Origin of the sequence: Pseudomonas sp. 102515, from assembly GCF_031085165.1 — a bacterium.
In the GTDB taxonomy this organism is placed as follows: domain Bacteria; phylum Pseudomonadota; class Gammaproteobacteria; order Pseudomonadales; family Pseudomonadaceae; genus Chryseomonas.
The window spans coordinates 729457-784817 of the sequence record NZ_JAVHTY010000003.1; the positions used below are offsets into that span (position 1 = coordinate 729457).

The window sequence follows — 55361 nt, forward strand, 5'->3', positions numbered from 1 at the left end:
AGCGTTGCGGATGCAGAGCGGGTAGCCGGGCGAGAAGACCGTCGGCGACCCGGCGTTGCAGCAGGGCGGCGCTGTCGTACTGCGCGGCGGCGCGGGAAAAGGACAGCGCCACCTGACGCTTGTCGGGCAATACGTCAGCCATCTCGTCCTGCATAGATGAATTCACGGATACGGGCGGCCACCTCGTCCGGGCGCTCCAGGGGCAGGCCATGGCTGGCGTGCTCCAGGACCTCGACCTGGGCGTTGGGCAGCTCGTCGCGCAGGGCCTGGGCCGCCGTGGCCGGCACCAGGGCGTCATGGGCGCCGAACAGGTGCAGCTGGGGACCGCTGAAGGCCTGCAGGGCGGCGCGGGTGTCCAGGCGCGCGAGCAGCTCCAGGCCGGCGATGACCACCTCGGGGTCGACCTCGGGCAGGGTGACCTGCAACTGGCGGGCGAGGGTGCGGCTGTCGCGCGCGCCCTGGGCCACCAGCAGGGTGAAGCGCCTGAGCGTCTGGTCGGCGTCCAGCGAGCAGGCCTCGAAGAAATCGGTGAAGACGCTGCGCGCCATGGCGGTCTGCCAGCCGGCGCGAGCGACGAAGCAGGGGTTGCTGGCCAGGGTGATGAGGCCGTGCACGCCCTGGGGACGGCGCAGGGTGAATTCGCTGGCGAGCATGCCGCCCAGCGACCATCCGGCCAGCCAACCGCCCTCGGCGATACGGGCCTCCAGGTCGGTGAACCAGGCCTGGGTGTCGGCCAGGGCCGGCAGCGGTTCGATCAGCACGTCGAGAAAGGGGGCCTGCTCGACGAGTTCGTCACGCAGGGGCTCCAGCGGAGCGTTGCCCAGGCCCCAGCCGGGCAGCAAGATCAGGGTATCGCGCATGGGTCGGTCACTTATCCGCGTCAGGCGGTAATTCGGCCATGGCCTGGGCCAGAGCGTCGAGCAAGAGGTCCACGTGCGCTTCGCGATGGGCCGCCGTCAGGGTTACCCGCAGGCGGGCACTGCCGGCCGGTACGGTGGGCGGTCGGATGGCGGTGACCAGGATCCCGCGTCGGCGCAGGGCGGCGGAGAGTGCGAGGGCGCGCGCGCTGTCGCCGACCAGGATGGGCTGGATCGGCGTGGCGCTGAGCATAAGGTCCAGGCCAAGAGCCGTCGCGCCCCTGCGGAATCTCTGGATCAAAGTGTGCAGAAGCTCACGGCGCCAGCCTTCCGCGCGGACAAGCTGCAGGGCGGCGAGGGTGGCGCAGGCCACCGCCGGTGGCTGGCTGGTGGTGTAGATGTAGGGCCGGGCGAACTGGATCAGTGTCTCGATCAGCGCTTCGCTGCCGGCGACAAAGGCCCCGGCGGTGCCGCAGGCCTTGCCCAGGGTGCCGACCAGCACCGGGACCTGGCTCTGGTCCAGGCCGAAGTGCTCGACGATGCCGCCACCGCTGGCGCCCAGGGTGCCGATGCCGTGGGCATCGTCCACCAGGGTCCAGGCGCCGTGACGCTGGGCGACCTGGCAGAGCTCGGGCAGGGCGGCCAGATCGCCGTCCATGCTGAAGACCCCGTCGGTGACCACCAGGGTGTCGCCCTCGGCCTTGGCCAGGCGCGTGGCCAGGCTGGCGGGATCGTTGTGCCGATAGCGACCGAAGCGCGCGCCGCTGAGCAGACCGGCATCGAGCAGGGAGGCGTGGTTGAGGCGGTCTTCCAGCACGGTGTCGCCACGGCCGACCAGGGCGGTGACCGCCGCTAGGTTGGCCATGTAGCCGGTGGAGAACAGCAGGGCGCGCGGCCGCCCGGTGAGGTCGGCCAGGGCCTCTTCGACCTGGTGGTGCGGGCCGCTGTGGCCGATCACCAGGTGCGAGGCGCCACCGCCCACGCCCCAGCGCTCGGCGCCCGCGCGCAGGGCGGCGATCACCTGGGGGTGATTGGCCAGGCCCAGGTAGTCGTTGCTGCAGAAGGCCAGCAGGGCTTCGCCATCCACCACCACCTCGGGGCCCTGGGGCGCTTCCAGCAGCGGGCGGCGCCGATAGAGATGCTCGGCGTGACGCTGGGCCAGGCGGGCGGCGAGGTCGAAGGCCATGGGGGTTCTCGGTGGAGAGGGTTGTAGAGTGCGCCCTCACCCCGGCCCTCTCCCGTGGGAGAGGGGGAAGAGCAGGGCGGCGCGCGGAATCAGGCGGTGGCGGCGTCGTAGAAGAGTTCGCTGTTGCGCTGTTCCACCAGGGCCTGCTCGATGGCGGCCTGGTGCACCTCGTCGGCGTGCTCTTCGCGGGCTTCAGGCTGGATGCCGAGGCGGGCGAACAGCTGCATGTCCTTGTCGGCCTGGGGATTGCCGGTGGTCAGCAGTTTCTCACCGTAGAAGATGGAGTTGGCGCCGGCCAGGAAGGCCAGGGACTGCATCTGCTCGTTCATCTGCTCGCGACCGGCGGACAGGCGCACATGGGACTTGGGCATGAGGATGCGCGCCACCGCCAGGGTGCGGATGAAGTCGAAGGGGTCGACGTCCTTTTCCTCAGCCAGCGGGGTGCCCTGCACCTTGACCAGCATGTTGATCGGCACCGACTCGGGGTGCTCGGGCAGGTTGGCCAGTTGGATCAGCAGGCCGGCGCGGTCGTCCACCGATTCGCCCATGCCGAGGATGCCGCCGGAGCAGATCTTCATCCCGGCTTCGCGGACGTAGGCCAGGGTCTGCAGGCGCTCGCCGTAGGTGCGGGTGGTGATGATGCTGCCGTAGAACTCCGGCGAGGTGTCGAGGTTGTGGTTGTAGTAGTCCAGGCCGGCGTCGGCCAGGGCGCGGGTCTGCTCCTGGTCCAGGCGGCCGAGGGTCATGCAGGTCTCCAGGCCCAGCGCCTTGACGCCCTGCACCATCTGCAGGACATAGGGCATGTCCTTGGCGGAAGGGTGCTTCCAGGCGGCGCCCATGCAGAAACGGGTGGAGCCGATGGCCTTGGCCTCGGCGGCCGCCTCCAGCACCTTCTGCACTTCCATCAGCTTTTCCTTTTCCAGTCCGGTGTTGTAGTGGCCGGACTGGGGGCAGTACTTGCAGTCTTCCGGGCAGGCGCCGGTCTTGATCGACAGCAGGGTGGAGACCTGCACGCGATTGGGATCGAAGTGCTGGCGATGCACGCCCTGGGCCTGGAACAGCAGGTCGTTGAAGGGCTGCTGGAACAGGGCGCGGACTTCGGCGAGAGTCCAGTCGTGACGCAGGGCGGTAGCGCTCATGGGAGATCCTCGATGCAGGGGACGGCCGGGCGCCGGAGCGGGGCCGATGAATGCGGTCGACCTTAGCCGAAGTTCCGGTCGACTACTGCTCATAAAATGATCAATTGCCGGATTTTATGCAGGGAGATTGATGGAGTCGTAGGCTGGGCTGAGTCATGAAGCCCACGGGGCTGGCGTGGTGCCGATCGTTGGGCTTCGACGGTGGAGCTCTCTCAGCCCAACCTGCGATGCCGAGGCAGTGCGTAGGTTGGGTTGGGCGCCAGCGAAGCCCAACCGGGTTGACACGGTGCTGATCGCTGGGCTTCGCCGGTGGAGCCGTCTCAACCCGACCTGGGATCCAACTCCCCTCTCCCTGGGAGAGGATTGGGGTGAGGCCTAGAGCATCCGCTCCAGCCCCACTGCCTTGACCACCCAGGCGTTGAAGCGGCGCCAGGCGCTGCCCGGTTCGTGGTGCAGCACCCGGGGCTGGCCGTCGCGCTCGCTGACCCACTCCAGCCGCACCCGCCCCCGATCCCCGACCCGCTCGACCGCATAGGAGACGCTCGGGTCCATGCCCTGCAGCATCAGCTGGCGCAGGCGACCGGTAAGGGCGGGGCTGTCCACTAGCACCCCGACCTCGGTGTTCCACAGTACCGAGCGCGGATCGAAGTTGAAGGAGCCGATAAAGGACCAGCGCCCGTCGATGGCCATGGCCTTGCTGTGCAGGCTGGATTCGGATTCGCCGAAGCTGTAGGGCAGGGCGGATCGCTTCTGGTCCGGACGGGCGCGCAACTCATAGAGCTTGACCCCCTGGGCCAGCAGGGCCGCGCGATAGGGCGCATAGCCGGCGTGCACGGCGGGCACGTCGGTGGCTTCCAGGGCGTTGGTCAGCACTCGGACGTCCACGCCGCGGGCGGCCAGGCCACCCAGGTAGGCGACCCCCTGGTTCATCGGCACGAAGTAGGAAGAGACCAGCAGCAACTCGTGCTGGGCGCCGTCCAGGGTCGGTTGCAACTGATGGGTGAGCAGCAGCTGCCAGTCCGGTTCGTCCTCGGCCAGCACCTTGCGCGGTGCATCCCAGAGCGCCTGGGCATGGGCCCAGGTCAGCTCCTGCAGCCAGCCGTCGAGCTGCGGGGCGGTGGCATAGCGGCGCAGGCGGTTGTACAGCGCCAGATCGCGGGTGCGTTCGCTGTCGAGATAGTGGTGCAGCCGTGCGCGCAGCCGCACCAGGGCGGTGGGCGAGGGAGCGAACCAGCGTAGCCGCCGGGCCGGCTGGCTCAGCGGACTGTTCCAGTACTGGTCGAAGCTGGTGCCCAGCTGGCGCGCCACCGGACCGGCGGCGAGCAGGTCGAGATCGGTGAAGTTCATCTCCGGGCGTGCATCGAAGTACTCGTCGCCCAGGTTGCGGCCGCCGACGATGGCCACGCTGTCATCCGCTAGCCACAGCTTGTTGTGCATGCGTCGGTGCTGGTGGTTGAGATCCACCAGCCGGCCCAGGGCCCGGGTCGGACCGGTGCTGCGGCCCAGGTGCAGCGGATTGAAGACGCGGATCTGCACATTGGGATGGGCCGCCAGCACGGCGATCTGGTAGTCGTTGCCGTCGCTGCTGGTGTCGTCGATGAGGAAGCGGATGCGCACGCCGCGATCCGCCGCCTTGAGCAGTTCGTTGACCAGCAGACGCGTGGTCAGGCCGTCGTGGACGATGTAGTACTGGATGTCCAGGCTGCGCTGGGCCTTGCGGATCAGCTCGGCGCGGGCGGTGAAGGCGTCGGTGCTGGTTTCCAGCAGGCGCAGACCGGAAAGACCCGGACGGGTGGCGCCGGCTGCGCGGACCTGGTTGTCCAGGGCGGTGCCGGTGACCGGCAGCACCTGGGAGGCGTGGCGCGGAATGGGTGTGGCGCAGCCGGCCAGCAGCGCCAGCGACAGGGGCACGACCAGGCGGATCACAGGCCGTCCTTGAGGCGATACCAGAGCATGCCCAGGGCCAGCAGCGGCGACCTCAGGTGACGACCGCCCGGAAAGCGCGCATGGGGCACCTGCGCGAAGAGGTCGAAACCGGCGGACTGGGCGAGGATGGCCTCGGCCAGCAGGTGACCGGCCAGGTGGGTGGCATTGACCCCATGACCGGCATAGGCCTGGGCATGGAAGACGTTGGGATGCTCGCGCAGCCGGCCGATCTGCGGCAGGCGATTGGCGCCGATGCCGATCATGCCGCCCCAGGCGTAGTCGATGCGGACCTCGGCCAGCTCGGGAAAGACCTCCAGCATCTTCGGCCTCATGTAGCCGGCGATGTCCCTGGGATCGCGTCCGGAATAGTGGCAAGCGCCACCGAACAGCAGGCGGCGGTCGGCGGAGAGGCGGAAGTAGTCCACCGCCACGTTCTGGTCGCAGACCGCGCGATTGCCCGGCAACAGCCGCGCGGCGCGCTCGGCGGAGAGCGGTTCGGTGGCGATCACATAGCTGCCGGCCGGCAGGACCTGGGCGGCGAGGTCGGGTTGCAGGTCGTCGATATAGGCGTTGCAGCAGAGCACCAGGGTGTCGGCGCTCACCCGGCCACGGGCCGTGTGGACGCGCACCCGGGGACCGTATTCCAGGCGGGTGACCTGGCTGTCTTCGTGCAGCTGCACGCCCAGCGCCCGGGCCGCGGCGGCTTCGCCGAGGGCCAGGTTGAGCGGATGCAGGTGGCCGGAGCCCTCGTCCACCAGGGCGCCCTGGTAGCGATCGGAACCGACCACCTCGGCCAGCCGGGCCCTGGGCACCAGCCGCAGCGGATGGGGATAGTCCAGCGCCTGCAGCGCGGCGTGTTCTTCCTGCAGGTGCTGCCAGTGGCGCGGCTTGTTGGCCAGGTCGGCGAAGCCCCAGGTGAGATCGCAGTCGATGCCGTGGCGGGCGATGCGCTGACGCACCAGATCCACCGCCATGAAGCCCAGGCGCTTGAGTTCGCGTACGCCTTCGGCGCCAAGGACCGGTTCGAATTGCTCGACGTCATGGCCGACGCCACGGATCAACTGGCCGCCGTTGCGGCCGCTGGCGCCCCAGCCGATGCGCCGGGCTTCCAGCAGCACCACCCGGGCGCCACGCTCGGCCAGTTCCAGGGCGGTATTGAGCCCGGAAAAGCCACCGCCGACCACGCAGACATCCGCCTGGACCTCGCCCTCCAGGGGCGGAAAATCCAGTGCCAGATTGGCGGTGGCGGCGTAGTAGGAGGGCGCGTGAGGCTGCATGGAAGACGGAGGTCTGCTGGGACAAGGGCGCCATGCTAAGCCGTCGGGCGGTGGGCGACCAGGGTAAAGCTCATCGGCAGCTGGACGGTGTGGCCAATGTAGCGGTCATAGTCGGCCTCGCGATTGGAGTGCGGATGCTCCTCCAGTCGTTGCAACCTCAGGCCGGCGTTCAGGCCGGCGGTGACGATGGCGCCCAGCGTGTGGATGTGCCAGTAGCTCGGCGCGCCCTGGCCGTGATCCAGGCCGTCGTAGGTGATGAGGTCCTCGCTGACCAGTGGCTCGCGGCGGAAGTAGCTGTAGTGGGGCACCAGCGGCTGGTCCGCATGGGGCTCGAAGACTTCCAGGAAGGGATGGGTCTCGTAGATCACCAGGCGTCCGCCCGGCGCCAGCAGGCCCTGCACCGCGGCGAAGAAGGCCGGCAGGTCCGGCATCCAGTTCAGCACGCCGATGGTGATCAGCACCAGGTCGTGCTGGCCGAGCCCGGCGGGCAGGGCATAGATGTCGGCCGCCACCAGCCGCGGCGCCAGGCCCGCCGCCGCAGCCAGCTGCTCGCCCTGGGCGAGAAAGGCCGGCGACTGGTCGATGCCCAGCGCCGGTCGGGCGCCGAAGGCCGCGAGGGAAAGCAGTTCGCGGGCGTTGTTGCAGCCGACCTGGGCGCACCTCAGGCCGCGGATGTCCAGGTCAGTAAGGGTGGCGGTCAGGCAGGCGTCGAGGACCGAAAAGCCGGGTTGGCGGGCCCGTTCCAGCAGGCGCTGCCAGTCCTCGCCCTGGGCATGGAGCGGCGCCGACACCTCCCAGGCCTGGCGATTGGCGGCGGTGATGAGTTGGCGTTGGCGGGGATCCATGGCCCGGGCCTCCTTGGCTGTCGAGGCAAAACGCGCAGCCTAGACGGTGATCGGCAGGGTCGCCAGCGTTAGTCCGGCACCGGCAGGCTCAGGGTCTCCTTGATCTCCTCCATCACGATGTAGCTCTTGGATTCGCGAACATGGGGCAGCTTGAGCAGGATGTCGCCGAGCAGCTTGCGGTAGGAGGCCATCTCGGAGATCCGTGCCTTGACCAGGTAGTCGAACTCGCCGGAGACCAGGTGGCATTCCAGCACCTGGGGCAGCTTGAGCACGGCGCGGCGGAATTCCTCGAAGGTGTCGCCGGACTTGTAGTCCAGGCTCAGTTCGACGAACACCAGCAGCCCGGCCTTGAGGTGCTGCGGATTCAGGCGCGCGTTGTAGCCCTGGATGATGCCTTCGCGCTCCAGCCGGCGGACGCGCTCGGTGCAGGGCGTGGTGGACAGGCCCACCCGCTCGCCCAGCTCGGTGAAGGAAATGCGCCCGTCTTCCTGGAGGATGCGCAGGATGTTGCGGTCGATCTTGTCCAGCTCGCGCCTGGCCTGGTGATGGGTACGCATCGCGGGGTCTCTGCCAAAGGGGTCTTTACCGGAAAATTACTCCGAATATAGGCAATTCTTCAGTGATTAGCACTGCGCGCGGCTTTCTATACTTGCCGTATCTGCCTTCATTCCGACGAAAGCCGGCGAAATCCTCTCGCCGGCCAGGAGCTAGCGATGCGTGTACTGGTTTTGGGTAGCGGCGTCATCGGCACGACCAGCGCCTACTATCTGGCCCGTCAGGGTTTCGAAGTGGTCGTGGTCGATCGCCAGGCCGGTCCCGCCCTGGAAACCAGCCATGCCAACGCCGGTCAGGTCTCTCCCGGCTACGCCTCGCCCTGGGCTGCGCCTGGCGTGCCGCTCAAGGCCCTCAAGTGGCTGTTCCAGAAGCATGCGCCCCTGGCCATCCGCCTCACCGGCGATGCCAACCAGTACCTCTGGATGGCGCAGATGCTGCGCAACTGCACTGCAGCCCGCTATGCGGTCAACAAGGAGCGCATGGTGCGGCTGTCCGAATACAGCCGCGACTGCCTCGATGAGTTGCGTGAAGACACTGGCATCGCCTACGAAGGCCGCCAGTTGGGCACCACCCAGATCTTCCGTACCCAGCAGCAGGTGGATGCCGCGGCCAAGGACATCGCCGTCCTGGAGCGCTCCGGCGTGCCCTTCGAGCTGCTCGACCGCGATGGCGTGGCCCGGGTCGAACCGGCACTGGCGGCGGTCAAGCACAAGCTGGCCGGCGGCCTGCGCCTGCCCAACGACCAGACCGGCGACTGCTTCCTGTTCACCAATCGCCTGGCCGAGGAGGCTCGCCGCCTGGGCGTGGAATTCCGCTTCGGCGCCCAGATCGAGCAACTCAGCGCCAGTGGCGATCGCATCGACGGCGTGAAGGTCGACGGCGAGCTGCTCACCGCCGATCACTACGTCCTGGCCCTGGGGAGCTATTCGCCGCGACTGCTGGCGCCCCTGGGTATCCGCGCCCCGGTCTATCCGCTCAAGGGCTACTCGCTGACGGTGCCCATCGTCGATGCCGCCATGGCGCCGACCTCGACCATCCTCGACGAGACCTACAAGGTCGCCATCACCCGCTTCGACGACCGCATTCGCGTCGGCGGCATGGCCGAGATCTGCGGCTTCGACCTGAGCCTGGACCCGCGTCGCCGCGCGACCCTGGAAATGATCACCGGGGATCTCTATCCTCGCGGCGGCGACCTCGCCCGGGCCAGTTTCTGGACCGGCTTGCGACCCACCACCCCGGACGGAACCCCCATCGTCGGCGCCACCCGTTATCGCAACCTGTTCCTCAACACCGGGCACGGGACGCTGGGCTGGACCATGGCCTGCGGCTCCGGTCGCCTGCTGGCCGATCTGATCGCCCGCAAGCAGCCGCAGATCAGCGCCGAGGGTCTCGACATCTCCCGTTATCATGCTACCCAGGAGTCCCCGCGCAATGCCCGTACAGCGTCTGCACACTGATCGCCGCCTGAGCGAAATCAACATCCACAACGGCACCGTCTACCTGGCCGGCCAACTGGCCGACGACTTTTCCGGCGACATCTACCAGCAGACCCGCGAGACCCTGGCCAACGTCGATAAATTCCTCGCCGAGGCCGGCAGCGACAAGCAGCACATCCTGGTGGTGACCATCTTCCTGCGCGACATCGCCCTGCACTTCGAGGGCATGAACCGCGCCTGGGACGAATGGGCGGCCCAGGGCGCCACCCCGGGTCGCACCACCGTCGAAGCCAAGCTGGCCAAGCCGGACATCCTGGTGGAGATGAACGTCATCGCCGCCGTCAAGGCGTAAGACCGCTGTTCCCCCCTCTCCCCCTGGGAGAGGGCTAGGGTGAGGGTGTTTCAACGCCCGCCAAACTTTCCCTCTCTCTGCCGAGACCGCCCATGCGTCCCGCCCGCGCCGTCATCGACCTCGCCGCCCTGCGCCAGAACTATCGCCTGGCCCGTGAACTCTCCGATGCCCGCGCCCTGGCGGTGATCAAGGCCGATGCCTATGGCCATGGCGCCGTGGCGGTGGCCAGCGCCTTGGCCAAGGAGGCCGACGGCTTCGCCGTGGCCTGCATCGAGGAGGCCCTGGAGCTGCGCGCCGCCGGTATCCGCGCGCCCATCCTGCTGCTGGAAGGCTTCTTCGGCATCGACGAACTGCCGCTGATCGCCGAGCACGATCTCTGGACGGTGATCCACGCCGACTGGCAACTGGAGGCCCTGGAACGGACCACCCTGGCGCGGCCCCTGCAGGTCTGGTTGAAACTGGATTCGGGCATGCACCGGGTGGGTTTCTTTCCCCAGGACTACGCGGCCGCGTATCACCGGCTGCTGAGCAGCGGCAAGGTCAGCGGCATCGTCAAGCTCACTCACTTCGCCCGCGCCGACGAACCGGACAACCCCGCCACCAGCGCGCAGATCGCCACCTTCCGCGCGGCCACCGAAGGCCTGCCCGGCCCCACCAGCCTGCGCAATTCACCGGCGACCCTGGGCTGGCCCCAGGCGGCCGGCGACTGGGTGCGCCCCGGGCTGATGCTCTATGGCGTCTCGCCCTTCGCCACGGTCCAGTCCGCCGCCGAACGACTGCAGCCGGTGATGACCCTCACCTCGCGGGTGATCGCCGTGCGTGAACTGCCGGCCGGCGAGCCGGTGGGCTATGGCGCCCGCTTCGTCACTGCCGGGCCGACCCGGGTCGGGGTGGTCGCCCTGGGCTATGCCGACGGCTATCCGCGCCATGCGCCCAACGGCACCCCGGTGGCTATCGCAGGCCGTCCCGGCCAGCTGATCGGTCGCGTGTCCATGGACATGCTCACCGTCGACCTCACCGCTCATCCCCAGGCCGGGGTGGGCAGCGAGGTGGAGTTCTGGGGCCGGCAGGTGTCGGTCGCGGACCTGGCCGAGCGCTGCGACACCATTCCCTACCAGCTGCTGTGCAACCTCAAGCGGGTACCACGCAGCTACAGCGACTGAGCCTCTGCCGGCGGGGCGCACGACGCTTTGTCCGTAGCAGCGTCGTGCGTGTTGTAAATCTCGAACAGCGTTGCCATGATGCCGAACACCGTGCCGTGGCACGCCTTCAGTGCGTGGCCTGGCCACGTCTCACCCGCCTGCTCGAGGAGTCTTTCCCACCTTGGACGTCGGTGCCCGCCTGCAAACCATCCGCACCCTCAAGGGCCTGTCCCAGCGCGAGCTCGCCAAGCGCGCCGGAGTGACCAACAGCACCATCTCGATGATCGAGAAGAACAGCGTCAGCCCTTCCATCAGCTCCTTGAAGAAGGTGCTGGCCGGCATCCCCATGTCCCTGGTCGAGTTCTTCTCCCTGGACCTGGAACAGGACGCCCCGACCCAGGTGGTCTATCGCGCGGACGAACTCATCGACATCGCCAGCGGCGCCCAGACCGTGCGCATGCGCCTGGTCGGCCGTGCCCATCCCAGCCGCGCCCTGGCCTTTCTCGACGAGACCTATCCGCCCGGCGCCGACACCGGCGAAGAGATGTATGCCCACGAAGGCGAGGAGGCCGGCCTGGTGGTGGAAGGCCGCCTGGAGCTGACCGTGGGCGGCGAGGTGCACATCCTCGAGCCTGGCGACAGCTACTACTTCGAAAGCAGCCGCCCGCATCGCTTCCGCAATCCCTTCGCAGCCCCCGCCCGATTGATCAGCGCGACCACGCCGGCGAATTTCTGAGCATCGCCATGGGTGCAGAGCGCACCTCCGTAGGAGCAACTGTCCTATCGCAGCCATGATCGCAATAGACCGTAGGTTGGGCTGAGACAGCTCTATCGTCGAAGCCCGACATTGCCGCCACGCTGAGGTAGGGGCCGTTGGGCTTCGCTGCTCAACCCAACCTACGGGGCGATTCCCCACAGCTCCCCTTCGTCGATCGCCAAGGCCGCCAGCTCCGCCCGGCGTAGCGGTTCGTCCTGGGCGAGAAAGAATTCGTCCAGTTGCGGCGGCGCCACGCCGCTGGCCAGGAGCAGGGCGTGGGCCTGGCCGCGGTGGTGCAGCTGGTGCACGAAGAGGTGCTGCAGGGTGCGCAGTCGCTGTTCCCGTACCGGGCCGCTGGCGCGGGGCAGGGTGATGAGCTGGGTCAGTTGCGAGGGACCGAGGCTGCGGCACAGGGCGATGAGGCGCTGGTCACTAGCGATCTGGGCCGCACGCAGCGTTGCCAGGTCGGGCCAGTCCGTATCCTGGTAGGGCCGAGGCTGGTCATGCAGGGCATCGAGATAGAAGCGATCGACGTCCAGCAGATGGCCGAGCAGGGCCCAGAGCGAGCCGAAGAAGGCGGCGGGTTGGGGCGCCCGCAGGGCGGCGACCGGCAGCAGGGCGCAGGCCGCCAGCAGGCGATGGTTCGACCAGCGATTGTTGCAGGCCTGGGCCAGCAGCAAGGGGGTGGTCATGGGCAGTTCCTCGGCAGGGCGCACGGACACCTACTGTAACCTGCGGCGGTGTGGCGGAGATCGCAGCCTGGGCAGCCTTGGGATTGAGGCCCTGCCAGCACTTTGCCATGCTCCGCCGCTCTGCTCTTTACCTGCAAGGAAGCGCCCGATGCCTCGAATTTCGCCCTGGTTAGGCCTGGTCGCCGCCCTGTGCCTGGGTGCCCCGGTCCGGGCCGCCGAATCCGTCTCCCTGCCCGACCTGCCCTACATCCCCCTGGGCGTGGTCGGCCACGACAACAATGCCGCCTATCCCGATGCGCAGATGGAAAGGCGCCTGCAACTGCTCGACCGCTACAACCTGCGCAGCTATCGCTCGGGTGAATTCCTGCTGCTGGATCTGCCACGCCTGGATCGCCTGGTGGCCCTGGCCCGCCAGTACCGCATCACCCTGCGACCGGTGATCACCCAGCAATTGAGCCAGGCCCAGGCCTATGCCCTGGCCAAGCGCTACGCCAAGGACATCAAGGTCTGGGAGATCGGCAACGAGCAGGACTATTCGCGGATCGGTGCCGGCATCCGCATCAGTCGGCTGGTGGACATCTATCGCGGTATCCGCCGTGCCTCCGACGAGTTGAACGCCGGTCTCGAGACCACCATCAACGTGATGTCCTGCAACCCCGACGACCGGGGCGCCAAGGCCCGTTGTCCGGGCGATCGCCTGGGGTCGATGTGGTTTCTCGATCAGGCCCGGGCCGCCGGTTTCGCGTTCGACCACATCAGCTTCCACTACTACCCGCACTATCATGATCGCGGCCGCTGGATGGATCTTTACCTGGGGCAGATGCGCGCCATGGCGGAAAAGTACCGGACGCGGATCTTCTTCAACGAGGTCAATTGCGGCGAGATCTATCAGGGTGCCACCGATGGCGGTCGACCGGGCGATCGCGGCTGCCATGACAGCCTCGAAGCCATCCTGTCCGAACTCAATGGGCGCTATCGCGACATCGTCCGCGAGATCAACGTCTACGAATTGCTCGACGAGCCGACCCATCCGATTGCCCATGAGCGTCACTTCGGGCTGATGTACGACCTGGACCGCCCGAAACCGGTCATGGAACTGATCCGCCGCTATGCCGGCAAGCCCTGAGCCGTCAGAAAGCGGACAAGCCTGACTTCACCACCTGGACAGGTTCCCTGGGTGACCGGGTGGTCACAGACGAGCGGTAGCGAAAGTGCCATCATCGGCACCGTACATCTGGCAAAACGCGGCGTTCACCCCTGCTTCGTGATGGCACGGGTTCTTATTGGTCTAGCGCTTGCACTAGGCTTTGCAGGTGCTAGGGAAACGATCTTCCCCGGCAGTTTTCCTGCTGTACCGAGGTGGGATGCACGGATCGAATCGCGCACCTCGGCCTATCTGGTTCCTTCTTGATGACAATCCTTAGCTCCATCTCCCGCCGCCTGCCGCGTCAGGCGCTGCTCTTGCCTGCCCTGTTCGCCACCGCTTCGTTCGCCACCTCCGCCCAGGCCGTTGACCTGGTCGGTCTCAACTTCTCCGGCGCCACCTTCGCCGCCCAGGTACTGCCCGGTGTCAACGACCGCAACTTCATCTTCCCGGCCGAGAGTCATTTCCAGCAGTGGAGCGCCAAGGGCGTGAAGCTGGTGCGCTTCCCCATTCTCTGGGAGCGCCTGCAACCGTCCATGGGGGTCAATCTCGATCCCACCTACGCCGCCCTGATCGATCGCACCCTGGGCTACGCCCAGAAGTACGGCGTCAAGGTCATCCTCGATCTGCACAACTACGCCCGCTACCAGGGCAAGGTCATCGGCGCGGGCGAAGTCCCCTACGAAGCCTTCCAGAATCTCATGACCCGTGTCGCCCAGCGCTGGGGCACCCATGCGGCGCTCTATGGCTACGACATCATGAACGAGCCCCACGACGCCGTGAGCAACTGGCCGACCGCTGCCCAGTACGGCATCGACGGTGTGCGCGTGGCCGATTCGACCCACCCGATCTTCATCGAAGGCAACGGCTGGGCCGACACCACCCGCTGGCCGCAGTGGAACGACGCCCTGCTCAAGCTCAAGGACCCGGCCAACAACCTGATCTTCATGGCCCAGGCCTTCTTCGACACCAGCCTGAACGTGGCGACCCTCTCGCCCAGCTATGGCGTCGAGCGCCTCAAGCCCTTCGTCACCTGGCTCAAAGCCAACAACAAGCGCGGCTTCATCGGCGGCTTCGGCGTACCTGACACGGATGCGCGCTGGTTGCCCATTCTCGACGGCATGCTGGCCTATCTGAAGCAGAACTGCATTCCGGCCACTTACTGGGCCGCCGGCCCGGGCTGGGGCACCTACAACCAGGCGGTCGAGCCGATCAATGGCAAGGAGCGTCCGCAGTGGGCGGTGCTGGCCAAGTACCTGGACAAGGACAGCTGCGCCGGCATCGGCCCGCAAGTGACCCCGACTGCCGCCACGCCGCCCAAGACCGAGACCGCCACGGGTGGCGCGACCGCGGGCACCACCGGCGGGACCGGTGCCGCCGGTACTGCCGGAGCGACCACCGGCACCACCACCGGCGCCGCGCCGGCCACGGGTACCAGCACCACGGGCACCGCCACGGGTGGCACGGCCACGGCGGGCGCCACCACCGGAGCGGCCACCGGCACCACCGCCAATGCCGCGACCTCGTCCAAGCTGACCACCGTCGAGCAGCTCTACCTGGCCTACTACGGCCGGGCAGCCGATGCCGGTGGCCTCAACTACTGGGCCTCGCGCCTGGCCAGCGACATGAGCGTCGAGCAACTGGCGGCCAACTTCGCCGGCAACAGCGAATCGACCGCCCTTTATGGCTCGCTGAGCGGTCCGGCCCTGGTCAACCAGGTCTACCAGAACCTCTATGGCCGCAGCGCCGACAGCAGCGGCAGCGCCTACTGGACCAGTCGCCTGGCCAACGGCGTCACCTCGCGCGCCAACCTGCCGCTGGAGGTCATGCGTGGCGCCGCGGGCGACGACAAGATCGCCTTCGACAAGAAGGTGAACACCGCTCTGGCCCAGGGCACCACCACGACCACGCCGACCCCCGCGGCCAGCGTGCAACCGGTGCAGAACGTGGTCCAGCCCGTCGCCAGTGGCAGCGTCTCCTCGGCACCGTTGACCGGCTACAAGAACATCCCCCTGGGGGTGGTCGGTCACGACAACAGCGCCGCCTATCCGCCTGCCGAGATGGAGGCCCGTCTGCAGCTACTGGCGGCGCGCAATCTGCGCACCTATCGTTCCGGTGAGTATCTGGTGACCAACCTGCCCGAGCTGGATCGGCTGGTGTCCCTGGCCCGCAAGTACAACATCACCCTGCGGCCGGTGATCACCCACAAGCTGACCCAGGCGCAGGCCTATACCCTGGCCAAGCGCTACGCCAACGACATCAAGATCTGGGAGATCGGCAACGAGCAGGATTACGCCAAGGCGGGTGCGCAGGACCGCATCAATACTCTGGTCGGGATCTATCGCGGCATCAAGCAGGCCTCGGATGAACTGGGCGCCAACCTCAAGACCACCATCAACGTGATGGCGTGCAACTCGGATGATCGCACCACCACTTCCCGTTGCCCGGGTGATCGCAATGGGGCCATGTGGTTCCTCGACCAGGCCAAGGCGTCGGGCTTCAACTTCGACTACATCAGCTTCCACTACTACCCCTATGTCGACGACAAGGGCTACTGGATGGACATGTACCTGGGCCAGATACGCGCCATGGCCAACAAGTACAAGACCAAGGTGTTCTTCAACGAGATGAACTGCGGCAACGTCTACCAGGGCAACACCGATGGCGGCCGTGACGGCGATCGGGCCTGCTATGACAGCGTCAAGCAGATGCTCACGGTGCTCAACACCAGCTACAGGGACGTGGTGGCCGAGATCAACGTCTACGAACTGCTCGACGAGCCGACCCTCTCGGTGGTCCACGAGCGTCACTTCGGGATGATGTATGACCTCAAGCGTCCCAAGCCGATCTTCGACATGGTGACCAGCTTCGCCAAATAAGACCCCGGCGCGGCCAGACCACCGCCCCCGCTGCCTGACCGGTAGCGGGGGCGGTGTCGTTTTGGGGGTGAGGATGCAGGCTCGCTAATGGGGCAGTCTGAGGTAAAGCGGGCCCTCTCCCAGGGGGAGAGGGCCGGGGTGAGGGTGGCCGCCGGCAGAGTCCTCAACCCCGCTTGAGCATCGCCCGCATCGCCGCCAAGGCGTCGTTGCCGCGGGCGGCCTTCTGTTCCTGGGGCGCTTCTTCCAGGCCTTCCCACTGCAGGTCCTCGGGCGGCAGTTCGTCGAGGAAGCGACTGGGGGTGCAGTCGATCAGTTCGCCGTACTGCTTGCGTCGGGTGGCGTAGGTGAAGGCCAGGGTCTGGCGCGCGCGGGTGATGCCCACGTAGGCCAGGCGGCGCTCCTCCTCGATGGTATCGGCCTCGATGCTGGAGCGGTGCGGCAGGATCTCCTCCTCCATGCCCATGATGAACACATAGGGGAATTCCAGGCCCTTGGAGGCGTGCAGGGTCATCATCTGCACCCCGTCGGCGCCTTCCTCTTCCTCCTGCTGGCGTTCGAGCATGTCGCGCAGGACCAGCTTGGCGATGGCGTCCTCGATGGTCATCTGGCCGTCCTCATCCTTTTCCAGGATGTTCTTCAGCGCATCCAGGAGGAACCAGACGTTGCCCATGCGGAAGTCGGCGACCTTGTCGGAGCTGGCGTTCTGGCGGATCCAGTTCTCGTAGTCGATGTCCATCACCATGCTGCGCAGGGCGCCGATGGGATCCTCGCCCGCGCAATTCTTGCGTACCCCGTCCATCCAGCGCTTGAAGCGCGCCAGGCGCTCGGTGAAGCGGGCGTCCAGGTGTTCGCCCAGGCCGATCTCGTCGGCGGCGGCGTACATCGAGCGATCCCGGCTGCCGGCGTAGTTGCCGAGCTTTTCCAGGGTGGTGGAGCCGATCTCCCGGCGCGGCACGTTGATGACCCGCAGGAAGGCGTTGTCGTCGTCCGGATTCACCAGCAGGCGCAGGTAGGACATCACGTCCTTGACCTCCTGGCGGGCGAAGAAGCTGGTGCCGCCGGAGAGCCGGTAGGGAATCTGGTGGTGCTGGAGCTTGAGCTCCATCAGCTTGGCCTGGTGGTTGCCGCGATAGAGGATGGCGAAGTCCGCGTAGGGCCGCTGGGTCTTGAGGTGCAGCGTGAGGATCTCCAGGGCGATGCGCTCGGCCTCGCCATCCTCGTTCTTGCAGCGCAGCACCCGGATCGGATCGCCGTGGCCCATCTCGCTCCACAGCTGCTTCTCGAACACGTGGGGATTGTTGGCGATGAGCACGTTGGCGCATTTGAGGATGCGACTGGTGGAGCGGTAGTTCTGCTCCAGCATCACCACCTTGAGCGAGGGGAAGTCGTCCTTGAGCTGCATCAGGTTTTCCGGTCGCGCGCCGCGCCAGGCGTAGATCGACTGGTCGTCGTCGCCCACCACGGTGAACTGGGCGCGCTCCTGCACCAGCATCTTCACCAGCAGGTACTGGCTGGTGTTGGTGTCCTGGTATTCGTCCACCAGCATGTAGCGGATGCGGTTGCGCCAGCGCTCCAGCACCTCGGGATGCTCCTGGAACAGCTTCACCGGCATCAGGATGAGGTCGTCGAAGTCGACCGCGTTGTAGGCCTTGAGGGTGCGCTGGTAGTGCAGGTAGACCACCGCGGCGGTCTGCTCCTTGGGCGTGCGCGCCTTTTCCAGGGCCTCTTCCGGCAGGATGAGGTCGTTCTTCCAGTTGCCGATGTAGTTCTTGATCTCGTCCAGGCCGTCGTCGCCCTGGTATTCCTTCTGCATGATGTCGGTGAGCAGCGCCTTGATGTCGCCCTCGTCGAAGATCGAGAAGCCCGGCTTGTAGCCCAGGTGCACGTACTCGCGGCGGATGATGTTCAGCCCGAGGTTGTGGAAGGTCGAGACGGTCAGGCCGCGGCCTTCGCCGGCTTTCAGCAGGCTGGCCACCCGTGCCTTCATCTCGCGCGCCGCCTTGTTGGTGAAGGTCACGGCGCAGATGTACTGGGCGCGGACGCCGCACTGCTGTACCAGGTAGGCGATCTTGCGGGTGATGACGCTGGTCTTGCCGGAGCCGGCACCGGCCAGCACCAGCAGGGGACCGCTGATGTAGGCCACGGCTTCGGCCTGGCGGGGATTGAGCTTGGACATGGCGGACCGGGGTGACGACGCTGGGCAAGAATTCTACCAGCGCCAGTCCCCGCGGTCAGAGCCTGATTCAAAGTCTCGCGAGCAGGCTCTCAGGGCTTGGGCGGTGGCGCGACGAAGGTCAGCTGGCGCGGATAGCCGTACTTCTCGCCGGGCAGCACCGGGCTGTCGAGGAACACGCCCATGCTGCGGCCGAATTCGCTGACGTGGGTGACGGCGTAGTCCTGGCCGTCGGCCAGACGAACGATGGCGCCTGCCTTGAATTCCTCGCGATTGCGCTCGGTGACCGGGATGGAAATGCCGGCGGCCTTGCGGTAGATGCCCTTGAGCCAGTCTTGGTTGGTGAAATCGTTGATCGGGGTGTTGAAGCGCCCCGGCAGGCGCTGCAGATGGCGCCCGGTACCGGGGGTGTCGTCCACCACCAGGCGCCTGGGATAACCCACGGCCTCGGCATCCAGCGGCTTGCCCTCGACGAACACCGCCAGATTGTTGCCGACCCGCTGGACCTCGGTGATGGCGCGCCACTCGCCGTCGCCCAGCTGGACCTGCCGCCCGCCGATGAAGCCCTCGACGTTGGCCGGGGTCGCCGGAATGGTCACGCCGGCCACCCGGCGCAGGACGCCACGATCCCAGTCTTCGTTGCTGAAGTCGTTGATGGAGCTGGACAGCAGCGGCTGGCTGAGTGGAGCGCCGTGCGGTGGTTTGCCATCTTGGGCATGGGCCAGCGGCAGCCCCAGGCAGCAGGCGCAGAGCAGCAGGAGGGAGCGGGCCAGGCAGGTGGGCATAGCGGTCATCCTTAACGCAGGTTTCTTGTTGTTCCCGGCTCGGGAGTGGGCGATAGACCCCTGATCTCTCCCGCCGTTTGGCGAACGTGTCGCGAAGCGGCAATTTTTTACCCGCGCGGCGCCGAACGGCAAGCGCTGCGTTAACCTGGGGCTTTTCCCGCTGGAGTGCGTCCATGAATTCGACCCTTGCCGCCGTTCCCCTGGCCAAGGCCTATCGCCTGCTCAACCATGGTCCCACGGTGCTGGTCAGCGCTGCCCACGCCGGCCGGCGCAACGTCATGGCCGCGGCCTGGGCCATGGCGGTGGATTTCGAGCCGGGCAAGGTGGCGGTGGTGCTCGACAAGCAGACCTGGACCCGCGAACTGCTGGAAGCCGAGGGCAGCTTCGTGCTCAGCGTGCCCTGCGCCGCCCAGGTGGATCTGGTGCAGACGGTGGGCAACACCAGCGGCCGCGAGCTGGACAAGTTCGCCGCCTACGGCATCGAGACGCTGGCGGGCGAACAGGTCAGCGCGCCGCTGATCGCCGGCTGCGTGGCCTGGCTGGAATGCCGCTTGCTGCCCGAGGCGCACAACCAGCGGAACTACGACCTGTTTCTCGGGGAGGTGCTCGTCGCCCGGGCCGATACCCGGGTGTTTCGCGAGGGACGCTGGGATTTCCGCGGCCAGGACGCCCTGCGCACCCTGCACCACGTCGCCGGCGGTCACTTCCTGGTGATTGGCGACGGCATCCAGGGGCAGATGCTGACGCCTAAGGCCTGAGACCGCCGACGCCAGGCGCTGGCGTCGGCGCGACCGGTCAGACGCGGAAACGCGCGACCATCTGCTGCAGATCGCCGCCCAGGCGGGCCAGTTCGTTGACCGACGCCGCGGCATGGGCGTTGGCAGTGGCCGATTCCTCGGCCAGGCCGCTGACCTTGACCACGTTACCGTTGATCTCCTCGGCGACCAGGCTCTGCTCTTCCACCGCGGTGGCGATCTGCTGATTGAGATTCTGGATCTCCGCCACCGCCTGGTAGATGACGTCCAAGGCACGCTCGGCGTCCTGGGCCAGGGTCACGGTGCCCAGGGTGCGGTCGCGGCTGGCCTGCATCCGCGCACTGGCTTCGGTGGTGCCCTGCTGCAGGGTGGCGATGAGTTCACCGATTTCCTGGGTGGATTCCTGGGTCCGCTGGGCCAGGGAGCGGACCTCGTCGGCCACCACGGCGAAGCCGCGGCCCTGTTCGCCGGCGCGGGCGGCTTCGATGGCGGCGTTGAGCGCCAGCAGGTTGGTCTGTTCGGCGATCGCCTTGATCACGTCGATGACGCTGCCGATGCGACCACTGGCGGCGTCCAGGCGCTCCATGGCATCGCCCAGGCCCTGCACCTCTTCGGCGGCCAGGGTGATTTCCTGGGCCGCACGCTTGACCGTGCGGCTGCCTTCGCGGGCCATGCTGTCGGCATTCTGCGCAGCGCTGGAGGCGTTGGCGGTGTTTTGTGCCACGTTGTGCACCGTGGCCGCCATCTCGTTCATGGCGGTGGCCACCTGATGCATCTCGTCGCGCTGCTGGGTGGCGCCGCGGCTGGTCTGGACGCCAAAGGCCGAGAGTTCGTCGGCCGCGCTGCTGAGCTGCCCCACGCCGTTGGCGATGCCACCGACCAGCTGACGCAGGTCGTCGGCCATGGCCTGGGTGGTGCGCTGCAGTTCGCCCAGCTCGTCGCGCCGCTTGACCTCGCTGCGCAGGGTCAGGTCGCCGGCGGCGACGCGCTTGAGCATGGCCATGGCGGTCGCCAGCGGCTGGGTGATCTGGCGGGTGATCAGCCAGGCGGCGGCGATGCCGATCAGCAGGGCGATCAGACTGCTCAATACCAGCTTGAGCAGGGCGGCCTGGCGTTCGGCAGCGGCGGACTTGAACTGACCTTCACCCAGCTGATCCAGCAACTGCACCAGCTTGTTGCCCTGCTCCTGCAGACTGGCGACCGCGGCCTGGGCCTGGCGGTTCTGGGCGACGATGGATTCGAAGAAGGCGCGATAGCGAGTCACGTCCTGGGTGGCGCTGTAGAGGCGCGCGGCGGTGTCGCCGTCGATCTGCTTCTGGGCGCTGGCCAGGGTCTTGAGCAAGCCGTCGATGACCTTGAGGGTCGCCTGGGACTTGCTGTCGTCGGGGGTGCCGAGGAAGCGGCGGATGGCCAGGCGCACGCCGACCATCTGCGCCTTCATCTCGGCCACGGCCTTGAGGTCGGCGGTGCTGTAGCCGCCGCCCGGGGCGAAGACCAGCTCGAACAGCTGGTCGATGGTCTCGGTAACGGTGTCGGAGACCCGGGTCAGTTCCTTTTGCGCGTCGGCGCTGGTCTGGTTGGCCTGTTGCAGCGCGGCGAAGCGCTCCTGGTAGGTCTTCATCTCCTGCTGGATGTTGCCCAGGATGGCGACATTGGCCGGGTTGGTCAGCAGGGTGAGGCCCTTGCTGATGTCTTCCGTCACGCTGGCCAGGGTGGCCTGTTGCCGGGTGGCATTGGCGGCGCTGGGATCGAGCAGGTAGGCCTTTTCGTCGATCCTGACGTTGAGGACGTCCGCCTTGAGCTGGCCGCTGTAGCGCGTCTTGTTGATGCGCTCGAGCAGGGTATTGGCGGTGAAATAGCCGAACAGCGCCACCACCGTCACCATGACCAGCAGGGCACCGAAGCCCAGCGCCAGCTTCTTGGAAATGCCGAGATTGCTCAGCCAGGAGGCTTTGGATACAGACATGGAAATTCCGGAAGAGAGTACGAAGACCCCCTTCATCGGCCGTCCCGAGCGATACTTGAAAGCCGCACGTCAGGGCCGCCTGGGTCGCGGCCCCGCCGCCGACGGCGGGCGCCGTCCGCGGTGGTGCCGGACGGATTCAGGCGGTTTCGCGGCTGTGTACGGGAACGGGCAACTCCAGCTCCAGCACCGAGATCAGCGCATTCTGCTGACGTTCGTTGAGCTGGCGAAAGCGCTGCAGCAGCAGTTGCTCGCTGGCATTGAGCAGCTCGTCATCCGCTTCGACCTGCTGCTGCTCCAGCACCCCGTCCTGTACCAGGCTGCGTTCCAGCCAGGCGACGATCTCGGTGTTCATGCTGTGCCGATGGGAGCGGGCCACGGCGGCGATGCGTTCACGCATCCCATCGGGAAGGCGGACGACGAACTTTTCCGTGGGAATACCAGCGGGAGCGCGGTGGACGTAGGGCATGGAGGACCTCCAATACGAATGGACTGACGTCAAAGCGCCGACAACAGCAGTCGACCGGCGAAGAAAACCAGCACCAGGCCCATGGTTCTCTCGAACCAGTGGCCCAGGCGCAGGAAGGTCTGGCGAACGCGCGGGCTGGAAAACAGCAGGCTGACCAGGGCGAACCAGCCGGCGTTGACCGCGCACATCCACAGGCCATAGAGGGCCTGGACGGCCAGCGGCGTACTGCCGCTGACCACGGTGGTGAAGATGGCCAGGAAGAACAGGGTGGCCTTGGGATTGGTGGCATTGGTCAGGAAGCCGGTGAGGAAGGCCTTGCCGGGCGACTGCCGCTGCAGGTCGGCCTGCTGCCACTGGCTGTCGTCCAGCGGCGCGGCGGTGGGCTTGCTGCGGATCAGGTTGAAGCCCAACCAGAGGATGTAGGCGCCGCCGACGACCTTGGCGACCCCCAGCAGCCAGGGCGTGGCGTGCATCAGGGCGCCGATGCCGAGCAGGGTGTAGAGCACGTGCACCGAAATGCCGGCGCCGATGCCCAGGGCGGTGCACAGGCCGATCAGGCGCCCGTATCTCACGCTCTGCCGCACGGTCACGGCGAAATCCGGGCCAGGCGCCAGCACGGCGAGGAAGTGGATGGTCGCCAGGGCGAGGAATTCGCTCAGGTAGGGGGACATGTCAGCTCCAGTACGTGAGGGGTTCGGCCGCCCCGCGATAGCCCACGAAGCACGACAGCGACAGCCGTGGCTGGTCGTTGCCGGGCGTTACGGCGTGCATGCGGCGGGAATTGAAGAGAATCAGGTCGCCCGGTTCGGGGCGGATGGTCAGGCAGGGCGGGCCGAGCCGGTCGGGTTCGATGCCGTAGCTGTCGCCGCGCAGGGCGTCGAAGGCCTCCGGCGACAGCTCGCGTGACCAGAGCTGCAGTTCGCCGCCCTGGCTGGGCATGGTCAGGTAGACGTTGCAGGCCAACTGGGCGACCAGGCTTTCGGCTTCCTCGCTGCCCGGCGCGTCCTTGGCGAAGATGTCGTGGTGGGCGAGAAAGCGCACCCCGGGCTTCACCACCCGCGACAGGCCGACGTACATCTTGCGGCCCCAGAGGGTCTGCAGGCGGGCGCCGGCGGGCCAGACCTCGTCGAGGGTGCAGCGCACCAGGTCGATGGGGTTGAGATAGGGGCGGCAGCGTCGGCGCAATTCTTCCAGGTTGCTGGCGACGCTGGCGAAATAGTCGTCCATCTGCGCGCGCTGGTGTTCCGCCTCGTAGAAGGCCATGCCGATGCGGCCGATGCTGGGGGCATTGGTGTAGGTGGCGAAGCCGTTGCCGAGGATCTGCTGGCCGAGGTCGTCGGCCAGCGGGCGCGGCACGAAGCGGCGCACCCGCACCGCCAGCAGGCGTTCTTCGGTGAGACGGAGCAGGCTCTCGGTGTCGAGAGCGTCGAGTTCGAGCAGCATGGCGCTTCCTTTCTGCGGGTGAGGTGAGCGGTTGATCAGGCGCCAGCCATGTCGTAGCTCACCAGCAGGCGCCCCTTCTTTTCCTTGACGCCCAGGGCGCTCAGGGCGCCGACCGCGCGCAGGGAGCGCACGTGGGTCCCGCCGCAGGCATAGCGCGCCACGTCCTCGCCAAAGCGCACCTGGCGCTGGCCATCGGCCTGCACCTCGACGTGCAGTGGCAGGTCGTCTGCCACCAGGGCGTCGAAGTGCGCCTGTAGGGATTCGACGTCCAGGGCGCAGGTATCCTCGCCCGGAATGAATTCGATGCGGCCTTCGCCCGGCCAGTGATGGGCCTTGACCGGCTTCCAGCCATGGGTCTCGCCGATGTGACCGAGCAGATGCCCGGCCGAATGCAGCCGCGAATGCAGCTGGCGCCGGCCTTCGTCGACCCGGGCCAGCACGCGGCCGGGCGACAGGGGACGGGTGATGTGGTGCAGGATGCGTTCGCCGTCCTGCACCACCCGGGTCACCTCGGCGGTGCCGATCCAGCCGGCATCGCTGGGCTGCCCACCGCCCTGGGGATGGAAGGGCGTGGCCAGCAATTCGACGACATAACCGTCCTCGGCGGCGCTACAGGCGTGGACCTCGACCTCGGCGATCAGGCTGTCGCTCAGGAAATACAGGCGCTCGGTCATACGTCTACTACCTAGAAAACGAGAAACATCCTCATTCTAAAGAGCGCACGCAAGGGTGATAATCCACCTTCCCTCCAAAGGAATTTTGCGCTGTGAGCATAAATCTTCCCCTGCCGCTGCTCAGCGAGATGGCCATCTTCGTGCGGGTGGTGGAGAGCGGCAGCTTCTCTGCGGCGGCCCGTCAGCTGGGTCTGACCCCGTCTTCCACCAGTCGGAGCGTGGCGCGCCTGGAGAAGGCCCTGGGCACGCGCCTGCTCAATCGCAGTACACGCAAGCTGCGGCTGTCGGAGGCGGGGGAGGAGGTTTTCCGGCGCTGCAGCGACATGGTCGGCGCCGCGCGGGCGGTGCTGGAGGTCAGTGGCCAGTTCAACCAGGCGCCGGCCGGCATCGTCCGGCTGTCGGTGCCCAAGGCGGTGGGCAGCACGGTGATCCATCCGCACATGGCCGACTTCCTGCGCCGCTACCCGGCGGTGGACGTGCAGTTGCTGCTGGAAGACCGCTATGTCGATCTGATCGACGAGAACGTCGACCTGGCCATCCGCATCACCGACCGGCCACCGCCCGGACTGGTGGGCCGCCAGTTGCTCACCATCGAGCACCTGCTCTGCGCCACGCCGCGGTACCTGGCCGAGCACGGTCAGCCCGCCCACCCCCGCGATCTGGCCGGGCACAGCTGCATCTACCTGGCGGAAGAGCCGGCCGATTCGCGCTGGAAATTCCGCCAGGGCGCCAAGGTGGTCCACGTCAATGTGCGCGGGCGCTATGCCGCCAACCACACCGGGGTGCGCCTGGACGCGGTGCTCAACCACATCGGCATCGGCAGCCTGCCGCTGTTCACCGCCCAGGCGGCCCTGGCCCGCGGCGAGATCGTCCAGGTGCTGCCGGAGTGGTCCTTTCTGCCGCATTACCACGGCGGCGCCTGGCTGCTCTATCCGGCGACGCGCCACCTGCCGCCCAAGCTCAAGGTGTTCATCGACTTCCTGGTCGAGCGCCTGGGCGACCAGGCCCTGCGCCCGGGGCAGGGCGCGGCGGCGCTGCCCGAGCAGCGCTTCCAGGAACTGACCATCGGCAGCTAGGTCACTGCCGATCCGGCTTTCGTGATGCTTTTCACAAGTCCTGTTACAACTGGCAGCATTAGGTGAAACGATTCATCTAACGTTTCTCTGCCTGCCGCATCGCGCTTTTCCCTGGGCCATGCTCCCCCACGGCCCGCCCGCGCGGGTGGGCCAGGTCGCCGCCGCGCTCCCTGCCGTGGCAAAACAAGAAAGGATTTCCCCATGCTCGCTTCATCACCCTCGCTCGCCACTCCCGTGGCGGCCACCCCGCGCAAGGGGCTGGTCGTGCTCATCGCCGTGATCGCCGCCCTGGGCGGCCTGCTGTTCGGCTACGACACCGGCATCATCGGCGTCGCCCTGCTCGGCCTCGGCCGCGAATTCGCCATGGACGACACCGTCAAGCAACTGGTGACCGGCGCCATCATCTTTGGCGCCCTGTTCGGCTGCCTGGGTACCGGCCCGATCTCCGATCGGCTCGGGCGGCGCAAGACCATCATCGGCGTGGCCCTGGTGTTCGCCCTGGGCTCGGTGCTCTCGGCGCTGTCGCCCAACGTCACCCTCCTGATCCTGTCGCGCTTCCTGCTCGGCCTGTCGGCCGGCAGCTCCACCCAGATCATCCCGGTGTACATCGCCGAGGTGGCGCCGCCGGAGCACCGCGGCAAGCTGGTCGTACTGTTCCAGTTCATGGTGGTGTTCGGCATCACCGTGGCCTATTTCACCGGCTTCGCCCTGGACGAACACTGGCGCTGGATGTTCGGCCTCGGCCTGGTGCCGGCGCTGATCCTGCTGGCCGGCATGGCGGTACTGCCGGAAAGTCCGCGCTGGCTGCTGGTCAAGGGTCGCGAGGGCGACGCCCTGGCGGTGCTGGAGCGGGTCCGCGGTGGCAAGGCCGCGGCCGAGGCCGAACTGGCCGAGATCAAGACCGTGAGCAACGCGCCGGAAGGCAACTGGAGCGACCTCTTCTCGCCCTGGGTTAGGCCGGCCCTGCTGGTAGGCGCCGGCATCGCCATGTTCTCGCAGATCACCGGCAACAACGCGCTGATCTACTATGCACCGACCATCCTCACCCAGGCCGGCTTCTCCGACCAGACCGCGGTGCTGGCCACCGGCTGCAGCACCATCCTGGTGGTGATCATGACCGTGGTCGGCAGCTTCCTGGTGGATCGCATCGGTCGCCGCCGCTACCTGCTGACGCTGATTCCCGGTTCCATCGTCGCCCTGGCGATCATGGGCTACCTGTTCCAGGGCGCCGGTCCCCAGACCGATGTCGAGCGCTGGACGGTGGTGGCCTGCCTGGCCGCCTACCTGATGCTCAACTGCGGCGGCTTCGGCGTCTGCATCTGGCTGATCAATGCCGAGGTCTATCCGCTGTTCGTGCGCGGCAAGGGTGCCAGCGTCGGCGCCTTCAGCCACTGGGGATTCGACCTGCTGGTGACCCTCACCACCCTGAGTCTGGTGACCAAGCTGGGCGCCGCCCATACCTTCTGGCTCTACGCCGGCATTTCCCTGGTGGCGCTGCTGTTCATCTGGCGCCTGGTGCCGGAGACCAAGGGCAAGAGCCTAGAGCAGATCGAGCACGACCTGCGCGAGCGGCGCTTCTTCCCCTATCAGCGCAAGGGCTGAACGCCGGCTCCGGTACCAAGAGCCCGTTCAAGGGCTCGCGAGCTGGAGTCAGACAAGGCGAAGAGGCCCGAGGAAGCAAAGTTTACGCGTTGTAAATGAGCCTTCCGAAGGCCGCTTCAATGCCGCTTGGCCGACACGCAGCATACTTTGAACAGGCTCTGCGGTCGTAACAGGGGCAGAGGTTTGCCTCTGTTCCCGTTCGCCTGTGCCGGAGTCCTGCCATGCGCCCCCTGACCCTCGACCTCAATCTGCTGGCTGCCGCCCTCGACAGCCGGGAGCGAGGTACCCACTTCCTCGATCTCGAAAGCGGCGCCCTGCGCCTGCTCGATCCGGACGACCTCAGTCTGGAAGAACGCGAGGAACTGGAAGATCCCGAACGCTACCTGCCGCTGCCGCGCCTGACCCAGGACGATCGCCTAGAACTGCGCGAAGCCTTTCTGCACCAGCTACGCCATCCCCACGCCCAGCCGCTCTTGCGCGCCGCCCTGGAAAGCCGGCGGCCGATCCGCACCTTCGATTATGAACTCGAGCTCTTCCCCTCGGTGCGCGAGGCCTGGCAGGCCTTCGCTCTGAGTCGCCTCAAGGAGGAGGTGCTGGTGCTGCTGGACGAAGCCGGCCTGGAAGCCCTGCCGGCGGACGGCCGGATGCCGCTGCCGGACGATGTCCCCGAGGGCATCCGGCGGCGGTTGGAGAAAGGGCGGAGCTAGGGTCTAGTCATGCCCGTGCCGATAGAGCTTGAGCTCCACCATCAGGTCGTCGGTGAGGGTTTCCAGGTGGGCCTGCAGCGCCTCGAGTGCGAGGTCCGCCGGGAGCGCCAGCAGGGCGGTGGCGTGGAACAGCACATCGCTGCTCATGGGCGCCGGGCGAGTCTCGGTGGACAGGCGTTCGACGTTGACGCCCACCTGATGCAGCGCCCGGGTGATGTCGCGGACGATGCCGACGCGGTCGTTGCCCAAGAGGTCGAGCTGCACCAGCGGCGCACCCGCCGGCACCGGCTGGCCGGGTTCGCCGACCAGGATGCGCAGGCCGGGAATGGCCAGCTGCTGCAGCGTCTCCACCAGGCCGTTGCGCAATTCCGGTTCCACTTCCACCGAGAGGATGCCGGCGAACTGGCCGGCCAGGTGGGCCATGCGGCTTTCCAGCCAGTTGCCGCCCTGGGCGGCCACGCAGTCGGCCAGGGCTTCCACCAGACCGGGGCGATCGGGGGCGATGACGGTCAGGACCAGGTGTTCCATGGCGGGCTCCAGGGCGGGCAGAGGGAGCCCCCAGTCTAGCCCGCCCGATCGTCGCCGGCCTACTGGATGTCTTCGGGTTTGACGATCACCCAATGCTTGTCCGCGTTCACCGCCACACCGGCCTTGGCCTGGCCCTCGGCATTGCTCTTCATCATCGCCTCGATCTGGGTGCGGTACTTGGACTTGCGGTCGATCCACAGGTGGATGCCGCCCTTGGCGGCGTCCACGCCCTGGAACAGCATGGGGCCGTCGCTGACCGGCGTGTCGCCGCCGACCAGGATGGGCTTCTTCCAGGGATCTATGTAGGTGAGGATGGCGGCGTACTTGCCGGCGAACCAGGTGGCCGGGGTCCAGAGGTAGGGCGTGACCTGCAGCTTCAGGTTGGCCTGGGGATCGTACTTGCCTTCGGCGATCTGCTTGCGGGCGGTGGTCAGGGCACCGGTAGCCGGGTCCTTGAGCAGAGTGGTGACGCCGATGACGTTTTCCGGCTTCACGCCATAGCCGTAGCGCGGATCGGCGGCCACCATGCGCACCAGCTCCTCGTGGGCGGCGCTGATCACATAGACCTCGATGCCGTTCTCCATCAGCTTGTGATAGAGCTCCTGCTGGCCGGTGAAGGGCTTGGGCGGGTTGATCTCCACCGTCTCGACCTTGTCGTCCTTGCCGTAGTAGGTAGCGGGGATCGGCTTGCCGTAGGCCATCAGCTCGTCGACGTAGCCCTTGAGCTGCTGCAGGGTGAAGCCGGAAAACACCTGGGCGACCCAGGGATAGCAGACCAGGTCGTCGACCTCGCACAGCCGGTAGTAGTAGCTGTTGAGGCTCTCCTGGTGGCCAGCGACGTCCTTGAAGGGAATCAGCTTGAGCGAGGGATCGAGGGTGTCGCGGGTCAGCACGCCCTTCATCTCCAGGAAGGGCAGCAGGGCCTCTTCCAGGTCGTAGCGATAGCTAGTGTTGTCCATGTCGAACACCGCGTAGTTGCCCTGGTTGGCATTGGCGGCGATCAGGGCATCGAGCTGGCGGGCGGCATCGGCCGGCCAGTGGGTCAGCTCGGTGGCGGCAGCGGTGAGGCTGAGCAGACCGCCGGCCAGGCCGGCGAGAAGGCGGGGGAGGATGGACATCGGCGGGCTCCGGCATGGCGACCGCGGTATGCGGTCATCTGGTCTAGACCATAGCAAAGGGTCATGACAGTTCGATGCGCGGAGCGACCTGGGGAGGCGCGAGAGCGGCAGGGCCTGCCGCTCTGCGACAGGCCTGTCAGGCGGTGACGGTCTTGAAGCGCGGCTCGGTGTTGCCCTTGAACAGGGTCAGGGTCGCGACCAGGCCGAGCACGGCGGCCAGGGTCAGCCACATGCCGGGGGCGGCCTTGTTGCCGGTCTCCTGGATCAGCCAGGTGCAGACCATCGGGGTGAAGCCGCCAAAGGTCGCGGTGGCCAGGCTGTAGGCCAGGGAGAAGCCGGTGGTGCGCACATGGGCCGGCATCACCTCGGTCAGGGCCACCACCATGCCGCCGTTGTAGGTGCCATAGAGGAAGGACAGCCACAGCTCGACCATCAGCAGGCGCGAGAAGCCCGGGGCATGGGTCAGCCAGATCATCGCCGGGTAGGCGGTGAGGATGGCCAGCACGGTGGCGAAGATCAGCAGCGGACGGCGGCCGACGCGATCGCTCAGGGCGCCCATCACCGGCAGCCAGATGAAGTTGGAGATACCCACGCAGGCGGTGACGATCAGGCTGTCCAGATCGGTCAGGTGCAGCTCGTGCTTGCCGAAGGTCGGGGTGTAGGCGGTGATCAGGTAGAAGGAGGCGGTGGTCATGGAGACCATGGCTACGCCGGCCAGCACCACGCCGAAGTTCTGGCCGATGGAGGTCATGGTCTCGCCGAAGGTCGGACGATGCTTGCGCGCCTCGAACTCGGGGCTCTCTTCCAGGGAACGGCGGATGATGAACAGGAAGGGCACGATCAGGCAGCCGATCAGGAAGGGGATGCGCCAGCCCCATTCACCCATCTCGGCGGGCGACAGCCAGTGGTTGAGTAGGGCGCCCAGCACGCCGGCGAAGACCACCGCGACCTGCTGGCTGGCGGACTGCCAGGAGACGAAGAACCCCTTGCGGCCTGGGGTGGCGATTTCCGACAGGTAGACGGACACGCCGCCCAGCTCGACACCGGCGGAGAAGCCCTGCAGCAGGCGGCCGAGCAGCACCAGCAACGGTGCGGCGACGCCCAGGGTGGCATAGCCCGGCACCACGGCGATCAGCAGGGTGCCCAGGGCCATCAGCGCCAGGGTGACGATCAGGCCGTGACGGCGACCGTGGCGGTCGATGTAGGCGCCGAGGAAGATGGCCCCCAGGGGGCGCATCAGGAAGCCGGCGCCGAAGGTGGCCAGCGACAGCATCAGGGAGGCGAGTTCGTTGTCGCCGGGAAAGAACGTCTTGGCGATGGCCGTGGCATAGAAGCCATAGACCATGAAGTCGTACATTTCGAGGAAGTTTCCGCTGACGACGCGGAAGACGGATTTGGCTTTCGAGGTGGTGGCCATGACTGCTAGCTCGGATTGGGTTTGTTATGGAGACAGCTCGCGCAGGGCGCCCAGACCTCTCGCGGGTGGGTCGCGCTATTTGTAACCTTATGTGTTGCAAAAGCGCGCTGGCAAGCTGAATCGGACCGGAACCCCCGAATTTCATGGGTTTGAAAGGTTATTGAAAGGTTCGCGACATTACGTCTGGAAATTATTGTCCAGTTGACACGTTGTCGCAGTTCAGGTGGCGAGCATTTGCCAGAACGCCGCCCCGACTCCGGCCAGACTTTCCCCGGCGATGAGGCCGGCCGCGGCGGCCAGGGCGAAGCGCTCGGCCAGGCCCGGCGCCCGCCAGCGCACCAGGGCGGTGAGCAGGGCGCCCAGGGTCATCATCAGAGCTACCGAGGCCGGCAGGATGAAGGCCAGCCCCAGGGCCGCCGAGCTGGGCAGCCAGTACGTGCGCCGGGCGGGCAGCAGGGCTTCGGCCAGGCCCAGCAGCAAGCCGGCCAGGGCGCCCAGGAGGATGCCCAGGCGCATGGCACCATCGAGGGCACCCAGGCCCTGGGTCAGGGTCTCCGCCACCGCCTTCCACTGGGCCACCGCCGGTGCCGGCCAGGCGGCGCTGAGCAGCAGCGCCTGGGGATCGGGAATCAGCAGCCGGTAGGTGAGCACCCCGGTCACCGCGCCCAGGGCGATGCCCAGGCACTGGGCGACCACCTGCTTGGCCGGGGTGGCGCCGATGGCCTGGCCGACCTTGAAGTCGTTCATCAGGTCGGTGCTCTGGCCCGCCGCGCCGCCGGCGGTGTTGGCACCCATGAGGTTGATGCTGACCTGCCCAGGGGCGGCCAGGCCGAAGGTCAGCTGCGACAGCTGGCCGATGGCGCCGATGGGCGGGATGCCGGTGGCACCGACCACCCGCGCGGCCATGGCGGCGAGAAACAGCGCCAGGGGCAGGGCCAGCAGGGCCAGCCAGGGATCGATGCCGAACAGCCGCACCTGCAGCACCACCACCAGCAGACCCGCCACCAGCAGCAGCGCCAGCGGCCAGGCGCGAGGCCGCTGCCAGCCCTGGCGACGGCGTTCGGCGCGGGGCAAGGTGACCAGGCGCACGGCCAGCGAAGCCAGGGTGGCGCTGACCATCAGGCTCACCCCTGGCCAGAGCAGCCATTGCACCAGGAAGGCGTATTGCGGACCGCTGGCATCCGCTGGCGGCGTGGCGACACCACTGCCCAGCAGCCAGGGCGCCACACCGCCCCAGGCCAGCAGGGTGCCGAGCAGCAGCGACAACCCGACCCTCAGGCCGATGATGCCGCCGAAGCCGAGCAGCAGCAGCGAGGGATCGAAGCTGAAGGTCAGGCGTTCCAGGGCGGGCGAGGGCGCGACTCGCGGCAGCGTCCAGGCGAAGCTGTCCACCAGCTTGACCGCCGCCGACAGCGCCAGGGCGCCCAGCAGCACCCGCAGGCGGGTCAGGGCTTCGGCACCGCTGGCATAGACCTGGCGCAGCGCTTCCAGGGTGGCCAGGCCCTCGGGGAATTTCAGGCTGGCATCGGCCAGCAGCAGGGGCCGCAGATACCAGGCGACCCAGATGCCGAGGAAGCTCACCGCGAACACCCAGCCCATCAGTGGCAAGGGCGGCAATTCCTGGCCGGTCAGCAGGGTATAGGCCGGGATGGGCGCGACCAGGCCGCCGGAGACGATGCTGGCCGCCGCCGAGGCCACGGTCTGGTTGATGTTGCTCTCGTGCAGCGTCCAGCCCGGTTGCTGCAGGCGGCGTCCCAGGCGATGCCAGAGGCCGTAACTCACCAGCAGGGCGATGATCGACATGTTGAACGACCAGCCGATCTTGAGGCCGGCATAGACATTGGCCGGGGTCAGCAGGATACCCAGCAGCGCCCCGGTGAGCAGCGCCCGGGGGCTGAGTTCGCGCTCCACGGGCAGCGGCAGGTCGGCGGCGGCGTTGGCAGCGGGCAAGAGGGCCTCCTCGGTCAGGCGATCATGGCGTGGTCAGGGGACCCCCGGGCGCGGCGGTTGGTTCGCGCCCTCAGGGGTGGCGTCCGCTCCAAGTCTGGCGCAGGGCCTCGATCAGCTGGCGCAAGCCGGGTGGCGGCTGGCGCCGACTCGGGTAGTAGATGCACAGCGGCGCGCCGGGCGAGGCCCAGTCGGGCAGCACCTGCTCCAGGCGTCCGTCACGCAATTCGTCGGCCACCCGCCATTCCAGGCAATAGGCCAGAGCCAGGCCGTCGAGGGCGACCTGGATCGAGGTCTCGGTCTCGTTGACCGTGAGCGGGCCGGGTACGTCCAGCGTGCGGGTCGCGGCGCCGCCGCCCAGTTCCCAGCGGTAGAGAGCGCCATTGCCCAGCCGCAGCCGCACGCACCGGTGCTCGGCGAGATCCTCCGGGTGCTGCGGCCGACCGTGCCGGGCCAGATAGGCAGGGGCGCCCACCACGATCCAGCGCAATTCATCGGTGAGTGGCAGGGCGACCATGTCCTGGGGCACGGTGTCGCCATAGCGGATGCCGGCGTCGAGGCCGTCGGCGACGATGTCCACCGGGCGATCCTCGACGCTGATGTCCAGCTGCAACTGTGGATAGGCGGCCAGCAGCCGGGGCAGGGTCGGGGTCACCAGCAACCGCGCCGCATCGCGCGGGACGCTCAGGCGCAGGCGGCCGACCGGGGCGTCGCGGTGCTGGTCCAGTTCGCCCAGGGCCTCGCCGATGAGGGCGAAACCCTGTTCGAGCTTTTCCGCCAGCGCCGCGCCGGCCAGGGTCGGTACCACCGAGCGGCTGGTGCGATTGAGCAGCTTGACTCCCAGCCGGGTCTCCAGCTGGCGCAGGGCATGGCTCAGCGCCGAGGTGGTGACGCCCAGTTCGATGGCGGCCTGGCGAAAGCTGCGCCGCCGGACCAGGGCGACGAAGACGTTGAGATCGGCCAGTTCGCCGCGATTCAGAGTAGGCATGCACGGTCCTCGCGCGATAAGGATCAAGCGTTCGTTGAGCCCCATTCAACGCCTTTTGAATTAGCCTCACAAGGCTAACCCTTCCGACTGGCGTCTTCGCCTGGAGATCCCTATGAGTGAAACCCTACGTATCCCGGGTATCGATACCCCCGTTTCCCGCATCGGCCTCGGCACCTGGGCCATCGGTGGCTGGATGTGGGGCGGTACCGACGAAGCCCGCTCCATCGAGACCATCCGCGGCGCCGTGCAGGGCGGCATCAACCTGATCGACACCGCGCCGGTGTACGGTTTCGGTCGTTCCGAGGAAATCATCGGCAAGGCCCTGGAAGGTATCCGCGACCAAGCGGTGATCGCCACCAAGGTGGCCTTGGAGTGGCCCAACGAAGAGGTGCGTCGCAACGCCAGCGCGGCCCGCATTCGCCAGGAGGTGGAGGATTCCCTGCGTCGCCTGCGCACCGATCGCATCGACCTCTATCAGGTGCACTGGCCCGATCCCCGGGTGCCCCACGAGGAAACCGCGCGCGAACTGGAGCGCCTGCGGCAGGAGGGCAAGATCCTCGCCATCGGCGTGAGCAACTATTCGCCCGAGCAGCTGGAGGCCTTCCGCCAGTTCGCCAATCTTTCCACCGTTCAGCCGCCCTACAACCTCTTCGAGCGCGCCATCGAAGCCGATGTGCTGCCCTATGCCCAGCGCCACGGGCTGGTGGTGCTGGCCTATGGCGCGCTTTGTCGCGGCCTGCTCTCCGGACGCATGAGTGCCGAGACGCGCTTCGACGGCGACGACCTGCGCCAGGGCGATCCCAAGTTCCAGGCGCCGCGCTTCGCCCAGTATCTGGCCGCGGTGGCGGCCCTGACCGCCTTTGCCCGCGAGCGCCATGGCAAGTCGGTGCTGGCCCTCGCGGTGCGCTGGATCCTCGATCAGGGGCCGACCATCGCCCTGTGGGGCGCGCGCAAGCCTGAGCAGTTGCAGGGGCTGGACGAGGCGTTTGGCTGGCGACTGTCCGCCGAGGACCTGACGGCCATCGACGCCCTCCTCGCCGAGCACGTCAAGGATCCGGTGGGGCCGGAGTTCATGGCGCCCCCCTTACGTTGATCTGCCGGGGCGGGGCACCCTGGCCCCGCCGTGTTGCCTAATGAACTCAGCCACAAGAGGTGAGCATCATGGCCAAGCGCGACGATCTCGACCACAAGCCGGAAAACGCCGGCAAGGTCGGCGAGACCCACAAGGAACTCAATCAGGGCGGTGAAGAACAGCGCCCACAGAACGACAAGCGACCCGAGCAGCCCAAGGAGAATCCGGATCCGGGTTATTGACAGGGGCACAGAAACAGCAAAGGCGCCCGGGTGCAGACCCGGGCGCCTCTGCTGTTCATGGCCGGAGTCATCGGCTGACCCCGGCCATCCTGCCGGCTAGAAGCTGCGCGGCGGGGTGGCCATGCCGCTCTCGTCACCTACCGCTCCAGGGGTATTCCCGTTGGCGGCGGTACGGCCGACGCTCATGCCTGCCGTCGCCTGGGTGGCCCCGAGGGTGCTGCCGGTGCCTGCCTTCGGCGAGCCTGCCATGGACTCGACCCCGGCATCGGGATCGTTGCCCAGGTTTCTAGGCGCAGTCCCCGCACCCGCCTGCTGGCTGTGGTTGTCTTGGCTGGCCTGGCGCGCTTCTTTCGCCACGTCCTGTCCTGCCGCCTTGACCTGCTCGTAGCCGCTGCTGGCCGCCTGCTTGGCCTTGGCGGCCAGCTTGTCGCTGTGCTTGCCCAGGGCGCGATCCTCGGTCGCGGTGCGCGGCAGGGAAGCGCCCAGCAAGGCGCCGAGGGCGATGCCCAGTGCACCCACCACCAGTGGCTGTTCACGCAGCAGGGTCTCGAAGGTGCCCTTGAGCTGTTGCGCCTGGTCGGCCAGGGTGTCCTTGGCGTGCGCAGCGGTATCGCTCAGCCGCTCCCCGGTCTCGGAGGCCTTGGCCGATACGCTCTCGCCCAGGCCGGTCACCCTGTCGCGCGCGTCGTGACTGCCACGGTTCAGGGAATCGCGGGTATGGCCTGCGCTGTTGGCGACCGCGTCCAGCGCACCGGACAGCTTGTCCTTGAGCGGGGTGCCTGTGGTGGCCGGCGCCGGCGTGCGATTCTGCCCCAGCGCCAGCCACAGCAGGCCCACCGAGGTCAGCACCGCCGGCACCGGATTGGCCTTGAGGGTATTGCCCAGGTTGTGGGCGAACTCGCCGCCGTGCCCCTTGGTGTAGGACAGTGCCTGATCGAACAACTGGCCGGGTGACAGGCGGCTTTCCAGGGCCCCTACCAGGTCTTCGATGCGCTCGCGCTTCTGGTCGATCTCACGTTCGAGTTCCTCGGGATTCTTTCTGGATTCCAGATCGATCTGATCGGTGATGCTCATTGTGCGGCCCTCCGTACGGCGTCCTTGTCCTTCTGCAGGCTGTTGACGGTGCGATCAGGGGTGAAGTGGGACGGCTCGAATTGCTTCTTGCCCGATTGCAGCATGATGAAGCCGATCACCATGACCACGGCGCCCACCAGCAGGGCGGCGGCCCAGGGCGTGAGGTACTGGGAGAGGAAATAGACGATGCCCATGAGCAGCACGATGAAGCCGGCCAGCAGCACGATGGCGCCGGCCGCTACCCCGGCCACACCGGCCTTGGTGGTGCGCAGCGACTCGCCCAGTTCGGCCTTGGCCAGCGCCAGTTCCTTGGTGAACAGTGCCGGCACCTCGTGAACCAGCTGCTTGACCAGGCCGACGACCGTGGTATCGCCCTCGGTGGGCCGCGGAGTGGGATTCTCGTTGATCATGGCTGCTTGTCTCCGCTCAGGGTGGGGCGATCCAGGTGGCTGGACGAGGTTCCGGTGTTCAGGCTGCTGCCGGTACGCGCTGGATTGATCGCCGCACCGCCAATGGGGTCGCCGCTGCCGGTGGTGGTCGGCGTATGGAGGTCGGGGCCTTTGGGGATGTTGTTGGTGTGGATGACGTCGGCACCGGCCGCCGGCTCCACCAGTTCGTTTTCCGCCGCGACCGAAGGGGTGGTCGGCGAAGGCATCTCGTTCGTACCGCCGATACGCGAGTCGTGGCCGGTATCCGGCTGGCTGGACGCCTTGAGAAAACGCGACAGTCCGAAGCCGATGGCGATGCTGCCCGTGAGGAACAGCGCCGGATTGTCTCGCGCCAGGGTACCGGCCTGGTGCAGCAGCTGTTCCGCGCTCTTGCCACGTAGATCCTCGGCCAGCCCGGTCAGGCTCCGGGCCATGTCGCTCACATAGTGCGCCAGACCCAAGGTGTCCTTGTCTTCGAGTTCGTCGGCAGCCGCCTGGGCACTCTGGGCAATCGCGCCGAGTTGATCGGCCGCGGTATCGCGGTAGTGTTCATAGTGTGCGGCGCCCTCTTGCTTGGCGTCTTGCACTGCATCGCGAGCGACATCTTTCAAATCGTGAAGATGGGCTTCGGCCGAAGAGCCTTCCGTGCTCTGGGAACGGGGTCCGTTCGGAGTATCGAGGGAGTTCGTCATACTCGGGTACCTGTTGCAGAACCTTGTCGTGGCCAGCAGAGAGCTCTCGGCGACCGTTCGTGTGCCTTACCTTCTAGGTGACCGAGAGGAACGACACGCAGTTCGCGCCGGGTGGTCGTTTAATGGCACAACGGACAAACGGCTTTACCTGCAAAGCCAGCTACAAGCGCAGCGGCGACGGGAAGGGTGGTGTCTGCGGCGGGCAATGAAACGCAGTCGCACCCGGGGCAACCATTCGTCATGCCCATGGTGGCGATATGCAAATTCGATGAACGATTTTTCGTCCGGCGCGGTCGATTTCTGCAGACGTTGATGTTCGCGCCAATGCAAGCGAACCCCTTTTCCTCTTCACGTCCTGACAGGAGATCTCTCATGGCCGTTGCCAATGCCAAGCAAGAACTCAAGACCGTTTCCAGCGTCAAGCAGAAGGCCCACCAGGGCGAAGATGCCACCCTGCAGAACCAGCAGGCCGTAGGTGAAGCCCTGGCCGTGCTGCTCTCCGATGTCTTCGCGCTGTACATCAAGACCAAGAACTACCACTGGCACATGAAGGGCTCGCACTTCCGCGACTACCACCTGCTGCTGGAAGAGCAAGCCACCCAGCTGTACGGCATCACCGACCTGATCGCCGAGCGCGCCCGCAAGATCGGCCAGCCTACCGTGCGCTCCCTGGAGCAGATGGTACAACTCAAGCGCCTGGCCAGCAGCGATGCCACCGATCTGTCGGCCGACCAGATGCTGACCGAGCTGCACGACGACAACCAGTCGCTCGCCGCCTACATGCGCACCACCCACACCCTGACCGACGACGCCAACGACGTTTCCACCACCAGCCTGCTGGAAGAGTGGATCGACCAGGCCGAAGAACGCGCCTGGTTCCTGGGTCAGACCGTCGGCAAATAAGCCGCGGAAGCTACCTGAAAGCCCGTCTCCGGACGGGCTTTTTCATGGGCGCTCGCCAGGGCACGAGGCTGCCGCTGGTACTGGCGCGGGGTGCAGCCGAATTCGCGGCGGAAGACCGCGTGCAGATATTGCGCCGAGGTGAAGCCGCAGCGCCGGGCGACTTCCGCCAGGCTCGGGGCCTCTTCCTGCAGCGCCACGGCCGCGGCGGCCAGCTTGAAGCCGAGAACCTCGTCGTGGACGCTGCGCCCCAGTTCGCGGCGAAAGGACGCCTCCAGGGCCGAGCGGGAGATGCCGACATAGCTGGCCACCTGGTCGGTCTTGATGCCCTGGCAGGCGTACTGGCGGATGAAGTGCAGGGCGCGCATCACCTGGGGATGGCGCACCGGCTGATGGCGACTGGAGGCCTGGACGTTGATGCCCTCCGGCGGGATCAGCACTCGTGGCGCCCCCAGTTCGACGCCGTGCAGGCGCTGGTGCAGCAGGCGCGCCGCTTCCCGGCCGATGGCCTCGGTCCCCTGGATCACCGAGGTCAGGGGCACGCGGGTCAGGGTGCGCGCCAGGGGATCGTTGTCGATGCCCACCAGCGCCACCTGCTCCGGTACCGGGATACCGGCCGTGAAACACGCCTGCAGGAGTTGCCGCGCCCGGGCGTCGGTGACGGCGAGGATGCCCACCGGCTTGGGCAGGGCCTCCAACCAGGCGATCAGCTGTTCCACCGCCGTGTCCCACAGCGGTGCGCTGGTCTCCAGGCCGCGATAGATCTCCACCGGCAGGCCATCGCGACGGAGCAGGGCGGCAAAGGCCGTCTCGCGCTCGCCGGCCCAGCGATTGGTGTCGGCGGCGGGCAGGCTGAAGCAGGCGAAGCGGGTCAGGCCGGACTCGATCAGGTGGTCATAGGCCAGCCGGACCAGGGCGGCGTTGTCGGTGGCGACATAGGGAATACCGGGCGGGTAATCGGTGGTATCGGCATAGGAGCCGCCCACGGCCACCACCGGCAGTTCGCTGCTGGCCAGGGCGGCGCTCACTGCCGGATCGTCGAAGTCGGCGATGATGCCGTCGCCCTGCCAGCGCTCGATGCCCTTGAGCCGGCAGAGGAAATCCTCCTCCAGGAACAGATCCCAACGCGCGCGGGTGCCGCTCAGGTAGTTGCCGATGCCGGCGAGGATGCCTCTGTCGTAGATCTTGCTGCCGTTGAACAGCAGGGCGACGCGGTGGACGGGCGGCTGGCTGGGCATGGCGGAATTTCCGGCTAGAGGCGCGGGCGGGGCTCCAGACTACGACCGGCGCCTGCGCGCCTCAAGCGGCAAAATCGCACCTGGCTCTGGTGATTTTCACAATAGGCAGCCCGGGTGGCGGCGCTACCATCGACGCAAACCGGTACGCCGTATCGGGTGCGACAGATAAGAACAAGGACAACGCCATGGCCTATTTCCCCAATGTCGAGAAGGTCCGCTACGCCGGGCCCGACAGCGATTCCCCGCTCGCCTTCCGCCACTACGAAGCCGACCGCCTGGTCATGGGCAAGCCCATGCGCGAACACCTGCGCATGGCGGTCTGCTACTGGCACACCTTCGTCTGGCCGGGTAGCGATGTCTTCGGTCAGGGCACCTTCCAGCGGCCCTGGCAGGCGGCGGGTTCGCCCCTGGAGCAGGCCCGCGCCAAGGCCGCCGCCGCCTTCGAATTCTTCAGCAAGCTGGGCGTGGACTACTACTGCTTCCACGACACCGACGTCGCCCCCGAAGGCGCCAGTTTCGCCGAGTACCGCGAGAACTTCGCCCGCCTGGTGGACGAGCTGGAACGCCACCAGAGCGAGTCCGGCCTCAAGCTGCTGTGGGGCACCGCCAATTGCTTCAGCCATCCGCGCTATGCCGCCGGTGCCGCCAGCAACCCCGATCCCGAGGTGTTCGCCTGCGCGGCGACCCAGGTCTGCACCGCGATGAACGCCACCCATCGCCTGGGCGGCGAGAACTATGTGCTCTGGGGCGGCCGCGAAGGCTACGAGACCCTGCTCAACACCGACCTTGCGCGCGAGCGCGAGCAGCTCGGCCGCTTCATGCGGATGGTGGTGGAGCACAAGCACCGCATCGGCTTCCAGGGCGATCTGCTGATCGAGCCCAAGCCCCAGGAGCCGACCAAGCACCAGTACGACTATGACGTGGCCACCGTCTTCGGCTTCCTGCAGCAATTCGGGCTGGAGAAGGAGATCAAGGTCAACATCGAGGCCAACCACGCGACCCTCGCCGGGCACAGCTTCCAGCACGAGATCGCCAGCGCCGTGGCCCTCGGCGTCTTCGGCAGCATCGACGCCAACCGTGGCGATCCGCAGAACGGCTGGGACACCGACCAGTTCCCCAACAGCGTCGAGGAAATGACCCTGGCGATCTACGAGATCCTCAAGGGCGGCGGCTTCACCCGCGGCGGCTTCAACTTCGACGCCAAGGTGCGGCGCCAGAGCCTGGACGACGTCGACCTGTTCCATGGCCACGTGGCGGCCATGGACACCCTGGCGCTGTCCCTGGAGCGCGCCGCGGCGCTCTTGCAGGACGACCCCCTGGGCACGTTCAAGGCCGAGCGCTATGCCGGCTGGGACCAGTCCCTCGGTCAGCGCATCCTCGGTGGCCAGCTGAGCCTGGAACAACTGGCCGAGCACACCTTCAGCCAGGGCCTGGCGCCCCAGCCGGTGAGCGGCCGCCAGGAGCTGCTCGAAGGCGTGGTCAACCGTTACCTGTATCGCTGACGACCGCGAGCGGGTCGGCAGAAAAGCCTGGCTGGCCCGCTTGTGCAAGCTCGCTGAATCGTTACACTCAAATCCGCTCGCTCCACAACAACAATAACCAAGGACGCCACCATGAATTTCAAGACGACCCTGCTCGCCGGTCTGCTCGCCCTGTGCACCACCGGTTTCGCCCAGGCCGACGCCCAGCATCCCAAGATCGGTTTCTCCATCGACGACCTGCGCCTGGAGCGCTGGGCCCGTGACCGCGACTACTTCGTCGCCGCCGCCGAGCAGCTCGGCGCCAAGGTCTATGTGCAGTCCGCCGACGCCAACGAGCAGCGCCAGCTGTCGCAGATCGAGAACCTGATCTCCCGGGGCGTGGACGCCATCGTCATCGTGCCCTTCAACGCCACGGTGCTGAACAACGTGGTGGCCGAGGCAAAGAAGGCCGGGGTCAAGGTGATCTCCTATGACCGCCTGATCCTCAATGCCGACATCGACGCCTACATCTCCTTCGATAACGAGAAGGTCGGTGAGATGCAGGCCGGTGGCGTGCTCAAGGCCCAGCCCAAGGGCAACTTCTTCCTGCTCGGCGGCGCGCCCACCGACAACAACGCCAAGATCCTCCGCCAGGGCCAGATGAAGGTCCTGCAGCCGGCCATCGACAAGGGCGACGTCAAGATCGTCGGCCAGCAGTGGGTGAAGGAGTGGAACCCGACCGAGGCCCTGGCCATCGTCGAGAACGCCCTGACCGCCAACGACAACAAGATCGACGGCATCGTCGCCTCCAACGACGCCACCGCCGGCGGCGCCATCCAGGCCCTGGCCGCGCAGAAGCTGGCCGGCAAGGTCGCCGTGTCCGGTCAGGACGCCGACCTCGCGGCCATCAAGCGGGTGATCGCCGGGACCCAGACCATGACCGTCTACAAGCCGCTCAAGCTGATCGCCTCCGAAGCGGCCAAGCTGTCGGTGCAACTGGTGCGCAACGAGAAGCCGGGCTTCAACTCCAGCTACGACAACGGCACCAAGAAGGTCGACACCCTGCTGCTCACCCCCACCGAGCTGACCAAGGCCAACGTCGACCTGCTGGTCAAGGACGGCTTCTATACCCAGGCCCAGATCGACGGCAAATAACCACTGGCCACCGGCTGGCCGTCTGACGCCGGGCGTCGGACGGCCCCTGGGCAAGGAGCGGCCATGGCCGACTATCTGCTGGAAATGCACGGCATCGCCAAGAGCTTCGGCGGGGTGCGGGCGCTGGATGGCATCGATCTCAAGGTGCGTCCGGGCGAATGCGTAGGGCTGTGCGGCGAGAACGGCGCCGGCAAGTCCACCCTGATGAAGGTCCTCTCGGCGGTCTATCCCCACGGCACCTGGGAAGGCGAGATCCGCTGGAACGGGCGTCCGCTGGAAGCCCAGTCCATCGCCGAATCCGAGGCGGCCGGCATCGTCATCATCCACCAGGAACTGACCCTGGTGCCCGATCTGTCCGTGGCCGAGAACATCTTCATGGGCCACGAACCGCGCCGTTTCGGCGGGCGGCTGGACTACCCGACCATGCTGCAGCGCTCGGCCGAGCTGATGCGCCGGCTCAAGGTGCCGGACATGAACGTGGCCCTGCCGGTGTCCCAGTACGGCGGCGGCCTGCAGCAACTGGTGGAGATCGCCAAGGCGCTGAACAAAAACGCCCGGCTGCTGATCCTCGACGAACCGACCTCGGCGCTCACCACCTCCGAGATCGCCGTGCTGCTGGACATCATCCGCGACCTCAAGGCGCAAGGTGTGGCGTGCGTCTACATCTCGCACAAGCTGGACGAGGTGGCGGCCATCTGCGACACCATCACGGTGATCCGCGACGGCAAGCACATCGCCACCACGCCCATGGCCGAGATGGACATCGATCGCATCATCACCCAGATGGTCGGCCGCGCCATGACCAACCTCTATCCGCAGATCCCGCACCAGATCGGCGAGGTGATCTTCGAGGCGCGCCACTTCACCTGCCTGGACGTCGACAATCCCCAGCGCAAGCGCGTCGACGACGTCTCCTTCGCCGTGCGCGCCGGCGAGATCCTCGGCATCGCCGGGCTGGTGGGCGCTGGGCGCACCGAGCTGGTCTCGGCCATCTTCGGTGCCTACGACGGCCGCTACGAAGGCGAGGTCTGGCTCCATGGCCAGCGCATCGATACCCGCTCCCCGCTGAAATCCATTCGCGCCGGCCTCTGCCTGGTGCCTGAGGATCGCAAGCGCCAGGGCATCATTCCCGACCTGGGCGTGGGCTCGAACATCACCCTCACGGTGCTGGACAGATTCGCCCACCTGAGTCGCATCGACAGCGAGGCGGAGCTGTCCTGCATCGACACCGAGATCGCCCGGCTGCAACTCAAGACCAGCAGCCCCTTCCTGCCCATCACCGGCCTCTCCGGCGGCAACCAGCAGAAGGCGGTGCTCGCCAAGATGCTGCTGGCGCGACCCAGGGTGCTGATCCTCGACGAGCCCACCCGCGGCGTCGACGTCGGCGCCAAGTTCGAGATCTACCGGCTGATCGGCCTGCTCGCGGCGGAGGGCGTGGCCATCGTCATGGTCTCCTCGGAGCTGGCCGAGGTCCTCGGCGTCTCCGACCGGGTGCTGGTGCTCGGCGAAGGCCGGCTGCGCGGCGATTTCCCCAATGAGAATCTGACCCAGGAGCGGGTACTGGCCGCGGCCCTGGGCACCACCGAACGGGCGGTCGCCCAAGCCCGGGAGCACTTCTGATGCACGCCGTGAAACAGCTGTTCACCCGCTACAAGATGCTCGCCCTGCTGATCGCCGTGGCCTTGATCTGGCTGTTCTTCAGCTGGCAGACCGAAGGCGGCTTCGTCACCCCGCGCAACCTCTCCAACCTGCTGCGGCAGATGTCCATCACCGGTATCCTCGCCTGCGGCATGGTGCTGGTGATCATCGCCGGCGAGATCGACCTCTCGGTGGGCTCGCAACTCGGCCTGCTCGGCGGGGTGGCGGCGATACTCGACGTCACCTACCACGTGCCGCTGCCGATCACCCTGCTGGCGGTGGCCGCCGGTGGTTTGCTGATCGGCCTGATCAACGGCTACCTCAGCGCCTATCGGGGGATACCGTCCTTCATCGTCGGCCTCGGCGGCATGCTGGCCTTTCGCGGGGTGCTGCTCGGTCTCACCGGTGGCGTCACCGTCGCCCCGGTGTCGCCGGAGCTGGTCTACCTCGGCCAGGGCTATCTGCCGCCGGTGGTGGGCAGCGCCCTGGGCGTGGTGCTGTTCGCGGTGGCCGTGGTGCTCACCTGGCGCCAGCGCAGCAAGCGCAAGGCCCTTGGCTTGAGCCTGGCGCCACTGTGGCGTGACGTGCTGCGGGTGGCGGTGATCGGCGTGGTGCTGGTGGCCTTCATCCAGACCCTCAACCGCTACGACGGCATCCCGGTGCCGGTGCTGATCCTGCTGGTGCTGCTCGGGGTGTTCAGCTACATCACCAGCCAGACGGTATTCGGCCGGCGCATCTATGCGGTGGGCAGCAACCTGGAAGCCACGCGGCTGTCGGGCATCAACGTCCAGGCGATCAAGCTCGGCATCTTCGGCCTGATGGGCGTGATGTGCGCCCTGGCCGGTCTGGTCAACACCGCCCGCCTGGCCGCCGGCTCGCCGTCGGCCGGTACCATGGGCGAACTGGACGCCATCGCCGCCTGCTTCATCGGCGGCACCTCCATGCGCGGCGGCTCGGGCACCGTCTACGGCGCCCTGCTCGGCGCGCTGGTGATCGCCAGCCTGGACAACGGCATGTCCATGCTCGACGTGGACAGCTACTGGCAGATGATCGTCAAGGGCGGCATCCTGGTCCTGGCCGTCTGGGTCGACGTCAGCACCCGCACCAGCCGGCGCTGAGCGGCATGGCCAGGGGTGGACGAGGCTACGCCGTCATCCACCCTGTGGCAGAGCTGCCCCTTCACTCCGAGTGCCTTCCTCCCCCTGGGAGAGGGCTGGGGTGAGGGAGGCGCAACCTGCGCTCAATCCCCCCAACCCACTCCGCTCAACTCTCGAACCGCTGCACCCGCGGCCCGCGCTGGCGCAGGTCGGCGAGGCTTGCCGGGCTCAGGGTACCGATCGCCCGGTCGAGGTCGCGCTGCAGATCCTTGATCACGGTGGCCAGGGTGGCCGTGCATTCCAGGCTGCACAGGGGAATGGCCTTGGTGACCGTGACCGCGCGGGTGGTGTCGGTGACGGTGAACAGCAGGGTACGATCCGCGCGCCGCGGGACCGCCAGGCAGGAGTGCGGACTGAAGGCGGTAATCAGCATGTCGATGGCGTCTTGCATGGGCAGTTCGTCCTTGGCGTGACCGTGAAAGCGTCCGCGTCAGACGCCTTCAGGCCATGAAAGGTTCATTCCAGAGCGTCTGCCTTAGGGTGGATTCATCCCAGGGCGCACGCCACGGCGGATCGCCCGGCTGCGAGCAACCTGTGCCAGCCGCCCCTGGCGCCGCCTAGGGGCTTTTCCATCCGCCCCCGGCAGCGGCCACTGTGGATAAGCCGCACGCCCCACCATCCATCCCCGGCCTTTGACGCCCGCGCCGGGCTGCGGCAGAGTGCGCGCCCTTTTGGTGGTGCGGAGCTGGCGATGAATGCGGTGGTGGTGGCGGTAGGGCTCATGCTGATGCTGAGTCTGGCCCGGGTGCATGTGGTGGTGGCGATGATCGCCGGGGCGGTGGCCGGTGGTCTGGTCGGCGGCCTGGGACTGGAGGGCACCCTGCTGGCCTTCAACGCCGGCCTGGGCAATGGTGCCAAGGTGGCGCTCTCCTATGCGCTGCTGGGCGCCTTCGCCGTGGCCATCAGCCAGTCGGGTCTGGCGCACATGCTGGCCGATCGCGCCCTGGCGCTGATGGAGCGGCAGGCCAGCCAGGGCGGACGTTCGCTGCGCTGGGCGCTGCTCGGTCTGCTGCTGGCGGTGTCCATCGCCTCGCAGAACATCCTACCCATCCACATCGCCTTCATCCCGCTGCTGGTGCCGCCGCTGCTCTATGTGCTGACGCGCCTGGAGCTGGACCGCCGCCGGCTGTCCTGCGTCATGACCTTCGGCCTGATCGCCCCCTACATGTTCCTGCCGGTGGGCTTCGGCAGTCTCTATCTGCACGACATCCTCCTGGCCAGCGTGGCCCGCGCCGGAGTGGACGTCAGCGGCGTGGACCCCAGTCGCGCCATGCTGCTGCCGGCCCTGGGCATGGTGGTCGGCCTGCTGCTGGCGGTCTTCGTCAGCTATCGCCGGCCGCGGCGGTACGACCTGAGCCTGGTGGCGCGCACCGAGCGGGCCGACCGCCCCTACAACGGCCGCACCCTGCTGGTGGCGCTGGTCGCCGTGATCGCCGCCTTTGGCGTGCAGCTCTGGCTGGACTCCATGATCCTCGGTGCCCTGGTCGGCTTCGTGGTCTTCACCGCCACCGGCGTGGTGCGCTGGCGCGAGGCGGACGACCTGTTCAGCGAGGGCGCGAAGATGATGGCGGTGATCGGCTTCATCATGCTCACCGCCGGCGGCTTCGCCGAGGTGCTCACCGCCACCGGCCAGATCAAGGACCTGGCCGCCACCGCCGCCGGCCTGATCGGTGACAACCGTGCCCTGGGTGCGCTGCTGCTCCTGCTGCTGGGCATGCTGGTGACCCTGGGCATCGGCTCGTCCTTTTCCAGCGTGCCCATCCTCGCCGCCATCCTGGGACCGCTGTGCCTGCACCTGGGCTTTTCGCCGCTGGCCATCGTCTGCCTGATCGGCACCGCCGGTGCCCTCGGCGACTCGGGTTCGCCGGCCTCGGATTCCACCCTCGGCCCCACCTCGGGCCTCAACGTCGACGGCCAGCACAGCCATATCTGGGACACCGTGGTGCCGTCCTTCCTGCACTTCAGCCTGCCGATGCTGCTGTTCGGCTGGGCGGCGGTACTGCTGCTGTAACCGGCGATTGCCGCCCGGGCGCAAAGCCCCGGCCGGGCGGGTCCAAGGCCTACAGCCAAGGAGCCGCCCCATGTCCAGCCCCGCTTTTCGTGTCGAACCCCTTACCGCCGCCGACCTGGCTGCCACCACCGAGGTGGTGCGCCTGGCCTTCGCCACCTGGATGGGCGCCGCCGAGCCGGGCGAATTCTGGAACGACCGCGACTATGTGCGCAGTCGCTTCGCTGCGCCCCACACCGCCTGGTTCAAGGCCCTCGACGGCGAGCGGCTGGTCGGCGCCATCTGCGTCACCCGTTGGGGTCGCCACGGCATCCTCGGGCCACTGGCCGTGCATCCGGATTACTGGGACGCCAAGGTGGCCAAGGCGTTGATGGACGCCGCGGTGGAGCAGCTCGATGCCTGGCAGCTGGTGCATGCCGGACTCTTCACCTTTCCCGACAGTCCGCGTCACCTGGGGCTCTACCAGGGCTTCGACTTCTGGCCACGCACCCTGACCGCGGTGATGGCGCGTCCGGTACAGACGCAACCGGCACCGCCGGCGCTGAGATTTTCCCTGTCGGTCGCGCCCGATCGGCTGCTGGCCGCCTGCGCCGAACTGGGCCGGGCCAATGCCCCGGGGCTGGATGTCTCCGCCGAAATGGCCGCGGTGCGCGAGCAGGGACTCGGCGAGAGTCTGCTGCTGCAGGACGAAGAAGGGCGGGCGGAAGGCTTCGCCGTCTGCCATTTCGGTCCCCGCAGCGAGGCGGGCACCGGGGTCTGCTACGTGAAGTGCGCGGCGGTCCTGCCCGGCGCGGGGGCGGAGGCGCGCTTCGCCCGGCTGATCGCCGCCTGTGACGGCCTGGCCCGGGACCACGGCCAGCAGCGGCTGCTGGCCGGCGTCAACACCGCCCGCCTGGGGGCCTACCGCTGGCTGTTGGCGGAAGGTTTTCGCAGCGAGATCCTGGGCATCACCCTGCACCGGGGCGAGGCTCATTACGATCATCCCGAGGTCTGGCTGCTGGACGACTGGCGCTAGCCGCCCAGGGATCCGTCGGCGGTGAAAAAAGGCTCTGGGATGGGCTAAAGAGCGAAGCGGCGAAGCCGATACAGGGGGTCGGATCGCGTGCAGCCCTTGCCGCGGCTGCTCCCCTTGAGGACTCGATCATGGCCTTGTTCAAGCACTATTCGATCATGCGCGCACTGGACGTTATGGCCGCGGCGACCGAGACCGCCACGCCCCTTGCCGAGAGCGGCAGCTTCCAGGGCAATCCCACCCTGGCACGCCTGGCCAAGGGGCTGCAGGCCTTGCTGGTGCAGCAGAATGAATTGCAGCAGCAGGTCCAGGTACTGAATCAGGACAATGCCGCGCTGACCGCCCGGGTAGCCGAGAGCGAGGCGCTGGCCAAGCGCCTGGGTACCCGCTTCGAAATGGTCAGCCAAGGCTCCAGCGAAGGCCTCTGGGACATGGAAGTGGTGGCGGGCGACCCGGTCAATCCGCGCAACGCCTTCTGGTGGTCGGATCAATTCCGCGCCATGCTCGGCTTTCGCGATGAAAGCGATTTTCCCAGCGAACTGGGCAGCTGGGCCAAGCGCCTGCACCCCGAGGACAGCGCCTGGGTACTGGACGCCTTTGCCGCCCACATGAAGGATCGCAGCGGCCAGACCCCCTTCGACGTCCAGTACCGCATCGCCCTGAAATCCGGCGAATACCGCTGGATGCGCGCCACCGGCGCGACCCAGCGCGACGAGCGCGGCGTACCGCTGCGAGTGGCCGGCTCCCTGCGTGACATCCATGAGCAGCGCCTGCGCGACCAGGAACTGGACGTCACCCTGACCCGGTTCGAGCTGGCCAGGGAGATGCTCAACGACGGCCTCTGGGACATGGAGGTGATCGCCGGCGATCCGCTCAATCCCAAGAATCCCTTCTGGTGGTCGCCGCAATTCCGGCGCCTGCTCGGCTACGAGACCCTCCAGGAATTCCCCGATGTGCTCGACAGCTGGGCCTCGCGCCTCTATCCGGAAGATCGCGACCGGGTACTCGAAGCCTTCGGTTCGCACATCAACGACCGCAGCGGCCGTACCGGTTTCGACATCACCTATCGCCTGGTGCTGAAGAACAACGAGGTACGCTGGTTCCGCGCCCGCGGCCAGACCAGGCGCACCGCCGATGGCACCCCGCTGCGGGTGGTGGGCGCCCTGGCCGACGTCCATGCCCTGCATGAGCAGGAATCCTTGCGCGGGACCCAGGAAAACCAGCACCGCACCATGGAAGAGAACCTGCAGAAGGTGACCGAGATCGTCGGCTCCATCCAGGGTATCGCCGCCCAGACCAACCTGCTGGCGCTCAACGCCGCCATCGAGGCCGCACGGGCCGGTGAAGCGGGCCGTGGCTTCGCTGTGGTGGCGGACGAGGTACGCAAGCTGGCGACCCGCACCTCGGAGGCCACCCAGCGGGCGGCCGACATGATCCGCAAGTAAGCGGGGCTGGACTCAGGCGTCGCTGGCGGTCGCCTTCTTGCGCGACCGGCTGCGCGGCTTGGGTGCCGGCGGGGCGACGCTGCTCTGGATGCCGCCGACCTGGGTCAGGTTGTCGTCGGGCTGGTCTTCCAGTTCGCGGTTGGCCTGAAACCAGTGCTCGAAATCCTGGCCATCGGGACGGCCTTCGCGTTCCCAGATTTCATAGGCGCGCTGGCGGATGCGTTCTTCGAGAGTCATACCGGTCACCTCCAAAGGGACGGGGGAGAGCGGCCGGCCGGTCCGGCGCTCATCCTGACTAGGCCCGGAACCGCAGCCAAAAGTTTCTCCCGGGGCCCCGCATTCCAGGCGCAATTCCCGCTCGCACGGCTCTGGGAAGCCGCTTCAGCGGCCCAGACCGTTCGTCGGTGCTCGGCTAGGCTTGCCAGGCGCGGCGATAGGCACCGGGTGCCACGCCATAGGCCTGCTTGAATTGGCGAGTGAGATGGCTCTGGTCCGCGAAGCCCAGCTGCAGGGCCACCTCCAACGGCGCCCAGCCAGCCCGCAGCAGCCCCTGGGCGCGGTCAGGCGTTGTTGCTTGAGCCAGGCATGGGGCGGCAGGCCGGTCGCGCGGCGGAACACCCGCAGGAAATGAAAGGGCGACAGCCCCACCGCCTGGGCCAGCTCTTCGAGGCTGGGCGGTTGCTGCAACCGCTGACCGAGCAGTTCCCGCGCGCGTTGCACGGCCAGGGGTTCGCGACCCGGCTCCGGGATGGCCCCCAGGCGGGCGTGGTGGCAGAACAGCAGTAATAGTGCCTCACGCCAGGCGGTCTGCTGTTCCAGAGCCTCGGCGCCATGGTCGGCCAACCGATGCAGGTGGCCGAAAGCCGCGCTCACCTGGGGATCGTGCAGCACGCTGGTGGCGAAGGCCGGGGTGGCGTCCAGCGGGCGTCCCAGTTCGGCGAAGACCGGTGCCAGCTGCGCCAGCGTCGGATAGAAGCCGCGGTATTGCCAACCTTCTTCCACCGCCGTAGCGCCGGTGTGCAACTCGTCCGGGTTGATCAGCACCAGGCTGCCCACCGTCGCGAAGTGCTCGACGCCGCGATGGTTGAAACGTTCGACACCGCACTCGATCAAGGCGAACACATAACCGTCGTGGGCATGGGGGACAAAGCGTCGGCGTCGATAATGGGCGTGTAACAACTCGACGCCCCCCAGCCTAGGGGCGGACCAGAGCCGGCCCCGTTCTTCTTGTTCCTTCATGATGCCCTCGGGATGACTCGGCTCACCTTAGCGCGCTACAGCAGCCAGCGCAGCAGATAGAACACGCCCATGCTGAGCACCACCGTGGTCAGCACCCGCCGCGTCCAGAGCATCAGCCCCACCGCAGCCAGGCCCGCCAGTAGATAGGGATCGACCAGGGTCGCGGCCAGGGAGGCGTCGCCCGAGAACAGGATGGGCCCGCAGATGGCGGTGAGCATTCCCGGCACGGCGAATTCCAGGAAGGTGCGCAGGTGGCGCCCCAGGCGCAGCGGCAGCCGTGGCTCGAGGAAGACATAGCGGTTGAAGAAGACCAGGGCGGCCATGCCGAGCAGGGTGGCGAGGATCATGAGCAACGCTCCCGCAGTCGACGCACCAGGAAGCCCACGCACATCCCCGCCAGGCCGCCCAGCACCAGGGCGCCCTGCCAGTGCAGGTGATGCAGCCAGACCGACACCAGCAGGGCGGTGAGCACGCAGGCCACGGTGGCCAGGTCGCGCACCAGGGGCACCACCAGGGCGATGAAGGTGGCGGCGATGGAGAAGTCCAGGCCCAGGGTGGCCAGGTTGGGCAGCACCCGCCCCAGCAGCAGGCCGGCCAGGGTGAAGAGGTTCCACAGCAGATAGAAGCTCAGGCCCATGCCCAGGGCGCGCCAGCGGTCGAAGCCCGCCGGTTGTTCGGCATGGTTCAGGGCGAAGAATTCGTCGGTGAGCAGGAAGCCGAAGCCCAGCCGCCAGGGTAGTGGCTGCGGCGCCAGCACGCGTCTCATGTGCAGGCCATAGAGCAGGTGCTGGGAGGTCAGCAACAGGGTGGTCAGCAGGATGGTCGCCAGGCCCGCGCCGGCCTTGAGCAGGCCCAGGGCCACCAGTTGCGCCGCCCCGGCGAACACCAGCAGGGAAAAGGCCTGGCCTTCCAGCACGCTGAGGCCGGTCTCGATGGCCAGGGCGCCGACCAGGATGCCCCAGGGCGCGCAGGCCAGCGACAGCGGCATGATCTGCCAGGCGCCCTGGAGGAAGGCGCGGCGGCGGGAAGCGGTCATCGGCAGGGCTCCGGAGGGCAGGGGATACCCAGGGTGCCGCACCGCGTCGCCGCCGTCTTGAACGTTCTTGCGCTGGTGCGCCCTCAACCTTCCAGCAGGGCGAACAGCTCCAGGTACTGCCGGGTCAGCTTGTGGCCTGGGTCGAGGTGGATCAGCGGGCGATGCTGCTGGTGGGATTCGCGCATCTTCACCGAAGACATCAGCGGCGCCGCCAGTACCGGCAGGTCGCGCGCCTGGAGTTCCTCGATCAGCTGGCGTGGGGTACTGGCCTGGGCGTGGTACTGGTTGATGACGATGCCCTCGACCGCGAGCTTCTCGTTGTAGTCCTCGCGGATCTCCTCCAGCTCCTCGATCAGGTCGTAGAGCGCCTGCTGGGCGAAGACATCGCAGTCGAAGGGGATCAGGCAGCGATCGGCGGCGATCAGCGCCGAGATGCTGTAGAAGTTCAGCGCCGGCGGGGTGTCCAGGTAGATGCGGTCGTAGTCCTCGCCGAGCTTGTCGAGGTACTTGGCGAGCTTCTGGATCTTGTACTTGGCTTCGAGCTTGAACTGCAGCTCGCTCAGCTCGCCGGAGGCGGCGATCAGATCCAGATTCGGCCAGGCGGTGGCGTGGATGTTGGCCTGGGCCTTCTTGCCGCCACTGAGGGTCTGCTTGAAGAAGTCGGCGATACCGTGGGGCAGGTCGTCGCCCACCTGGCCGGTGAGGTACTGGCTGGAGTTGGCCTGGGGATCGAGGTCCACCAGCAGGGTGCGATAGCCCTCGTGGGCGCTGATGGCCGCCAGGTTGCAGGCGATGCTGGACTTGCCGACACCGCCCTTCTTGTTGAAGACCACGCGGCGCAGGGCATGACCGGAGGGAGAGCTGTGTGCGTTCATTGAGTCGTCCCGACAGTGAGAGGAGCACTGAGGTGCAAAGGTGTGGCTGTGGCGTTTCGCTTATACCGAAAGGCCAGGCGCGGACGATGACGAATTTATGGCCGTTGCATGACATTCATATGACGAGCCTAGCGCAGCGGTGGAACCTTGGCGCCTGCCCGGCCTTCGAACTCGGCAAGCTCCCGTCGAGAATCCGCCATGAATGCCCGCCGACTCCTTGCCTTGCTGCTGCTCGCCTGCGCTCCCCTGACCCAGGCCGCCAACGACACCCAGTCGCCGGTACCGGTGCCGGGTGCTCCCGCCCAGACCGATACCCGGGTGCTCGAAGCCGGCGCCGATGTGCTGCAGCGCAAGCCGCCCATCGCCGCCCTCAACACCTATCTGGACGGCTTCCACTTCTACAACGGCCACCCCAATAGCCAGATGGAGGCGCATCACTATTGCAGTGTCCTGGGCGAAGAGATGTTCCAGTGCGTGATCTACGACGGCAATGTCGCCGATGCCAAGCTGATGGGCGTCGAGTACATCATCAGCGAGCGGCTGTTCAAGACCCTGCCCGAGGCCGAGAGGGCGCTCTGGCACAGCCATGTGCACGAGGTGAAGTCGGGCCAGCTGGTCGCGCCCGGCGTGCCCCAGGTGGCCGAGCACCGGCTGATGGACAAGCTGGTGCACACCTACGGCAAGACCTGGCACACCTGGCATACCGATCAGGACCTGGAGCTGCCCCTGGGCGTCCCCCAGCTGATGATGGGCTTCACCGCCGATGGCCAGCTGGATCCCAAGCTGCTCGCCGAGCGTGACCGCCGCCTGGGCGTCTCGTCCACCGAGACCAAGGCCGCCCGCGCCGATCTGCCGACCCCCGCGGTCGCCTCCGGCGCCGACGCCTGGCAGCAGGGCCAGGTCATCCAGCTGCAGGACCCCACCGGCCAGTTGCACAAGCACGCCGGCGAGCACACCGAAAAGGGCGTCAATACCAGTTCGAACAAGCCTTGAGACGCACTGTCAGGACATGCCGGTCAGGCGTTGTTCAGACCCACGCGCCGCCGTCCCACAGGCGTGGCAGAAGTGCGCGAAGGCGCTCTTGCGTGTCTGGCAGGCGCCACAGTGGTCGTGCAGGCCGATGCCGCAGTGGGGGCAGAAGTCGATCCCCACATCCTTGAGATCCACCGGCCGCTCGCAACCCGGGCAGACGCCCTTGGCCAGCCGCGCCAGGGCGGTGTCGTAGTGCAGCTCTTCGCGCCGCACCGTATCGGGCTGGGCCTCCTTCAGCGCCAGGCGCGCACGGTAATCCTGCAGGGCGCGGATGGCGTAGCGACCGCCCAGCACGGTCAGCAGGATACCTACCAGATAGCGGACATAGCCGCCATAACTGGGTAGATAGGGCACCAGCTCGACGAAGAAGGCGAACAGCGCGAAGAAGATGAAGCCCCAAACGAAGGGCCACCAGGTGCTCTTGCGCTTCTTCGCGAACAGCCAGGCAGCGATGGCCAGCAAGGGTAGCGTCAGCGCCAGGCGATAGAGGAAAACTCGTAATTCGGCCTGCTGCTGGGCAGCGAACCAGGCCTGCTGGGCCGCGTCGCTCAGGTCGGCCAGGCTACGCGCGGCGGCGGCCGAGCGCTGTTCGGCGGCGAGCAAGGCCTGCTGCTGGCGTTCGACCTCCTGCCCGGCGGCGCGCTCGCCGGCCTTGAGCGCGTCCAGGGCGCGGCTGCGGGCGATCAGTTCGCCATCCTGCTCGGGGCGCTGGGTGGTCTGGCGGGTGGCCAGCCAGTTGTCGAAGGTCTCGCGATTGGCCTGGTAGCTGCGCGCCGCGGCCGCTTGCTGCAGCTGGGCCTGGTCGAGGGCGTCCTGGGCGTCGCGCCTGGCCCGATTGGCCTGGCGCTGGACGTCACGCGCCGCAGCGGTGGCGGCCGGGTCCATGAAGTCTTCCAGGCTCTGCTGGCGCTCGACCTGGGGCAGATCGCCGACCAGGGTGCCGCCCAGGCCGATGAGGAAGCCGGCGAACACCAGCGCCAGCAGCCAGAGGCCGCGGTTGAACCATTTTTCCGAGAGTCGCAGCGATTTGCCCATGGGTCCGTCCTGGTCGAAAGAAGGCTCAGCTTAGCTGCTCCCCCGCCGCTCCGCTCAGGCCAGCTTGATCGCCACCACCCCGGCGACGATGGCCAGGCCGGCGCAGATGCGGCCCAGCGGCAGGCTTTCGTGCAGCCAGAAGACCCCGATCAGCAGGGCGAACAGCACGCTGGTCTCGCGCAGCGCCGAGACCAGTCCGAGGGGCGCCTGGGTGGTGGCGACGATCACCAGGCTGTAGGCCAGCATCGACATGACCCCGCCCGCCAGCCCGGCGCGCCAGTGCGGACCGAGCCCGGCGAAGGCCGAGGCACCGCGACTCAGCCGCAGGACCAGCGCCGCCACCACGCCGTTGACCGCGAACAGCCAGAGGGCATAGGCCACGGCATTGCCACTGGCGCGGGCGCCGAGGGCATCGGCCAGGGTGTAGGCGGCGATGAAGCTGCCGGTGGTGAAGGCGCAGACCAGCAGCGCCAGGCTGGGGGGCGTGCCGCGTCGGGCCCCGAGCAGCGCCATCAGGGCGAGACCGGTCACCAGCAGGCCGAGGCCGAGCAGGGCGGGTGGCGAGAGCCTTTCGCCGAGGGCGAGAAAGGCCACCAGACTGACCAGCAGGGGCGCGCTGCCGCGGGAGAGGGGATAGACCTGGCCGAGATCGCCATAGCGGTAGGCGCGGGCGAGAAAGGCGTTGTAGCCGATGTGCAGCAGGGCGGAGAGGGCGATCCAGGGCCAGGCCGCGGCGGGTGGCAGGGCGACGAAGGGCAGCGCCAGCAGGGCGGCAAGGCCGGCGCCGATCT

At 67.4% G+C, this 55361-nt stretch carries 53 protein-coding genes and 2 pseudogenes (2 of these 55 only partly in view); 21 read left to right on the forward strand and 34 right to left on the reverse strand.

What is annotated here, in order from left to right; all coding sequences use genetic code 11:
• The 8 genes from bioC to RCF34_RS14780 all read right to left on the reverse strand — a co-directional run.
• Window positions 1–154: the start of a malonyl-ACP O-methyltransferase BioC gene (gene bioC / locus RCF34_RS14745; protein ID WP_308708987.1), read on the reverse strand. The gene continues 644 nt to the left of window position 1, outside the view; the window shows 154 of its 798 coding nt (coding positions 1–154); its start codon is at window positions 152–154; its stop codon lies beyond the left edge, outside the window.
• A complete protein-coding gene (locus tag RCF34_RS14750) occupies window positions 135–860 on the reverse strand; it encodes an alpha/beta fold hydrolase (RefSeq protein ID WP_308708815.1) in 726 nt (241 codons plus the stop codon). The genes bioC and RCF34_RS14750 overlap by 20 nt, the downstream gene beginning before the upstream one ends.
• A gap of 7 nt (window positions 861–867) precedes the next feature.
• Window positions 868–2043: an 8-amino-7-oxononanoate synthase gene (gene bioF / locus RCF34_RS14755; RefSeq protein WP_308708816.1), complete on the reverse strand. Its 1176-nt coding sequence runs from the start codon at window positions 2041–2043 to the stop codon at window positions 868–870.
• Between the two features lie 89 nt (window positions 2044–2132).
• A complete protein-coding gene (gene bioB, locus RCF34_RS14760) occupies window positions 2133–3182 on the reverse strand; it encodes a biotin synthase BioB (RefSeq protein WP_308708817.1) in 1050 nt (349 codons plus the stop codon).
• Window positions 3183–3557: 375 nt separating this feature from the next.
• Window positions 3558–5108, reverse strand: coding sequence for a phospholipase D family protein (locus RCF34_RS14765; protein WP_308708818.1), 1551 nt, complete (start codon window positions 5106–5108; stop codon window positions 3558–3560).
• Window positions 5105–6385, reverse strand: coding sequence for an FAD-binding oxidoreductase (locus RCF34_RS14770; RefSeq protein ID WP_308708819.1), 1281 nt, complete (start codon window positions 6383–6385; stop codon window positions 5105–5107). The genes RCF34_RS14765 and RCF34_RS14770 overlap by 4 nt, the downstream gene beginning before the upstream one ends.
• 35 nt (window positions 6386–6420) lie before the next feature.
• Window positions 6421–7230: a class I SAM-dependent methyltransferase gene (locus RCF34_RS14775; RefSeq protein ID WP_308708820.1), complete on the reverse strand. Its 810-nt coding sequence runs from the start codon at window positions 7228–7230 to the stop codon at window positions 6421–6423.
• A 68-nt stretch (window positions 7231–7298) separates the two neighbouring features.
• On the reverse strand, window positions 7299–7787 hold the full coding sequence (locus tag RCF34_RS14780) for an Lrp/AsnC ligand binding domain-containing protein (protein WP_058785672.1): 489 nt from the start codon (window positions 7785–7787) through the stop codon (window positions 7299–7301).
• Between the two features lie 156 nt (window positions 7788–7943).
• Here RCF34_RS14780 and dadA point away from each other — a divergent pair, with 156 nt between their 5' ends.
• The 4 genes from dadA to RCF34_RS14800 all read left to right on the forward strand — a co-directional run bounded on the left by dadA (window position 7944) and on the right by RCF34_RS14800 (window position 11451).
• Complete coding sequence (dadA, locus tag RCF34_RS14785; RefSeq protein ID WP_308708821.1) at window positions 7944–9242, forward strand: D-amino acid dehydrogenase; 1299 nt, start codon at window positions 7944–7946, stop codon at window positions 9240–9242.
• A complete protein-coding gene (locus tag RCF34_RS14790) occupies window positions 9217–9573 on the forward strand; it encodes a RidA family protein (RefSeq protein ID WP_027597427.1) in 357 nt (118 codons plus the stop codon). Before dadA ends, RCF34_RS14790 begins: the two co-directional genes overlap by 26 nt.
• 92 nt (window positions 9574–9665) lie before the next feature.
• Window positions 9666–10736, forward strand: coding sequence for an alanine racemase (alr, locus tag RCF34_RS14795; RefSeq protein WP_308708822.1), 1071 nt, complete (start codon window positions 9666–9668; stop codon window positions 10734–10736).
• 160 nt (window positions 10737–10896) lie between these two features.
• Window positions 10897–11451, forward strand: coding sequence for a cupin domain-containing protein (locus tag RCF34_RS14800; protein WP_308708823.1), 555 nt, complete (start codon window positions 10897–10899; stop codon window positions 11449–11451).
• 161 nt (window positions 11452–11612) lie between these two features.
• On the opposite strand, the gene RCF34_RS14805 is transcribed toward RCF34_RS14800, so the two are convergent.
• Window positions 11613–12164 (reverse strand): DinB family protein, encoded by a 552-nt coding sequence (locus RCF34_RS14805; protein ID WP_308708824.1) that lies wholly within the window; start codon window positions 12162–12164, stop codon window positions 11613–11615.
• A 148-nt stretch (window positions 12165–12312) separates the two neighbouring features.
• Between RCF34_RS14805 and RCF34_RS14810 the strand changes: the two genes are divergently transcribed.
• On the forward strand, window positions 12313–13290 hold the full coding sequence (locus tag RCF34_RS14810; protein WP_308708825.1) for a hypothetical protein: 978 nt from the start codon (window positions 12313–12315) through the stop codon (window positions 13288–13290).
• A gap of 284 nt (window positions 13291–13574) precedes the next feature.
• Window positions 13575–16187, forward strand: a complete 2613-nt coding sequence (locus RCF34_RS14815; RefSeq protein WP_308708826.1) for a cellulase family glycosylhydrolase — start codon at window positions 13575–13577, stop codon at window positions 16185–16187.
• A 163-nt stretch (window positions 16188–16350) separates the two neighbouring features.
• On the opposite strand, the gene rep is transcribed toward RCF34_RS14815, so the two are convergent.
• Window positions 16351–18363, reverse strand: coding sequence for a DNA helicase Rep (rep, locus tag RCF34_RS14820; protein ID WP_308708827.1), 2013 nt, complete (start codon window positions 18361–18363; stop codon window positions 16351–16353).
• 89 nt (window positions 18364–18452) lie between these two features.
• Complete coding sequence (locus tag RCF34_RS14825) at window positions 18453–19145, reverse strand: hypothetical protein (protein WP_308708828.1); 693 nt, start codon at window positions 19143–19145, stop codon at window positions 18453–18455.
• Between the two features lie 173 nt (window positions 19146–19318).
• On the opposite strand from RCF34_RS14825, the gene RCF34_RS14830 reads away from it, so the two are divergent.
• Window positions 19319–19903, forward strand: coding sequence for a flavin reductase family protein (locus RCF34_RS14830; RefSeq protein WP_308708829.1), 585 nt, complete (start codon window positions 19319–19321; stop codon window positions 19901–19903).
• A gap of 37 nt (window positions 19904–19940) precedes the next feature.
• Here the strand turns inward: RCF34_RS14830 and RCF34_RS23095 are convergent, their stop codons facing one another.
• The 6 genes and pseudogenes from RCF34_RS23095 to RCF34_RS14855 form a co-directional block, all read right to left on the reverse strand.
• On the reverse strand, window positions 19941–20486 hold the full coding sequence (locus RCF34_RS23095) for a methyl-accepting chemotaxis protein (RefSeq protein WP_374941199.1): 546 nt from the start codon (window positions 20484–20486) through the stop codon (window positions 19941–19943).
• A gap of 153 nt (window positions 20487–20639) precedes the next feature.
• Window positions 20640–21902 (reverse strand): annotated as a pseudogene (locus RCF34_RS23100) (methyl-accepting chemotaxis protein); the annotation flags it as partial.
• Window positions 21903–22002: 100 nt separating this feature from the next.
• A complete protein-coding gene (locus RCF34_RS14840; RefSeq protein ID WP_308708831.1) occupies window positions 22003–22332 on the reverse strand; it encodes an Arc family DNA-binding protein in 330 nt (109 codons plus the stop codon).
• Between the two features lie 29 nt (window positions 22333–22361).
• Complete coding sequence (locus RCF34_RS14845) at window positions 22362–23003, reverse strand: LysE family transporter (protein WP_308708832.1); 642 nt, start codon at window positions 23001–23003, stop codon at window positions 22362–22364.
• A 1-nt stretch (window position 23004) separates the two neighbouring features.
• Window positions 23005–23775, reverse strand: coding sequence for a 2OG-Fe(II) oxygenase (locus tag RCF34_RS14850; protein ID WP_308708833.1), 771 nt, complete (start codon window positions 23773–23775; stop codon window positions 23005–23007).
• 35 nt (window positions 23776–23810) lie between these two features.
• Window positions 23811–24449 carry an alanyl-tRNA editing protein gene (locus RCF34_RS14855; RefSeq protein WP_308708834.1) on the reverse strand — a complete coding sequence of 213 codons (639 nt, stop codon included), beginning with the start codon at window positions 24447–24449 and terminating at the stop codon, window positions 23811–23813.
• A gap of 92 nt (window positions 24450–24541) precedes the next feature.
• Between RCF34_RS14855 and RCF34_RS14860 the strand changes: the two genes are divergently transcribed.
• From RCF34_RS14860 to RCF34_RS14870, 3 genes are all read left to right on the forward strand, one after another.
• Window positions 24542–25525 (forward strand): LysR family transcriptional regulator, encoded by a 984-nt coding sequence (locus RCF34_RS14860; RefSeq protein ID WP_308708835.1) that lies wholly within the window; start codon window positions 24542–24544, stop codon window positions 25523–25525.
• Window positions 25526–25726: 201 nt separating this feature from the next.
• Window positions 25727–27127, forward strand: coding sequence for a sugar porter family MFS transporter (locus tag RCF34_RS14865; protein WP_308708836.1), 1401 nt, complete (start codon window positions 25727–25729; stop codon window positions 27125–27127).
• Window positions 27128–27348: 221 nt separating this feature from the next.
• A complete protein-coding gene (locus tag RCF34_RS14870; RefSeq protein ID WP_308708837.1) occupies window positions 27349–27834 on the forward strand; it encodes a UPF0158 family protein in 486 nt (161 codons plus the stop codon).
• Window positions 27835–27837: 3 nt separating this feature from the next.
• On the opposite strand, the gene RCF34_RS14875 is transcribed toward RCF34_RS14870, so the two are convergent.
• The 5 genes from RCF34_RS14875 to RCF34_RS14895 all read right to left on the reverse strand — a co-directional run bounded on the left by RCF34_RS14875 (window position 27838) and on the right by RCF34_RS14895 (window position 33832).
• Window positions 27838–28362 (reverse strand): ACT domain-containing protein, encoded by a 525-nt coding sequence (locus RCF34_RS14875; protein WP_308708838.1) that lies wholly within the window; start codon window positions 28360–28362, stop codon window positions 27838–27840.
• A 59-nt stretch (window positions 28363–28421) separates the two neighbouring features.
• Window positions 28422–29480 carry a haloacid dehalogenase-like hydrolase gene (locus RCF34_RS14880; protein ID WP_308708839.1) on the reverse strand — a complete coding sequence of 353 codons (1059 nt, stop codon included), beginning with the start codon at window positions 29478–29480 and terminating at the stop codon, window positions 28422–28424.
• Between the two features lie 136 nt (window positions 29481–29616).
• Window positions 29617–30897: an MFS transporter gene (locus RCF34_RS14885; protein ID WP_308708840.1), complete on the reverse strand. Its 1281-nt coding sequence runs from the start codon at window positions 30895–30897 to the stop codon at window positions 29617–29619.
• A gap of 219 nt (window positions 30898–31116) precedes the next feature.
• Window positions 31117–32847 (reverse strand): OPT family oligopeptide transporter, encoded by a 1731-nt coding sequence (locus RCF34_RS14890; protein ID WP_308708841.1) that lies wholly within the window; start codon window positions 32845–32847, stop codon window positions 31117–31119.
• 70 nt (window positions 32848–32917) lie between these two features.
• A complete protein-coding gene (locus RCF34_RS14895) occupies window positions 32918–33832 on the reverse strand; it encodes a LysR family transcriptional regulator (RefSeq protein ID WP_308708842.1) in 915 nt (304 codons plus the stop codon).
• A gap of 112 nt (window positions 33833–33944) precedes the next feature.
• Between RCF34_RS14895 and RCF34_RS14900 the strand changes: the two genes are divergently transcribed.
• Window positions 33945–34925: an aldo/keto reductase gene (locus RCF34_RS14900; protein WP_308708843.1), complete on the forward strand. Its 981-nt coding sequence runs from the start codon at window positions 33945–33947 to the stop codon at window positions 34923–34925.
• 68 nt (window positions 34926–34993) lie between these two features.
• Complete coding sequence (locus tag RCF34_RS14905; RefSeq protein ID WP_017639863.1) at window positions 34994–35146, forward strand: hypothetical protein; 153 nt, start codon at window positions 34994–34996, stop codon at window positions 35144–35146.
• A 96-nt stretch (window positions 35147–35242) separates the two neighbouring features.
• Here the strand turns inward: RCF34_RS14905 and RCF34_RS14910 are convergent, their stop codons facing one another.
• Genes RCF34_RS14910 through RCF34_RS14920 form a run of 3 tightly spaced genes read right to left on the reverse strand, consistent with a single transcriptional unit; the run spans window position 35243 to window position 37235 of the window.
• Complete coding sequence (locus RCF34_RS14910) at window positions 35243–36220, reverse strand: DUF3618 domain-containing protein (RefSeq protein ID WP_308708844.1); 978 nt, start codon at window positions 36218–36220, stop codon at window positions 35243–35245.
• Window positions 36217–36630, reverse strand: a complete 414-nt coding sequence (locus tag RCF34_RS14915) for a phage holin family protein (protein WP_308708845.1) — start codon at window positions 36628–36630, stop codon at window positions 36217–36219. Before RCF34_RS14915 ends, RCF34_RS14910 begins: the two co-directional genes overlap by 4 nt.
• Window positions 36627–37235 carry a hypothetical protein gene (locus tag RCF34_RS14920; RefSeq protein ID WP_308708846.1) on the reverse strand — a complete coding sequence of 203 codons (609 nt, stop codon included), beginning with the start codon at window positions 37233–37235 and terminating at the stop codon, window positions 36627–36629. The genes RCF34_RS14915 and RCF34_RS14920 overlap by 4 nt, the downstream gene beginning before the upstream one ends.
• A gap of 477 nt (window positions 37236–37712) precedes the next feature.
• On the opposite strand from RCF34_RS14920, the gene RCF34_RS14925 reads away from it, so the two are divergent.
• A complete protein-coding gene (locus tag RCF34_RS14925; protein WP_017639603.1) occupies window positions 37713–38243 on the forward strand; it encodes a Dps family protein in 531 nt (176 codons plus the stop codon).
• Here RCF34_RS14925 and RCF34_RS14930 read toward each other — a convergent pair.
• Window positions 38225–39478, reverse strand: coding sequence for a DNA-binding transcriptional regulator (locus tag RCF34_RS14930; protein ID WP_308708848.1), 1254 nt, complete (start codon window positions 39476–39478; stop codon window positions 38225–38227). The two genes, RCF34_RS14925 and RCF34_RS14930, sit on opposite strands and share 19 nt — an antisense overlap.
• Window positions 39479–39663: 185 nt before the next feature.
• Here RCF34_RS14930 and xylA point away from each other — a divergent pair, with 185 nt between their 5' ends.
• The 4 genes from xylA to RCF34_RS14950 all read left to right on the forward strand — a co-directional run bounded on the left by xylA (window position 39664) and on the right by RCF34_RS14950 (window position 44849).
• The gene (gene xylA / locus RCF34_RS14935; RefSeq protein WP_308708849.1) at window positions 39664–40980 is read left to right on the forward strand and encodes a xylose isomerase; all 1317 of its coding nucleotides are present in this window, start codon (window positions 39664–39666) and stop codon (window positions 40978–40980) included.
• 111 nt (window positions 40981–41091) lie between these two features.
• Window positions 41092–42093 carry a D-xylose ABC transporter substrate-binding protein gene (xylF, locus tag RCF34_RS14940; protein WP_308708850.1) on the forward strand — a complete coding sequence of 334 codons (1002 nt, stop codon included), beginning with the start codon at window positions 41092–41094 and terminating at the stop codon, window positions 42091–42093.
• Window positions 42094–42156: 63 nt separating this feature from the next.
• Window positions 42157–43713 (forward strand): D-xylose ABC transporter ATP-binding protein, encoded by a 1557-nt coding sequence (gene xylG, locus RCF34_RS14945; RefSeq protein WP_308708851.1) that lies wholly within the window; start codon window positions 42157–42159, stop codon window positions 43711–43713.
• On the forward strand, window positions 43713–44849 hold the full coding sequence (locus tag RCF34_RS14950) for a sugar ABC transporter permease (RefSeq protein WP_308708852.1): 1137 nt from the start codon (window positions 43713–43715) through the stop codon (window positions 44847–44849). Before xylG ends, RCF34_RS14950 begins: the two co-directional genes overlap by 1 nt.
• A 145-nt stretch (window positions 44850–44994) precedes the next feature.
• Here the strand turns inward: RCF34_RS14950 and RCF34_RS14955 are convergent, their stop codons facing one another.
• Entirely contained in the window at window positions 44995–45279 is a 285-nt protein-coding gene (locus RCF34_RS14955) for a hypothetical protein (RefSeq protein ID WP_308708853.1), read from the reverse strand.
• Window positions 45280–45579: 300 nt separating this feature from the next.
• Between RCF34_RS14955 and RCF34_RS14960 the strand changes: the two genes are divergently transcribed.
• The 3 genes from RCF34_RS14960 to RCF34_RS14970 all read left to right on the forward strand — a co-directional run bounded on the left by RCF34_RS14960 (window position 45580) and on the right by RCF34_RS14970 (window position 49353).
• Window positions 45580–46899, forward strand: coding sequence for a Na+/H+ antiporter NhaC family protein (locus RCF34_RS14960; RefSeq protein WP_308708854.1), 1320 nt, complete (start codon window positions 45580–45582; stop codon window positions 46897–46899).
• A 70-nt stretch (window positions 46900–46969) separates the two neighbouring features.
• Window positions 46970–47911 (forward strand): GNAT family N-acetyltransferase, encoded by a 942-nt coding sequence (locus RCF34_RS14965; RefSeq protein WP_308708855.1) that lies wholly within the window; start codon window positions 46970–46972, stop codon window positions 47909–47911.
• Between the two features lie 128 nt (window positions 47912–48039).
• Window positions 48040–49353: a PAS domain-containing protein gene (locus RCF34_RS14970; RefSeq protein ID WP_308708856.1), complete on the forward strand. Its 1314-nt coding sequence runs from the start codon at window positions 48040–48042 to the stop codon at window positions 49351–49353.
• A gap of 12 nt (window positions 49354–49365) precedes the next feature.
• Here the strand turns inward: RCF34_RS14970 and RCF34_RS14975 are convergent, their stop codons facing one another.
• The 5 genes and pseudogenes from RCF34_RS14975 to RCF34_RS14995 form a co-directional block, all read right to left on the reverse strand.
• Window positions 49366–49590, reverse strand: a complete 225-nt coding sequence (locus RCF34_RS14975) for a DUF2934 domain-containing protein (protein WP_308708857.1) — start codon at window positions 49588–49590, stop codon at window positions 49366–49368.
• Window positions 49591–49765: 175 nt separating this feature from the next.
• Window positions 49766–50592 (reverse strand): annotated as a pseudogene (locus tag RCF34_RS14980) (AraC family ligand binding domain-containing protein).
• A 35-nt stretch (window positions 50593–50627) separates the two neighbouring features.
• Window positions 50628–50939 (reverse strand): AzlD domain-containing protein, encoded by a 312-nt coding sequence (locus RCF34_RS14985; protein ID WP_308708858.1) that lies wholly within the window; start codon window positions 50937–50939, stop codon window positions 50628–50630.
• Window positions 50936–51628, reverse strand: a complete 693-nt coding sequence (locus RCF34_RS14990) for an AzlC family ABC transporter permease (RefSeq protein WP_308708859.1) — start codon at window positions 51626–51628, stop codon at window positions 50936–50938. Before RCF34_RS14990 ends, RCF34_RS14985 begins: the two co-directional genes overlap by 4 nt.
• 83 nt (window positions 51629–51711) lie before the next feature.
• Entirely contained in the window at window positions 51712–52470 is a 759-nt protein-coding gene (locus RCF34_RS14995) for a ParA family protein (protein ID WP_308708988.1), read from the reverse strand.
• Between the two features lie 231 nt (window positions 52471–52701).
• Between RCF34_RS14995 and RCF34_RS15000 the strand changes: the two genes are divergently transcribed.
• Complete coding sequence (locus RCF34_RS15000) at window positions 52702–53496, forward strand: OBAP family protein (RefSeq protein ID WP_308708861.1); 795 nt, start codon at window positions 52702–52704, stop codon at window positions 53494–53496.
• Between the two features lie 9 nt (window positions 53497–53505).
• On the opposite strand, the gene RCF34_RS15005 is transcribed toward RCF34_RS15000, so the two are convergent.
• Window positions 53506–54570 (reverse strand): zinc ribbon domain-containing protein, encoded by a 1065-nt coding sequence (locus tag RCF34_RS15005; protein ID WP_308708862.1) that lies wholly within the window; start codon window positions 54568–54570, stop codon window positions 53506–53508.
• A gap of 54 nt (window positions 54571–54624) precedes the next feature.
• Window positions 54625–55361 carry the 3' portion of an EamA family transporter gene (locus RCF34_RS15010; RefSeq protein WP_308708863.1) on the reverse strand. 109 nt of this gene lie beyond the right edge of the window, so 737 of the gene's 846 nt are visible here — the last part of the coding sequence; the start codon falls outside the window, past its right edge; it ends in the stop codon at window positions 54625–54627.

Excerpts from the sequence above, each read along its gene's own strand:
- RCF34_RS14750 (WP_308708815.1), bottom strand. The coding sequence starts at position 860 with ATGCGCGATACCCTGATCTTGCTGCCCGGCTGGGGCCTGGGCAACGCT.
- bioF (WP_308708816.1), bottom strand. The coding sequence starts at position 2,043 with ATGGCCTTCGACCTCGCCGCCCGCCTGGCCCAGCGTCACGCCGAGCAT.
- bioB (WP_308708817.1), bottom strand. The coding sequence starts at position 3,182 with ATGAGCGCTACCGCCCTGCGTCACGACTGGACTCTCGCCGAAGTCCGC.
- RCF34_RS14770 (WP_308708819.1), bottom strand. The coding sequence starts at position 6,385 with ATGCAGCCTCACGCGCCCTCCTACTACGCCGCCACCGCCAATCTGGCA.
- RCF34_RS14775 (WP_308708820.1), bottom strand. The coding sequence starts at position 7,230 with ATGGATCCCCGCCAACGCCAACTCATCACCGCCGCCAATCGCCAGGCC.
- RCF34_RS14780 (WP_058785672.1), bottom strand. The coding sequence starts at position 7,787 with ATGCGTACCCATCACCAGGCCAGGCGCGAGCTGGACAAGATCGACCGC.
- dadA (WP_308708821.1), top strand. The coding sequence starts at position 7,944 with ATGCGTGTACTGGTTTTGGGTAGCGGCGTCATCGGCACGACCAGCGCC.
- RCF34_RS14790 (WP_027597427.1), top strand. The coding sequence starts at position 9,217 with ATGCCCGTACAGCGTCTGCACACTGATCGCCGCCTGAGCGAAATCAAC.
- alr (WP_308708822.1), top strand. The coding sequence starts at position 9,666 with ATGCGTCCCGCCCGCGCCGTCATCGACCTCGCCGCCCTGCGCCAGAAC.
- RCF34_RS14805 (WP_308708824.1), bottom strand. The coding sequence starts at position 12,164 with ATGACCACCCCCTTGCTGCTGGCCCAGGCCTGCAACAATCGCTGGTCG.
- RCF34_RS14810 (WP_308708825.1), top strand. The coding sequence starts at position 12,313 with ATGCCTCGAATTTCGCCCTGGTTAGGCCTGGTCGCCGCCCTGTGCCTG.
- RCF34_RS14815 (WP_308708826.1), top strand. The coding sequence starts at position 13,575 with ATGACAATCCTTAGCTCCATCTCCCGCCGCCTGCCGCGTCAGGCGCTG.
- rep (WP_308708827.1), bottom strand. The coding sequence starts at position 18,363 with ATGTCCAAGCTCAATCCCCGCCAGGCCGAAGCCGTGGCCTACATCAGC.
- RCF34_RS14825 (WP_308708828.1), bottom strand. The coding sequence starts at position 19,145 with ATGCCCACCTGCCTGGCCCGCTCCCTCCTGCTGCTCTGCGCCTGCTGC.
- RCF34_RS14830 (WP_308708829.1), top strand. The coding sequence starts at position 19,319 with ATGAATTCGACCCTTGCCGCCGTTCCCCTGGCCAAGGCCTATCGCCTG.
- RCF34_RS23095 (WP_374941199.1), bottom strand. The coding sequence starts at position 20,486 with ATGGAGCGCCTGGACGCCGCCAGTGGTCGCATCGGCAGCGTCATCGAC.
- RCF34_RS14840 (WP_308708831.1), bottom strand. The coding sequence starts at position 22,332 with ATGCCCTACGTCCACCGCGCTCCCGCTGGTATTCCCACGGAAAAGTTC.
- RCF34_RS14845 (WP_308708832.1), bottom strand. The coding sequence starts at position 23,003 with ATGTCCCCCTACCTGAGCGAATTCCTCGCCCTGGCGACCATCCACTTC.
- RCF34_RS14850 (WP_308708833.1), bottom strand. The coding sequence starts at position 23,775 with ATGCTGCTCGAACTCGACGCTCTCGACACCGAGAGCCTGCTCCGTCTC.
- RCF34_RS14855 (WP_308708834.1), bottom strand. The coding sequence starts at position 24,449 with ATGACCGAGCGCCTGTATTTCCTGAGCGACAGCCTGATCGCCGAGGTC.
- RCF34_RS14865 (WP_308708836.1), top strand. The coding sequence starts at position 25,727 with ATGCTCGCTTCATCACCCTCGCTCGCCACTCCCGTGGCGGCCACCCCG.
- RCF34_RS14870 (WP_308708837.1), top strand. The coding sequence starts at position 27,349 with ATGCGCCCCCTGACCCTCGACCTCAATCTGCTGGCTGCCGCCCTCGAC.
- RCF34_RS14875 (WP_308708838.1), bottom strand. The coding sequence starts at position 28,362 with ATGGAACACCTGGTCCTGACCGTCATCGCCCCCGATCGCCCCGGTCTG.
- RCF34_RS14880 (WP_308708839.1), bottom strand. The coding sequence starts at position 29,480 with ATGTCCATCCTCCCCCGCCTTCTCGCCGGCCTGGCCGGCGGTCTGCTC.
- RCF34_RS14885 (WP_308708840.1), bottom strand. The coding sequence starts at position 30,897 with ATGGCCACCACCTCGAAAGCCAAATCCGTCTTCCGCGTCGTCAGCGGA.
- RCF34_RS14895 (WP_308708842.1), bottom strand. The coding sequence starts at position 33,832 with ATGCCTACTCTGAATCGCGGCGAACTGGCCGATCTCAACGTCTTCGTC.
- RCF34_RS14900 (WP_308708843.1), top strand. The coding sequence starts at position 33,945 with ATGAGTGAAACCCTACGTATCCCGGGTATCGATACCCCCGTTTCCCGC.
- RCF34_RS14905 (WP_017639863.1), top strand. The coding sequence starts at position 34,994 with ATGGCCAAGCGCGACGATCTCGACCACAAGCCGGAAAACGCCGGCAAG.
- RCF34_RS14910 (WP_308708844.1), bottom strand. The coding sequence starts at position 36,220 with ATGAGCATCACCGATCAGATCGATCTGGAATCCAGAAAGAATCCCGAG.
- RCF34_RS14915 (WP_308708845.1), bottom strand. The coding sequence starts at position 36,630 with ATGATCAACGAGAATCCCACTCCGCGGCCCACCGAGGGCGATACCACG.
- RCF34_RS14925 (WP_017639603.1), top strand. The coding sequence starts at position 37,713 with ATGGCCGTTGCCAATGCCAAGCAAGAACTCAAGACCGTTTCCAGCGTC.
- RCF34_RS14930 (WP_308708848.1), bottom strand. The coding sequence starts at position 39,478 with ATGCCCAGCCAGCCGCCCGTCCACCGCGTCGCCCTGCTGTTCAACGGC.
- xylA (WP_308708849.1), top strand. The coding sequence starts at position 39,664 with ATGGCCTATTTCCCCAATGTCGAGAAGGTCCGCTACGCCGGGCCCGAC.
- xylF (WP_308708850.1), top strand. The coding sequence starts at position 41,092 with ATGAATTTCAAGACGACCCTGCTCGCCGGTCTGCTCGCCCTGTGCACC.
- xylG (WP_308708851.1), top strand. The coding sequence starts at position 42,157 with ATGGCCGACTATCTGCTGGAAATGCACGGCATCGCCAAGAGCTTCGGC.
- RCF34_RS14950 (WP_308708852.1), top strand. The coding sequence starts at position 43,713 with ATGCACGCCGTGAAACAGCTGTTCACCCGCTACAAGATGCTCGCCCTG.
- RCF34_RS14955 (WP_308708853.1), bottom strand. The coding sequence starts at position 45,279 with ATGCAAGACGCCATCGACATGCTGATTACCGCCTTCAGTCCGCACTCC.
- RCF34_RS14960 (WP_308708854.1), top strand. The coding sequence starts at position 45,580 with ATGAATGCGGTGGTGGTGGCGGTAGGGCTCATGCTGATGCTGAGTCTG.
- RCF34_RS14965 (WP_308708855.1), top strand. The coding sequence starts at position 46,970 with ATGTCCAGCCCCGCTTTTCGTGTCGAACCCCTTACCGCCGCCGACCTG.
- RCF34_RS14970 (WP_308708856.1), top strand. The coding sequence starts at position 48,040 with ATGGCCTTGTTCAAGCACTATTCGATCATGCGCGCACTGGACGTTATG.
- RCF34_RS14975 (WP_308708857.1), bottom strand. The coding sequence starts at position 49,590 with ATGACTCTCGAAGAACGCATCCGCCAGCGCGCCTATGAAATCTGGGAA.
- RCF34_RS14985 (WP_308708858.1), bottom strand. The coding sequence starts at position 50,939 with ATGATCCTCGCCACCCTGCTCGGCATGGCCGCCCTGGTCTTCTTCAAC.
- RCF34_RS14990 (WP_308708859.1), bottom strand. The coding sequence starts at position 51,628 with ATGACCGCTTCCCGCCGCCGCGCCTTCCTCCAGGGCGCCTGGCAGATC.
- RCF34_RS15000 (WP_308708861.1), top strand. The coding sequence starts at position 52,702 with ATGAATGCCCGCCGACTCCTTGCCTTGCTGCTGCTCGCCTGCGCTCCC.
- RCF34_RS15005 (WP_308708862.1), bottom strand. The coding sequence starts at position 54,570 with ATGGGCAAATCGCTGCGACTCTCGGAAAAATGGTTCAACCGCGGCCTC.